51 protein-coding genes (2 of these 51 only partly in view) are annotated in these 57,671 nt (G+C 52.4%); 10 read left to right on the top strand and 41 right to left on the bottom strand.

The features are described 5' to 3' along the window. Nucleotides 1–576 carry the 5' portion of a dolichyl-phosphate-mannose--protein mannosyltransferase gene (locus tag QOS46_RS03100; protein ID WP_283607227.1) on the bottom strand. The gene continues 972 nt to the left of window position 1, outside the view, so the window shows 576 of its 1,548 coding nt (coding positions 1–576); the start codon lies at nt 574–576; its stop codon lies off the left edge, out of view. A 1,143-nt stretch (nt 577–1,719) separates the two neighbouring features. Here QOS46_RS03100 and QOS46_RS03095 point away from each other — a divergent pair. After that, a complete protein-coding gene (locus QOS46_RS03095) occupies nt 1,720–3,099 on the top strand; it encodes an MATE family efflux transporter (RefSeq protein ID WP_283607225.1) in 1,380 nt (459 codons plus the stop codon). Between the two features lie 34 nt (nt 3,100–3,133). On the opposite strand, the gene QOS46_RS03090 is transcribed toward QOS46_RS03095, so the two are convergent. From QOS46_RS03090 to QOS46_RS03065, 6 genes are all read right to left on the bottom strand, one after another. Then, nucleotides 3,134–4,879: an Rqc2 family fibronectin-binding protein gene (locus QOS46_RS03090; RefSeq protein WP_283607222.1), complete on the bottom strand. Its 1,746-nt coding sequence runs from the start codon at nt 4,877–4,879 to the stop codon at nt 3,134–3,136. Between the two features lie 12 nt (nt 4,880–4,891). Beyond that, entirely contained in the window at nt 4,892–5,668 is a 777-nt protein-coding gene (locus tag QOS46_RS03085; protein ID WP_283607219.1) for a Nif3-like dinuclear metal center hexameric protein, read from the bottom strand. Further along, the gene (locus QOS46_RS03080; RefSeq protein WP_283607217.1) at nt 5,665–6,360 is read right to left on the bottom strand and encodes a class I SAM-dependent methyltransferase; all 696 of its coding nucleotides are present in this window, start codon (nt 6,358–6,360) and stop codon (nt 5,665–5,667) included. Before QOS46_RS03080 ends, QOS46_RS03085 begins: the two co-directional genes overlap by 4 nt. Before the next feature lie 122 nt (nt 6,361–6,482). Further along, complete coding sequence (locus QOS46_RS03075; RefSeq protein ID WP_283607215.1) at nt 6,483–6,692, bottom strand: DUF1858 domain-containing protein; 210 nt, start codon at nt 6,690–6,692, stop codon at nt 6,483–6,485. Nucleotides 6,693–6,827: 135 nt separating this feature from the next. Then, a complete protein-coding gene (locus QOS46_RS03070) occupies nt 6,828–7,106 on the bottom strand; it encodes a zinc-ribbon domain containing protein (protein WP_283607213.1) in 279 nt (92 codons plus the stop codon). A gap of 103 nt (nt 7,107–7,209) precedes the next feature. Next, nucleotides 7,210–7,755, bottom strand: coding sequence for a sigma-70 family RNA polymerase sigma factor (locus tag QOS46_RS03065; protein ID WP_283607211.1), 546 nt, complete (start codon nt 7,753–7,755; stop codon nt 7,210–7,212). A gap of 283 nt (nt 7,756–8,038) precedes the next feature. Between QOS46_RS03065 and QOS46_RS03060 the strand changes: the two genes are divergently transcribed. Both QOS46_RS03060 and QOS46_RS03055 read left to right on the top strand, forming a co-directional pair. Further along, nucleotides 8,039–9,571: a YifB family Mg chelatase-like AAA ATPase gene (locus tag QOS46_RS03060; protein ID WP_283607210.1), complete on the top strand. Its 1,533-nt coding sequence runs from the start codon at nt 8,039–8,041 to the stop codon at nt 9,569–9,571. A gap of 175 nt (nt 9,572–9,746) precedes the next feature. Then, nucleotides 9,747–10,310, top strand: coding sequence for an epoxyqueuosine reductase QueH (locus QOS46_RS03055; RefSeq protein ID WP_283607208.1), 564 nt, complete (start codon nt 9,747–9,749; stop codon nt 10,308–10,310). 83 nt (nt 10,311–10,393) lie between these two features. Here the strand turns inward: QOS46_RS03055 and QOS46_RS03050 are convergent, their stop codons facing one another. From QOS46_RS03050 to QOS46_RS03035, 4 genes are all read right to left on the bottom strand, one after another. Then, the gene (locus QOS46_RS03050; protein ID WP_283607206.1) at nt 10,394–13,294 is read right to left on the bottom strand and encodes an SH3 domain-containing protein; all 2,901 of its coding nucleotides are present in this window, start codon (nt 13,292–13,294) and stop codon (nt 10,394–10,396) included. A 272-nt stretch (nt 13,295–13,566) separates the two neighbouring features. Next, a complete protein-coding gene (locus tag QOS46_RS03045) occupies nt 13,567–14,352 on the bottom strand; it encodes a hypothetical protein (RefSeq protein WP_283607204.1) in 786 nt (261 codons plus the stop codon). Beyond that, a complete protein-coding gene (locus QOS46_RS03040; protein ID WP_283607203.1) occupies nt 14,346–15,044 on the bottom strand; it encodes an ABC transporter ATP-binding protein in 699 nt (232 codons plus the stop codon). Before QOS46_RS03040 ends, QOS46_RS03045 begins: the two co-directional genes overlap by 7 nt. Beyond that, a complete protein-coding gene (locus QOS46_RS03035) occupies nt 15,044–15,412 on the bottom strand; it encodes a GntR family transcriptional regulator (RefSeq protein ID WP_283607201.1) in 369 nt (122 codons plus the stop codon). Before QOS46_RS03035 ends, QOS46_RS03040 begins: the two co-directional genes overlap by 1 nt. 212 nt (nt 15,413–15,624) lie before the next feature. On the opposite strand from QOS46_RS03035, the gene QOS46_RS03030 reads away from it, so the two are divergent. Beyond that, nucleotides 15,625–16,497 (top strand): DegV family protein, encoded by an 873-nt coding sequence (locus QOS46_RS03030; RefSeq protein ID WP_283607199.1) that lies wholly within the window; start codon nt 15,625–15,627, stop codon nt 16,495–16,497. A 133-nt stretch (nt 16,498–16,630) separates the two neighbouring features. On the opposite strand, the gene brnQ is transcribed toward QOS46_RS03030, so the two are convergent. The 24 genes from brnQ to QOS46_RS02910 all read right to left on the bottom strand — a co-directional run bounded on the left by brnQ (nt 16,631) and on the right by QOS46_RS02910 (nt 47,612). Next, nucleotides 16,631–17,995: a branched-chain amino acid transport system II carrier protein gene (gene brnQ, locus QOS46_RS03025; protein WP_283607197.1), complete on the bottom strand. Its 1,365-nt coding sequence runs from the start codon at nt 17,993–17,995 to the stop codon at nt 16,631–16,633. Nucleotides 17,996–18,084: 89 nt separating this feature from the next. Then, nucleotides 18,085–18,552, bottom strand: a complete 468-nt coding sequence (locus tag QOS46_RS03020; RefSeq protein WP_283607194.1) for a hypothetical protein — start codon at nt 18,550–18,552, stop codon at nt 18,085–18,087. After that, a complete protein-coding gene (locus tag QOS46_RS03015) occupies nt 18,549–19,355 on the bottom strand; it encodes an ADP-ribosylglycohydrolase family protein (RefSeq protein WP_283607193.1) in 807 nt (268 codons plus the stop codon). The genes QOS46_RS03020 and QOS46_RS03015 overlap by 4 nt, the downstream gene beginning before the upstream one ends. Nucleotides 19,356–19,428: 73 nt before the next feature. Next, nucleotides 19,429–20,739 carry an APC family permease gene (locus QOS46_RS03010; RefSeq protein ID WP_283607191.1) on the bottom strand — a complete coding sequence of 437 codons (1,311 nt, stop codon included), beginning with the start codon at nt 20,737–20,739 and terminating at the stop codon, nt 19,429–19,431. 262 nt (nt 20,740–21,001) lie between these two features. Continuing rightward, entirely contained in the window at nt 21,002–23,410 is a 2,409-nt protein-coding gene (gene leuS, locus QOS46_RS03005; protein WP_283607190.1) for a leucine--tRNA ligase, read from the bottom strand. Between the two features lie 16 nt (nt 23,411–23,426). Next, nucleotides 23,427–23,783: a ribosome silencing factor gene (rsfS, locus tag QOS46_RS03000; RefSeq protein WP_283607188.1), complete on the bottom strand. Its 357-nt coding sequence runs from the start codon at nt 23,781–23,783 to the stop codon at nt 23,427–23,429. A 36-nt stretch (nt 23,784–23,819) separates the two neighbouring features. After that, a complete protein-coding gene (gene yqeK, locus QOS46_RS02995) occupies nt 23,820–24,392 on the bottom strand; it encodes a bis(5'-nucleosyl)-tetraphosphatase (symmetrical) YqeK (RefSeq protein WP_283607186.1) in 573 nt (190 codons plus the stop codon). After that, complete coding sequence (gene nadD / locus QOS46_RS02990; protein WP_283607183.1) at nt 24,385–24,996, bottom strand: nicotinate-nucleotide adenylyltransferase; 612 nt, start codon at nt 24,994–24,996, stop codon at nt 24,385–24,387. The genes yqeK and nadD overlap by 8 nt, the downstream gene beginning before the upstream one ends. Before the next feature lie 127 nt (nt 24,997–25,123). Continuing rightward, the gene (gene yhbY, locus QOS46_RS02985; RefSeq protein ID WP_283607182.1) at nt 25,124–25,429 is read right to left on the bottom strand and encodes a ribosome assembly RNA-binding protein YhbY; all 306 of its coding nucleotides are present in this window, start codon (nt 25,427–25,429) and stop codon (nt 25,124–25,126) included. A gap of 18 nt (nt 25,430–25,447) precedes the next feature. Then, complete coding sequence (locus tag QOS46_RS02980) at nt 25,448–26,032, bottom strand: XTP/dITP diphosphatase (protein WP_283607180.1); 585 nt, start codon at nt 26,030–26,032, stop codon at nt 25,448–25,450. Beyond that, nucleotides 26,029–26,946 carry a signal recognition particle-docking protein FtsY gene (gene ftsY / locus QOS46_RS02975; protein WP_283607179.1) on the bottom strand — a complete coding sequence of 306 codons (918 nt, stop codon included), beginning with the start codon at nt 26,944–26,946 and terminating at the stop codon, nt 26,029–26,031. Before ftsY ends, QOS46_RS02980 begins: the two co-directional genes overlap by 4 nt. Before the next feature lie 115 nt (nt 26,947–27,061). Next, a complete protein-coding gene (gene smc / locus QOS46_RS02970) occupies nt 27,062–30,637 on the bottom strand; it encodes a chromosome segregation protein SMC (protein ID WP_283607178.1) in 3,576 nt (1,191 codons plus the stop codon). Between the two features lie 93 nt (nt 30,638–30,730). Next, complete coding sequence (locus tag QOS46_RS02965) at nt 30,731–31,738, bottom strand: elongator complex protein 3 (RefSeq protein ID WP_283607176.1); 1,008 nt, start codon at nt 31,736–31,738, stop codon at nt 30,731–30,733. Beyond that, a complete protein-coding gene (gene rnc / locus QOS46_RS02960; protein ID WP_283607175.1) occupies nt 31,735–32,424 on the bottom strand; it encodes a ribonuclease III in 690 nt (229 codons plus the stop codon). The genes QOS46_RS02965 and rnc overlap by 4 nt, the downstream gene beginning before the upstream one ends. 38 nt (nt 32,425–32,462) lie before the next feature. Next, nucleotides 32,463–33,455: a phosphate acyltransferase PlsX gene (gene plsX, locus QOS46_RS02955; protein WP_283607173.1), complete on the bottom strand. Its 993-nt coding sequence runs from the start codon at nt 33,453–33,455 to the stop codon at nt 32,463–32,465. After that, on the bottom strand, nt 33,439–34,785 hold the full coding sequence (gene trmFO / locus QOS46_RS02950) for a methylenetetrahydrofolate--tRNA-(uracil(54)-C(5))-methyltransferase (FADH(2)-oxidizing) TrmFO (protein ID WP_283607172.1): 1,347 nt from the start codon (nt 34,783–34,785) through the stop codon (nt 33,439–33,441). Before trmFO ends, plsX begins: the two co-directional genes overlap by 17 nt. Then, entirely contained in the window at nt 34,785–36,863 is a 2,079-nt protein-coding gene (gene topA, locus QOS46_RS02945; RefSeq protein WP_283607171.1) for a type I DNA topoisomerase, read from the bottom strand. The genes trmFO and topA overlap by 1 nt, the downstream gene beginning before the upstream one ends. A gap of 167 nt (nt 36,864–37,030) precedes the next feature. Further along, entirely contained in the window at nt 37,031–38,329 is a 1,299-nt protein-coding gene (gene dprA, locus QOS46_RS02940; protein WP_283607170.1) for a DNA-processing protein DprA, read from the bottom strand. Then, the gene (locus QOS46_RS02935; protein WP_283607168.1) at nt 38,326–39,141 is read right to left on the bottom strand and encodes a TrmH family RNA methyltransferase; all 816 of its coding nucleotides are present in this window, start codon (nt 39,139–39,141) and stop codon (nt 38,326–38,328) included. The genes dprA and QOS46_RS02935 overlap by 4 nt, the downstream gene beginning before the upstream one ends. Before the next feature lie 194 nt (nt 39,142–39,335). Continuing rightward, nucleotides 39,336–39,689 (bottom strand): 50S ribosomal protein L20, encoded by a 354-nt coding sequence (gene rplT, locus QOS46_RS02930; RefSeq protein WP_009063772.1) that lies wholly within the window; start codon nt 39,687–39,689, stop codon nt 39,336–39,338. A gap of 57 nt (nt 39,690–39,746) precedes the next feature. Then, entirely contained in the window at nt 39,747–39,944 is a 198-nt protein-coding gene (gene rpmI / locus QOS46_RS02925) for a 50S ribosomal protein L35 (protein WP_283607167.1), read from the bottom strand. Nucleotides 39,945–39,969: 25 nt separating this feature from the next. After that, nucleotides 39,970–40,440 carry a translation initiation factor IF-3 gene (gene infC / locus QOS46_RS02920; RefSeq protein ID WP_283607166.1) on the bottom strand — a complete coding sequence of 157 codons (471 nt, stop codon included), beginning with the start codon at nt 40,438–40,440 and terminating at the stop codon, nt 39,970–39,972. Between the two features lie 262 nt (nt 40,441–40,702). Continuing rightward, on the bottom strand, nt 40,703–44,278 hold the full coding sequence (addA, locus tag QOS46_RS02915; RefSeq protein ID WP_283607165.1) for a helicase-exonuclease AddAB subunit AddA: 3,576 nt from the start codon (nt 44,276–44,278) through the stop codon (nt 40,703–40,705). Further along, entirely contained in the window at nt 44,271–47,612 is a 3,342-nt protein-coding gene (locus QOS46_RS02910) for a PD-(D/E)XK nuclease family protein (RefSeq protein ID WP_283610758.1), read from the bottom strand. The genes addA and QOS46_RS02910 overlap by 8 nt, the downstream gene beginning before the upstream one ends. Nucleotides 47,613–48,081: 469 nt before the next feature. Here QOS46_RS02910 and QOS46_RS02905 point away from each other — a divergent pair, with 469 nt between their 5' ends. Further along, nucleotides 48,082–48,759: a class I SAM-dependent methyltransferase gene (locus QOS46_RS02905; protein ID WP_283607164.1), complete on the top strand. Its 678-nt coding sequence runs from the start codon at nt 48,082–48,084 to the stop codon at nt 48,757–48,759. Nucleotides 48,760–48,798: 39 nt separating this feature from the next. Here the strand turns inward: QOS46_RS02905 and QOS46_RS02900 are convergent, their stop codons facing one another. Further along, nucleotides 48,799–49,401: a flavin reductase family protein gene (locus QOS46_RS02900; protein ID WP_283607163.1), complete on the bottom strand. Its 603-nt coding sequence runs from the start codon at nt 49,399–49,401 to the stop codon at nt 48,799–48,801. A gap of 132 nt (nt 49,402–49,533) precedes the next feature. On the opposite strand from QOS46_RS02900, the gene QOS46_RS02895 reads away from it, so the two are divergent. Next, complete coding sequence (locus QOS46_RS02895; protein ID WP_283607161.1) at nt 49,534–49,887, top strand: winged helix-turn-helix transcriptional regulator; 354 nt, start codon at nt 49,534–49,536, stop codon at nt 49,885–49,887. A 103-nt stretch (nt 49,888–49,990) separates the two neighbouring features. Here QOS46_RS02895 and spoIIR read toward each other — a convergent pair whose 3' ends face one another. From spoIIR to QOS46_RS02870, 5 genes are all read right to left on the bottom strand, one after another. Further along, nucleotides 49,991–50,632: a stage II sporulation protein R gene (gene spoIIR / locus QOS46_RS02890; protein ID WP_283607159.1), complete on the bottom strand. Its 642-nt coding sequence runs from the start codon at nt 50,630–50,632 to the stop codon at nt 49,991–49,993. Between the two features lie 138 nt (nt 50,633–50,770). Continuing rightward, entirely contained in the window at nt 50,771–51,640 is an 870-nt protein-coding gene (gene ispE / locus QOS46_RS02885; RefSeq protein ID WP_283607158.1) for a 4-(cytidine 5'-diphospho)-2-C-methyl-D-erythritol kinase, read from the bottom strand. Nucleotides 51,641–51,748: 108 nt separating this feature from the next. Then, a complete protein-coding gene (locus QOS46_RS02880; RefSeq protein ID WP_283607157.1) occupies nt 51,749–52,924 on the bottom strand; it encodes a pyridoxal phosphate-dependent aminotransferase in 1,176 nt (391 codons plus the stop codon). After that, a complete protein-coding gene (locus QOS46_RS02875) occupies nt 52,918–53,400 on the bottom strand; it encodes an Lrp/AsnC family transcriptional regulator (protein WP_283607156.1) in 483 nt (160 codons plus the stop codon). Before QOS46_RS02875 ends, QOS46_RS02880 begins: the two co-directional genes overlap by 7 nt. Nucleotides 53,401–53,453: 53 nt before the next feature. Continuing rightward, the gene (locus QOS46_RS02870) at nt 53,454–54,269 is read right to left on the bottom strand and encodes a histidinol-phosphatase HisJ family protein (protein WP_283607155.1); all 816 of its coding nucleotides are present in this window, start codon (nt 54,267–54,269) and stop codon (nt 53,454–53,456) included. A gap of 357 nt (nt 54,270–54,626) precedes the next feature. On the opposite strand from QOS46_RS02870, the gene QOS46_RS02865 reads away from it, so the two are divergent. The 4 genes from QOS46_RS02865 to QOS46_RS02850 form a co-directional block, all read left to right on the top strand. Beyond that, the gene (locus QOS46_RS02865; RefSeq protein WP_283607154.1) at nt 54,627–54,896 is read left to right on the top strand and encodes an ACT domain-containing protein; all 270 of its coding nucleotides are present in this window, start codon (nt 54,627–54,629) and stop codon (nt 54,894–54,896) included. Between the two features lie 73 nt (nt 54,897–54,969). Then, nucleotides 54,970–56,328, top strand: coding sequence for a PFL family protein (locus QOS46_RS02860; protein ID WP_283607153.1), 1,359 nt, complete (start codon nt 54,970–54,972; stop codon nt 56,326–56,328). A gap of 173 nt (nt 56,329–56,501) precedes the next feature. After that, nucleotides 56,502–56,813 carry a hypothetical protein gene (locus tag QOS46_RS02855; RefSeq protein WP_283607152.1) on the top strand — a complete coding sequence of 104 codons (312 nt, stop codon included), beginning with the start codon at nt 56,502–56,504 and terminating at the stop codon, nt 56,811–56,813. Nucleotides 56,814–56,817: 4 nt separating this feature from the next. Beyond that, on the top strand, nt 56,818–57,671 hold the 5' portion of the coding sequence (locus QOS46_RS02850; RefSeq protein ID WP_283607150.1) for a V0D/AC39 family V-type ATPase subunit. It continues 193 nt past the right edge of the window; 854 of the gene's 1,047 nt are visible here — the first part of the coding sequence; its start codon is at nt 56,818–56,820; its stop codon lies off the right edge, out of view.

Genomic DNA, 57,671 nt, shown 5'->3' with positions numbered 1-57,671 from the left:
TTCATAGCGAGTGAGGAACATCCCCACACAGCCAACGCCCAAAGCAAGAAGATGGCTGGCCCGCCCCGTCCGCATCCAAAGGGAAAGTGCGCAAACGGCCTGTATGGCAAAGGCGGAAGCGATAATCTCTGTCATGCCATTTGCCCCATAAAAAAAGATATAAGGGTTGAAACAGAACAGCAAAGTGATCACGAGGGAAGGCATACGTTCTACCTTTAGCAGTTCAAATGTACGCAGGAGCGTTTTTCCCTGCCATGCGGCAAAGAATGCCGTTACCGCAGCCGCACCGATTCCCTTGGTGACAATAGGCCTCCAAAAATGCGCAAGCGCTACAAAGGGAAGTTGTAATACACTGGGCAACGGATTCCACACAAGCCCTATGGATGTGAAGCGATACGGCTTGCAAAACAGCACATAAAACGCATTGGCAGTGCGGCTTACAGCGTCTCCGAGAAGAACACCCTTAAAATAGCCTAAATATACGCCATAGGTAAATTCGGTAAGCAATATCAAAACAAAAATGATTCGGTCAATATGAATCGGGCGGGGAGCAGCGTGTTTCGGTTTGTAATACAATATGTTCTCTCCCCCCTCTCTTAAACAATAACCTTCTGGTATAATATTGTAACACGACTGAGAAAAAATTGCGACAAAAATGAGAAGACTTCTCTTTGATAATCAATACGATGAAAATTTCCAAAAACGGATTCGTATGCCATTCAGCAGCAGGTATATCTTACGGTACATTATGTAAACACTCTGGAATGCATCAAGCACAGCTTCGCTTTAAAAAAGCCATTCTATCCGGCTTGGAGCCGCAATCAATGAGATTGTCAACAATTTATATGAGAGCAGACCGAATTGCAAAACGGTATTCACGTAGAAAGTTTTTGCTTAGTAGTTTTTAAGAAGTTTGAAACTATCGACAAGCTGATAAGAGAGGTTTTAGTTGAACTTGTAAACTATATCAAAGTATATGAGAATGGCAACATCAATGTCAAGTTTAAGTTTGCTGACGAGCTACTCCGGGTAATGGAATTCATTAAAATCAACACTCAATCCGAGGCGGTTTAAATGAACCGTATTTTAAAGGCAGTTCGTTTTTCTAATATTACCGACCCACCGGACCAACTGGACCTGCCGCAGTAGCCGTTCTTGACGGCTTACAGGTTCAGCTTCAGGGAAGTAGCGGTGCAAGAGTTGCAAACAATATTAACGTATGATTTGATACTTCGATTAATGCACCGTCTACAAACATCACCTACAATGCCGGAGTCGGACTTTTCTTTATTCAGCAGCCAGGCTATTATCTTAATTTCGTTGACGAATAGGTTAAGATTGACTGTTTTAGCAATTAATGCTAAAATAATATTATATTACAAACAAGAGCAATTCTTTGGACAGATGAAAAAAACATTGAAACAGGATATACCTTGCATATTCTCAAACATTCTTCAAATAAAAACTTTACAATTTTATTCTGTTATAATAATTATGAACTCAAATTGTATATTAATTTGAGAGTGTCATCGGAGGGCTTTTTATCAAAACAAGGCCAGATAAGATGTCGGGATTATACCCGGTATATTATCTGGCCTTTTTAGTTTAAAAATGCTAGGTCTACGAGCGAAGGTCAAAGCTATTGACACCTTTTAAGACTGGTCAAAATAAGTTTACTTGCTTTTTCTAATTAGTTTGATTCTGGAGGGTAAAGATCATATGGATGCTCAAAACGCAAGTCTTAAAGTAATTAACAAACAGTTTATCAAGTATGTGATTCCTTCCGTTATCGGCATGGTCGTTCAGGCTCTTTACATTGTTTTAGATGGCATCATTGTGGGACAGGGGATCGGAGAAATTGCACTTGCTGCGATCAATATTGTTTTTCCATTTGGCATGATCGTTATTGCCCTGGCTATGCTGATAGCGGTAGGAGGCGCTAATGTTTACTCTTTTTACAAAGGACAGGGAGAGTTGGTGAAAGCGAACAATATTTTTTGCCAGTGCCTGGCAATCGCCTTTGTAATCGGCTTTGTTATGACCCTTCCGGGGTTCTTTTTTCGGGAGCAGCTGGTCTTGCTCGCAGGGGCTAACGAGGCGTTGCTGCTTTCTGCCATGGCCTATTTAAAATGGATGGCGCCGTTTTTTCTGTTTCAAATGATTGTGTGTCTACTTTCCGTCTTTGTGCGCAATGACAATGCCCCCAGACTCGTAATGGTAGCAACTGTCACTGGAGCAATCGTTAATACCATCCTTGATGTTATCCTTATCCTTATTCTTCATTACGGTATTGAAGCAGCCGCCATAACAAACGGTGTTGGGATGCTGCTGGAGCTTACATTTTATGCAACCTATTTTTGGAGTAAAAAGGGGATGCTCCGGATCAGAAAGCCCGTCTTCCATTTCGTGGACATAAAAAGGATTGTGAGTAATGGCTTTGCTACCTTCCTCATGGAACTCAGCTTGCCTGCCGTTACATTTTCTTTTAATCTCGCAATCATTTACCATGTGGGCACACTCGGAGTGACAGCGTATTCCATTGTCGGTTATGTTTGTGCCATCATCAACATGGTTTTAATTGGTGTTACGCAAGGTGCGCAGCCACTAATGAGCCTCTATCATGGCCAGGGGAATAAAAAGGCTTTTACACATATCTATCACTTGGGGGTACGTACAAATATCGTTATTCCTGTACTGTTGGTATCCGTTTGCTTTATTTTCAGTGACGGAATCGTTTCTTTGTTCCACGCAGGAAACCCTGAGTTAACTGCACTAACCAGTCACATGCTTCGACTTTATCCATTGGCGCACATCGCCATCGGAGTTACTCTGATGAATATTTTGTTCTTCCAGGCAACGGAACAAAACACCTTTTCCACAGCAATCTCTTTTCTGCGATGCATCGGTTTCATCCAGATCTTTCTGATTCTCTCTATCGAACTGTTTTCCGGAAAAGGGCTTTATTTTGCTTTCTTCTTCGGAGAGCTGTGCCATATGATTATTTCACAAATATTGGTGCAACGTGCGAAACGATTGGAAATTACAGCGGCACAAACAGAAACCGGAATAAACCAGGAGATCATTGAAAGCGAGACCTAACTTTAAACAAAACTATAGTCATGGCCCCTAGGGGTCATGACTTTTCTTCTTCCGGCGTTACATACATTGTACGATAATTTTCATAAATCACCATACCGGGCTTGGCTCCCGCTGGCTTGTGTACATGCCGCACCTGAGTATAATCCACCGGCACCTGAGAAGAGGACTTCCCTTTGCTGTGAACGGCAGCCAGGCGCGCAGCATCCAACAAGGCACTTTCGGTTGGTGTCTTTCCGTCTGTCACCAGAATGGTGTGGGAACCTGGAATGTTTTTGGTATGGAACCAAATATCATTATTATTGGCAAGCTTCAGCGTCAGGCGGTCGTTCTGCCTGTTATTCCGGCCCACAAGAACCCGGAATTCGTCAGAAACAGTAAATTCCATCGGCGCGGCGGCAGCCACCGGCTTTTGCTTGCTCCCCTTAGGGGCCTTTAGATACCCCTGCTCCTGCAGTTCCTGCCGAACCTCGAGCAGATCGCGCTCCGTTTCCGCACGGCTCAGCTCTTCCAGAACCGTATCGAGGTATAGAAGCTCCTGTTGAGCCTGCGCGATCTGCTCCGTCAGCTTTTCCTCCGCCGTGCGCGCCTTGCGGTAATCCTTATAATATTTCTGCGCGTTCTGGGAAGGTGTAAGCCGCGGATCAAGCCGGATACGCAGCTTTGGCAAAGATTCGTCATAAAAATTCTCCAGCTCCACGCTGGACAGGCCCGGCTCGATCTGATACAGATTGGCGTTAAGCAAATCCCCGCAGACGCGCAAATGCTCCCGTTCCGCGCACTGAACCAGCTCGCCGCGCTGCGCGTTGATTTTTCTGCTGAGCCGGTCAGAAATCGTCGTCAGGTGTCGGAACAAATCCTGCTCCCGAACCCGCATACGGTCAATGTGATCGCGCTCTTCGTAAAATGCATCCAAAAGCTCCGAAAAGCTGGCGTGCTCACGCACAACTGCGGAGGTTCCGTATTGCTCCGGGCGGAGAAAGGAAAAGTCAATCGGCTTTTTGTCGGGCCCCAGAACGAGATGCGGAACTCCAGAGCACCCCTCCACCTCCTGCTTTAAACGGCCCAAAAAGAACAGCAGGCGCTCCCTTTGCGTATCTGTCATCCCGTGAACCAACACCTGTTCTCCCCGGCCGACGCGGTGCTGTATCTCGCGGCAGACAACGGGGGACACGCCCTGCAAAACAGACAGCAGCCCTTTCGAAAGCTCCATTTCCTTCGGTTGGGCGAACAGCCCCTCCAGCACCTTCTGGGGCTGAACTTCGAGCAGGCACAGCTTTCCCTGCGCCGGCGGAAGCTCATACCGCAGGCCCGGGAGAACTAGGCGTTCGGAACTCATTTCAGCATCCACACGCTTGAGCGCATCGATGACCCGACCTTCTTCATCTATTAAAATAATATTGCTGTACCGCCCCATGATTTCGGAAACCACTGTCAGACGAACAAGGTCACCCAGTTCATTGACAGCTTCAAAATCCAGAAAGAGCAGACGTTCCAGCTGCGGCTGACGAATCTGCAGCAGCTTAGCGCCGGAAAGGCGCTTACGCATCAGCATACACAGCATGGGCGGCTGCTTCGGATTTTCCGGCACAGAGCGTGTAAAATGAATCCGTGCGCTGTTCGCGCGGGCGGAAATCAAAAGCTTGAACTGTTCTGCTCGGGTACGCAGCAGAAAGACCATCTCTTCCCGATTGGGCTGGTAGATCTTCTCTACCCTGGCCCCCTGCGCCGCCTGCTCCAACTCCTGTGATAAATGTCTTAAAAAAGCCCCATCTAAGGCCATGGGGGCACCTCCTTACAGGTACTGTGCAGGATCACACAGCGCCTCTGATTTTTGAAAATGTACCGTTGGGAACTGCTCCTGCAGAGTGTTTTTCAGCGGCAGAATCACAACATCCTCGGTGTTGAAATGGCCGGCATCCACTAAGGTGATGCCGAGCTGCTTTGCCAGAAGCAGCTGATGGTGCTTGGTGTCTGCCGTGACAAAAGCATCCGCCCCGGCCTGCACCGCATCCTCCAGAAGATCAGCTCCGGCTCCGCCGCACAAAGCCACTGTTTGGATGGGCTTCCCTCCGTCCACATATTTCAGTCCGCCGCAGAACAACGCCTGTTTCACAAATTCCGCAAATTTCGCCGGAGAATAGCTTTGCGACAGATTCCCAACGAGGCCTTCCCATAGTCCGTCCTTTGCGTAAGGCTTGATCCCACGAATATCTTCAAGCGTCAAAGCCTCCGCCAGGCAGGTGTTTACGCCACCCGGCGCGAGATCGAGATTCGTATGGGCGCAGATGGCCGCAATCCCGCGCTGTACCAAAAGATACGGTACATCCTGCGGTTTTATATGGCGCAGCGGCTGAAAAATAACCGGATGATGACTGATGATCAGTTCAGCGCCTAGCCGGGCTGCTTCCTCCACTACACCGGGCGTAATGTCGAGTGCCAGCAAAACGGCGGAAACTGGAACCTGCCGATCTCCGACCAGAAAACCGGCATTATCAAAACTCATCGCCGTCTCAAACGGAGCGCAGACATTGAAAAAATCGTAAATATCGCCGGCGGTTACCATATTCATTTCAAATCCTCCTTTGGAATGAGCTGTTCCAACTGATCTGCCACCCGCAAAAGTCGCTGCGCCTCATTGGGGTCTTTTGCGCTCAGGCCGTGTCCACGCACTCGAAGCGCAGTGCCCTGTTTTTCAATATAAGTACGGGCCGCAGGGGTATTGGGGCGAAGGATGCCGATATAAGGATACAACTCCCCAACCTCAGTCTGTGCGGGCTGCCAGCACATAAGCATTACGCTGTATACATGCCCGCGCGACTCCACTGCTTCTTCCCGCAGAACGGAAAAGCCGTTTTGCAGCAAATAGTCCCGAAGTTCGCGTGCACAGGTCATCGGCTGCAGTATCAAGCGTTTTCCCTCCCGCCTGACCCACGGCGCCTCGGACAAAATTCTGGCGATCAGCTCGCCGCCCATGCCCGCAATCACAATATCGTCCGCTTCTTCCGGCAGTATCTTCGCGAGCCCGTCCGAGAGGCGCACGGAGATCTTCTCCGTTTGGTAGCGTTTCAGGTTTTCTTCCGCCTTCCTCAGCGGACCGGTACGGACATCCACAGCCACCGCCGACCGAATGCGCCCTTGCTTCTCCAGCCAGACAGGCAGATAGGCATGGTCTGTGCCGATGTCTGCCATTTTAGCCCCCGTCCGGACAAAATCCGCACAGAGCTGAAGCCTTGGGTCTAACTGAAATAATGGTCTGCTCACACAATTCCTCCCCCGGTATTCCGGCTGGCCAAATCCCCAGAAAGGGAGTGCCGTTTTGCCGGATAAAAGAACCGCCCGGGCAATAAACTGCCGGGCGGTATTCATAGCAGATGCCTGTATGCTTATTTCGCACCGAGATGGGCGTTCAGCTTCTCTACAAGCACATCCGGGTCTACTCCGTGTACCATACAGGCCTCCTGAATCGATTCACCGCGGGAAGCTGGGCACCCCAAGCAGTGCATACCCATCTCCAAAAAGAAAGGTGCAGTGGATTCATCTAAATCAAGAATATTGCCAATGACAGTATCCTTTGTGATTTTTATATCTGACATAGGATCGTTCCTCCGTTTCTAAACTCTTTTTTATTATAATACCCGGAAGAAAAAAAATCAATCCCTGCCATACGGGCCATATACAATAATAACGCCCCTGCGCAAAGCGCAAGGGGCGTTAATCGCTCGCTTCTATCAGCCTTCTTCTCTCATCTTTGCAAAGCATTCGCTGCAGTAAACCGGGCGATCCTCACGGGGCTTAAACGGAACCTTTGCTTCTTTTCCGCAGGAAGCGCAGGTGGCCACAAACATTTCACGTTCCGGTTTGGCTGCATTCTTGCGGGTATCACGGCAGCTCTTGCAGCGCTGGGGCTCGTTTACAAAGCCTTTGGCCGCATAAAACTCCTGCTCGCCGGCAGTAAATACAAATTCCGCGCCGCATTCCTTACATGTGAGAGTCTTGTCCTCGTACATTTGATTTTACCTCGCTTTGAATAAAGATATTTGCCCTTAGACGGATTCGCACCGACTCCTTTGATTACCAACGCTCTACGTAAGCTACCCGGGCATAGTCATCCTAAAATGGGTTTTTCAGTTTTTTTCGTACCCTTTGAATCGCATTATCCACCGCCTTTACAGAAACAGCTTGCTTTTGCGCGATCTCTTGGTACGTACAGCCATTTAAATATAAAAATAGCACTTCCTGCTCCATTTTAGACAAGCTCTGATTGATACGGGCTCTAAGCCCTTCCAGGTTTTCTCTGTCAATCAACAATGTTTCCGGATTGGCAATCTGATCGGATCGGAATGAAGTTGTCCAACTATCATCCTGCTCCGCCTCATAGAAAGAAACAAAATTATGTAAAGGAAGATTTTTTCGGCTGAGTGCCGACCGGCACGCCGTTACCATCTGATGGTAAATACAAACCCCTGCGTATGTTTTAAAACTGGCGGAACCACTGGTTCGGTAGCTGTGTGCGGCATGAAGTAGCCCCAACAGGCCCTCCTGATATAGATCCTCAGCTTCAATGGGAACCCCCCGGAAAGCGGAAGCCTTTCCGCGGATCAACCCCATATAACGGGCAGTCAGCTCAACAAAGGCATCTGTGTTTCCTTCGTTCACAAGTTCCGCCACTTGCTGGTCAGAATGTTCCGGCAATAGATCAAACAAAATAAGCACCTCAGGTATTAGTGATTCTCTACAATATTTATTTTACTCGATCCTCTCATTAAAGTCAATAAAAATTACAAAATTATTTGCAATTAAGCCATTAAAATAGTATTAGACGCACAAAATATCTCTTTTTACGACAATCAATTTGATTTTTGACGTGCATTTATTTCCCATTTTATGGAAAAGTTAAAAAAATTTCGATATAATTTATTTAAATTTAGGGGGGATTTTATTGGTATCCTTTCTGCACAGCCTTGGGCTGCATGGAATGAACGCATTTATGGTAAAAGTGGAAGCCGATCTTTCAAATGGTCTTCCCTCATTCGAGGTAGTGGGCCTGCCTGACGCCGCGGTGAAAGAATCGCGAGACCGGGTTCGGGCCGCACTGAAAAACTGCGGGTTTACGTACCCGGTATCAAAAATTACGGTGAATCTGGCGCCTGCCGACAAGCGAAAGGAAGGACCGATTTATGATCTTCCGGTACTGGCCGCTCTGCTGTATGCCTCCGGCCAGTTGGAGGGGAACGCAGAGCATTGCGCTATGGTAGGGGAATTGTCTCTCTCCGGTGAGGTGCGGCCCGTAAAGGGGATTCTGCCTATGGCACTGGCCGCAAAACAGGCAGGGATTACTGATTTCTTCGTTCCCGCGGAAAACGCGCCGGAGGGCGCTGTGGTAGAGGGGCTTCGGGTTTACCCCGTGATGGACATCCGTTCGCTGGTAATGCACCTGACAGGGCAGCAACTGATACTCCCATGCGTTTCCGATCCGTTTTCGGGCAGGAATACGGCTTTTCCCCTGCCCGATTTTTCGGAAGTGCGCGGACAGGAAGCAGCCAAACGCGCTTTGGAGATTGCGGCCAGTGGAAGCCACAATGTGCTTCTAATCGGACCGCCGGGCTCCGGAAAAAGCATGCTCGCGAAGCGGATGCCCTCCATTTTGCCGGATATGACCTTAGAGGAAGCCATCACCACTACCCAGATTTATTCCGTGGCCGGCACGCTTCCCAAGGGAAGTACGCTGATGTGGGAGCGGCCCTTCCGGGCGCCGCACCACACGGTATCGCCGGCCGGGCTTTCCGGCGGCGGCACGATCGTTCGCCCCGGAGAAATCTCGCTCGCGCACAACGGCGTTCTTTTTCTAGACGAGCTGCCGGAATTCCACCGCGATACCATGGAGGTTCTTCGCCAGCCGCTGGAGGACGGAACCGTTACCATTTCGCGGGTCAGCGGCAGTGTCACCTACCCCAGCTCGGTGATGCTGGTTGCCGCGATGAACCCCTGCCCCTGCGGTTATTTCGGGCACCCCACAAGAGCATGCGTTTGCTCGTCAAATACGGTAGACCGTTACCTGGGAAAAATATCCGGGCCGCTTTTGGATCGCCTGGATCTGCACGTTGAGGTTCCACCCGTAGAGTTCGACGTGCTTTCCTCGAATGAAAAAGCGGAAAGTTCCGCAAAAATCCGAGAGAGAGTGAATACGGCAAGGGAACGGCAAAACAGGCGCTTTCGCGGTACGGGCATTACCTGCAACGCCCGCATCACTCCGAACCTGCTGCATGAGGTGTGCCGCCTGAGCCCGAGTGCGCAGACATTGCTCAAAACAGCCTTTGAGCGCATGGGGCTTTCAGCCAGAGCGTTTGACCGGGTGCTGAAAATCTCCCGTACCATCGCGGATCTGGACAACTGCGACACCATCGAGACGCGCCATGCGGCCGAAGCGGTACAGTACCGTGCTCTAGACCGAAAATATTGGAGAGCACCCTGAAAGACTGCACTGAAATACACAAGACCATTCCTCTGGGGCAGCAAATGCTAGGACAAAAGATTCTGCATAAGAAACAAGATTGATTCAGCCGCCGTACCGGTGTATAATAAGAATAAATAGGGCATCTGGCAATCAGTATGCTCTCCCATATTCTTAGAAAAACAAGGTGACAATCATGAAAACACTTTTGCATATCTGCTGCGCTCCCTGTTCTATTATGTGTATTGAATCTCTGCGCAGTGAAAATATTGAGCCTGTCGGCTTTTGGTTCAATCCGAACATTCACCCCTATACGGAGTACAGAAGCCGCAAGGAAGCGCTGATTCAGCACGCAAAGGACGTAGAAATGGAGCTGATTCTGGAGGGCGACTACGGCCTGCGGGAGTTCATACGAAATGTTTCCCCCGATTTTGACAGCCGCTGCGGATACTGCTATTCCGTTCGGGCCGAGGCCGCCGCGTCATATGCCGCGGAGCACGGGTTTGACAGCTTTACCTCTACCCTGCTGATCAGCCCTTATCAGAATCACGAGCTGCTGCGCGAAACTATGGAAAAAAGTGCCGAGAAATACGGCGTGGAGTTTCTATATCGCGATTTCCGCCCCTATTTTCGCGAAGGACAGGAAAAGGCCAGGGAAAAGGGATTATATATGCAAAAATACTGCGGCTGCGTTTTTAGCGAAGAGGATCGTTACCGCAAAAAGCCAAAGAAAAAGAAAGAGGCTGCACAGGCGCTCTGAACTGAACCAGTAAAAATGGACATTGCAAAAAAAGACATCCCTGCGGATTTCCTCCGGCAGGGATGTCTTTATCCTATATGAGATTACTGCACATATGGCTGTGCGGAAACAGGATACGTGTAGCCATAAGTGTTTTTCTTATAATTTCCGTTTGAGCTGTCAGCTTCCGTATAGTTGCCGAAAGAGAACACCTTTGTTTCTCCCAAACGGCGGTATACAAGACCGGCATAGACCTTGCCGCCAGCCTGATTCCAGCGCAACCACTCAGTGGCAATCGCATAAGCGTCGGTGTAGCTCAAATCTCGCTGCAAGCTCGCGGCATTGTCGAAACGGATGTACCCAGACCGCGCCCAGCCTACGGTTCCATCCGGCACCTGTACCTGATACCAGACCGACTTTGTGGAAGAATCCACCGTCGTTTGCAGCACCTGCAGGGACGTGGAGGCGGCCACCTCTGTCAGCCGGCCGCTGGCCGTGCTGGCAGAAGGATACAGATCAAAGTTCAGAGTTGCCGTTGCTGAAAGAGTGCCGGAAGAAAGCGTTGGGGGAACCACGGAGTTCAGCATAATCTCACGGATATCAAATGCGCTGGTACCACCCCAATAGCCTGCTCCAACATTATAGGAGAAGCTGACCATCGCGTCAAAGTTCTGCTGGCTGGCCTTAATATTGTTGTTCGCAAGGAAGGTGTTCACCGCCTGCGTATACGAGCCGTTAACAGAATTCAGCAGCTGGGCCCACGCCTCTGTTTTCGTTTGATTGTTGTAGAACAGCGTACCGGCACCGAACGTTTGGCCATAGCCAATTGTCGGAATATTGTAGGCCAGAGTATCCGGGTAAACGGCCGCACTGTATCCCTCCCACTTACCAATCAATGTCAGCATCTCGTCGCTGACACGCCGGTTTTCACGTGTGGAAGAGGTTTTCTCCTGCGTGGTGACTACGTAGCTGCTGGTGGTTACCCCAGTGCTGCTGTAACTGGAGCCGCCCGTGGAGGAATATACAGCAACCTGATAAGTCCCGGGGGAAGAGAACGTGACCGCCGTTTTCCAAACGCGGGTATTGTTGGGAGCCAAATTGCCATTGGTAGAGCTTTCAGCGGTATAGCTGCCGACATCAAGCGTCTTCTTCGTACCGTCGTTCACAGAAACCACAAAACGCACAGCGGAACGGGTGTTATCCGTTATCGCCACCAGCTGGACCTGCTGACCGATCCCGGCCACGTTCGGGGACGTATAGGCCGCCTTAACCGCCTCCGCCGCTGTGACGGTAACATTGCAGGTTGCCGTGCTTGAGCCTGCTTTTGCAGTGATAACCGCGCTGCCGGGCTGATTGCCGTAAATAAAACCATTGCTGACAGTTGCAACATTGGTATTGCTTGAGGTCCATGTCACGGCGGAACCGGCAGGATTCACCGTGGCCGTAACATAATAGCTTTTTCCCTTCGGGATCGTCCCTGAGGTGTTGGAAAGCTTCAGGCCGGAGACCTGAGTATTGTCGTCTCCATACAAAAATTCAATATAATCATTATATAAGTAGCCGACAACACCACTGCTTGTTCTAACTTGTGTCCAGCCCGGGTAGGAGGTCGTATTCAAAACATCTACCACCACGCCGGAACCTAGCACAGCCAGCTTATCGCAGTCCGTATTCGGCTCGCTGCGCAAATTGACGCCGGTCGTCGTTCTGGCACCTGTAATTCCAGAACCGGTTCCTCCAGAGCTGCCGGAGCTAGAAACATTTGCTGTCAGAAAGGCGGAAAAACTGCCGCTGGTAACGGTGATAACGGCAGAGCCTGCCGAACCCGCTTTGATCTCATATAAGTATCCACGAGAATCGTTGGCGTTCTTTAAGGAGACGCTGACGACAGACGAATTGGAAGAGGTTACTGTGGGACTGCTGCCCTGAGAGACTCCCTTTGCCAGAAACTGATAGGCCTGGCCGGAGGAAGAAAAGGTATAGCTTGATGTATCCAGCGTAATTGCTCCGGTCTGGCCACCAGAGCTGCCGGAGCCCAGCACGCTGGCAGTCAGCTGTGCGGAAGCACTCCCGCTGCTGACGGTGATGGTAGCGGAGCCTGCCGAAACCGACTTAATTTCATACAAATAACCCCGCGAATCGTTGGCATTCTTTAAAGAAACACTGACCACCGACGAATCGGAGGAAGTGACCGTCGGACTGCTGCCACTTGCAATTCCCTTGGCCAGGAACTGGTATGTCTTACCCACAGAAGCAAACTGATAACTCTTTGTGTCCAGAGTGATTGCGGTGGTTTGCCCGCCGGAAGAGGAACCCCCGCCGGAAGGCAGGTCTGGATGATTCCCCAGAAGAGAAATGGAGCGGGTGGCTTCTCCCACCTGCTTTACACCTTTCTTTACGGTAATTTTAATGGAAGCATGTACGCCGGCGGCTTCCGCCACCACATAGCAAACACCCTCACTCTTACCGGTAACACGGTATTTGTCTGTACCGGCCACACGCGTGACCGTTGCAATACCAGTGCGTGAGGAATACACCTTCACATTGGCCTGCGTCAAACCCATTCCCTCTACCTTTGCCCGAAAATCATAAATATTTCCCGGGGCCATCGTATAGCTGCGGGTGTCGAGCGTTAAAGTGCCATAAGTCGAAGACGATCCGCTGGAACTGCTTGAGCTACTGGAACTGCTGGAACTGCTCGAGCTGCCGGAAGACAAAACCTGCAGATACTGTGAGCTGCAATATCCCTGCGTCCCGTCGGGTAGCTTTATCTTATACCAGCCGGAGGTTCCGGAATCCATTGTTTCCACCGCGATTCCTTTATCCACTGTTTTCACGATCTGATAGCTTGTTCCAGGCCCGGAGCGAATATTTAGTTTATCCGTTGTGGTAGCCTGCGCTGCCATTACAACCGGCATCATATTGACAAACGCCGCGGTTGTTACCGCAGCGGAAAGAACTGCCGAAAAAAAACGTTTGGTCACAGACGGCCTCATTCGTTTCATTCTTATTAATCCCTCTCTGATTCAGATTCTTCTTAGTCATCCATTCGTTCATACCGCGCTTTCTTGCGCTCTGCGATCCATCGATCTGATCATTATTGACAAATTGCGGCATATTACCGCTTTTACTTTTTGATTATACCGCATGGTTAGCCCTTTCGCAACCAAAACAGGAAAAACTTAAGAATTCTACCAGAAATGACCATCCTCATTTTTCCGGCCAAATATATAAAAAAATCCCCTCCCGTTCTGAGGGAGGGGAAGCAAATCGCCTTTTATTCGAGATTCAGTTTGTTCCTCAAAATATACTTCGTCGCAAAATAGTAAATCGCACCGAGAACGATAGTTGCAAAGATCAAAGCCGTTAGAACCCACTGAATTTGATAGATTGGCTGCATTTTCAGCAAGAAATCAAACAAGCCGTTCTTGGAACTAATTTCAATAAATACTGTCGCAATAATCTGTTCCACTAATCCGATCAGAAAAAACGCTCCTAAGGAACCGGCAACCCGATGCTTTTGCACCATGTGCCCAATTGCCATCGCAACATAAAGATTTAGGATTCCAACAACCAAAGAGAGGAGAAACAGCATAATTCCCTGGAAAATGACCATATATACGGCAGAATCCATACCGGCCATATAACTCCAAAACTGGCCCCAAGTTTCCGCAATTCTTTCCATCATGTCGCGATCAACGGCCAACACCAGAACGGAGAAAAATGAAATGACCATACTTGTGAGATTCCAGAGAACCGCCACGAGCATTTTGCTGAGAATATTGGCATCCACACTAACCGGTAAGGTAAACATCAGGTAGCCCTCATCCGTCAGCAAATTCTTATAAAACCGCTGGATCGTCACCACCAGCGTAATCACAACAATGGCCACAACAATCGACACATAAGCCGTCATGGAAATTGCGATGGGGATACCGAGGTTTTCAGAATTGATTGAAATAAAAATCTTATTGATGACCGCCATTAAGAACAACAGGAGATACAGCGGCAGGTAAATGCGCGCGGTTGACTTGATTTCATATTTCAGCAAACGGTTTAGCATCGGAACACCTCCCGGAACAATTCATCCACAGATTTATTGTTTTTCTCTCGGATCTCTTCCACCGAAGAAACCAATGCAATAGACCCCTGATTGATGAAAATGATGTCGTCCAGAATTCTCTCCACGTCGCTAATCAGGTGGGTGGAAATCACTACGGTCGCGTTCTCGCTGTAATTAGAAATAATTGTATTCAAAATGTAATCGCGAGCCGCCGGGTCCACGCCGCCGATCGGTTCATCCAGCAGGTACAGCGATGCTTCACGGCTCATTACCAAAATCAGTTGCACTTTTTCTTTTGTGCCCTTCGACATGGTCTTCAGCTTGGCATCGCTTTTAATATCCAGCCGCTGAAACATATCATATGCCTTCGCCTTATTGAAATCCGTGTAAAAATCATCAAAGAAATCCACCAGATTCCGCACGGTCATCCAGTCGTTCAGGTAGGTGCGCTCCGGCAAATACGAAACAATCCGCTTTGTTTCAACGCCCGGGGCGTTCCCGTTAATTAAAAGTTCTCCGTTTGTGGGTGTTAAAAGTCCGTTGCACAGCTTGATGAGTGTGCTTTTACCGCTGCCGTTCGGGCCAAGCAGGCCAACAATTCTGCCGCGGCCGATGTCTAAATCCACCCCAGACAGCGCAACCTTGCCGGGGAAAACCTTGGTCAGGTTTTTGCACTGTAAAATCGGTTCCATTATTTCTTCTCCTCCTCCATCTGCTCAAGCAGCTTAATGGTCTGCCGGGAATCATACCCCAGGGAATTCATCTTCTCCATAAATTCCTTGATAATGTTTTGCGCCAAAGAATATCTCATGGTTTTGATAACCTCCTCATCTTCCGTAACAAACCGGCCGCTTGTTCTCTGTGAATATAAAAGCCCCTGATTTTCTAACTCCGCAAGTGCTCTCTGCATCGTATTTGGGTTTACTGCCGCTTCCGTGGCCAAGTCGCGCACCGACGGCAGCCGGGTACCCAGCGGATAAACACCGGAAATAATTCTTCGCTCAATTTCTTCTATTAGCTGAAAATAAATGGGTCTGTCGGACTTCAGATCCCAATTCATCCATCTTCACCTCCGTCTGTATGATTGTACTAGTGGATTAATACAATAATACAATGTTGTTCTCCGTTTGTCAAGCATTCCTTCCGATTTTTTTATTGTTATAAAACAGACAATTTGCATAAATTGGTAGGGTGTGATATAATAATCCCAAAATTAGCCATTCTATTTTTATGGAAAGAAAAGCAAAGAATTTGAAATGAGGGATTTTTTCCATGAATGATTTTGTAATTCTCACAGATTCCTGCTGTGATCTTCCTGGTGACCTTGCACGGGAATGGGGGCTTGAGGTTCTTCCCCTTTCGGTTCATCTGGGCGATCAGGAATATTTAAACGACCTGGATGGAAACAGCATCAGCTTTCCTGATTTCTACAACCAGCTCCGTCAGGAGACGGTATGCACCACCTCTGCGGTGAATATGGAAACCTTTCAGCAAAAAATGGAGGCTCTGCTGAAGGAGGGAAAAGATGTGCTTTGCATTCTGTTTTCTTCCGGCCTGAGCAATACATTTAACGCGGGGCACCTTGCGGCACAGGAGCTTACCGCAAAATATCCGGAGCGAAAGCTGTATACCGTAGACAGCCTATGCGCCTCTTTGGGTCAGGGCTTACTTATTTCCCATGCGGTGGAGCTGAGAAAAAGCGGTAAAAGCATTGATCAGGTACGCGTTTGGCTGGAAGAAAACAAATTGAAGCTGTGCCACTGGTTTACCGTAGACGACCTGAACCATTTAAAGCGGGGTGGCAGAGTTTCGTCTGCCACGGCTTTAATCGGCACTGTGCTTGGCATTAAGCCCGTTCTGCACGTAGACGATGAGGGCCACCTAATCAACGTGGGAAAGGCCCGCGGGCGCAAGGCTTCACTGAGCGCTCTGGTTGACCAGATGGAAGAGACCGTCATCGACCCCGAGCAGCAGATGATTTACATCAGCCACGGCGATTGCCTGGAGGATGCCGAATGGGTACGCGATGAGATACTCCGGCGTTTCTCGGTAAAGGGTGTCCTCATCAATTATGTTGGCCCGGTGATCGGCACCCATTCCGGTCCCGGAACTGTCGCTCTGTTCTTTTTGGGCGTACACCGCTGAACCGCCCGCTGTTTTGAAAAGCTTGAATGAATTTAGATCTCTATGCGCCCTATTAGGGGATTTTTAATTTAAACGTGTAGGAACAAAAAACCTCCGATCCGGAATTCCGGATCGGAGGTTTTTTGCGTGGCAATCAGGCTCTCTGGCCGGATTGCTTCTGTTTTGTAAGCAGATAAACCGCAAAGCCAATTACAACGCCCGCCGCAAGCGGGATCACCCATCCCATTCCCAGCGAGAAGAAGGGCAGAGAATCGCGGTAAACGTTCAGGATTCCCTTCACAGAAGGCTGCTCTGTTATCTGCCGCGGCAGAGCGTTCAAAAAATCACCCACACCGGCAAACAGCGTGAAAACCGTGGGAATCAGGTACACACAACGCCGGTTGTGGAACAGCGGGCTTAGAATTCCCAACAGAATCAGTGAAATGGCCAGCGGGTACAGGAACATCAGCACCGGGATTGACAAAGAAATAATCTGAGTCAGGCCGATATTGGCAATGAAAAGGGAAACAAGCGTAAAGAGTACGGTATAAATGCGGTAGTTTAAATGTTTCGGGAACAGCTCACAGAAGGTCTGCGAACAGGCTGTGATCAGGCCGATCGCCGTTTTCAGGCACGCCACCGTCACAATCACCGCCAGCAGGACACTTCCCCCCGTTCCCAGATAATACCGGGCGATCTGAGCCAGCGCGATGCCTCCATTTTCAGAAACGGCAAACTGCCCGGCGCTCGAAGCGCCCATATACGCCAAGAAAGCATAGATAAGACCCATCAGCAGCACACTGATGGCACCTGACCGGATGGTATCCAGCGCAATACCACGGGGACTGCTCACTCCCAGCTCCTTCAGGCTATTCACTACAATGATTCCAAAAGCCAGAGACGCGAGCGCGTCCATCGTGTTATAGCCTTCGAGAAAGCCTTTAAAAAAAGGAGAAGCGGCATAAGGCTCCGCTACCGGAATCTGGGACACAGCGCCCATCGGTGAGACAACGCTCAACACAATCAAAATAGCCAGCACTGCCAGAAACAGGGGATTTAGAACCTTTCCCACCCAAACCAAGAGTTTGTTCGGGCGCAGAGAAAACGCCAGTGCCGCGGCGAAAAACGCAACCGTAAACACTGCCAGCCCAACTCCATGCGCCTGCTGCGGAAGGAATGGCACAAGGCCGATCTCAAAGGAAACCGTTGCAGTACGGGGCAGCGCGAAGAACGGACCGATGGTCATATACAGCAGAATTGTCATCACATACCCATAAATGGGATGCACGCGCCCGGCCAGATCAAACAGCCCCGAGCTGCCGGAAATTCCCACGGCAATCACGCCAAGAAACGGAAGACCAATTGCCGTAGCCAGAAACCCGATGGTGGCCAGAGGCGTCGCCGCGCCGGCCAGCTGACCCATATGAACCGGAAAAATCAAATTTCCGGCTCCAAAGAACAATCCGAAGAGCATGGAGCCAACCAGCAGATAGGATGAAAAAGACAGCTTTTTATCCATGTTTCTTTCCTCTTCTCCATAATGATTCATTTCGTGCGAAACCGGCGGTACTCCATGGCCCGCATGGTTGCACAATCTATTTCGGCCTGTTACAGCTTTACTTTATATTCCGTCAACCACTCCGGCCGAATTTCTTCCAAAATAGCCTGTGGAACCCGATATGCCCAGGGGCTGCGCTGCAGCCTAAGCGATTCGATGGTTTTGTGCAGCTTTTCCCGAGTGATGTCGTCAACCTCTCCCGCGATTAGGTCGTGGTAATCCTTGGGTGAGGTGAACTGAACCATATACATAAAATCTGCCCATTCGGAATACTCCGTCAGCCAGACATTCTCCTTCGGCACCTTTAGAATCAGCTTCACACTGTTCGAGATACTCCCACCCGTATTCTTTCGGTGGAATCTCAGATTCCCGAAAATTGGGCATTCACAGCGCAGCCCCAGCATATCCACCAGGCAGTCGTACGCCCGCCCGTATTTGCGGCTGGAATGCGCACGGTAAATTTCTCCGGATTTGATCATTCGCAGCACTTTCACAGACTGGTAGGTGTAGATTATCACTCACGAACCTCCTTCTTATTTTTTGCAGTTGCCCAGTGATACAACAGCTGTTCCTCTTCAGAAACGGCTGGGTCAAATAAATACTCCTTTAGCAGACCGGCGTTGTCAAAGCCGGTATCTTTATAAAAAGCCTCTGCAAGGGCACCGGTGATGCAGGCCACGGTGTCGGTATCGCAGGTAACACTCAGCACATTGCGGATACTGCTTTCCCAAGAGCTGCTTTCCAGAAAGCAACGGATAGCAAGCGGAACCGAGCCATCACAACTCATGTCGAATTTGGAAAATGGCCGGTACAGCAGCAGGCTGCGGTTCAGGGGATAGCCGTAGCGGGCCGTAATCTGCTTTTTAATCTCACGCTTAGAGAAGCCATTTCTCGCTAAAAAAACGCTGACGGCCACTGCCTGCGCCCCGGCAATTCCCTTTGGGTGGTTGTGGCTGCACTCGGCGCTTTTTTTCGCCTCGCGCTCCACCTCCTCCAGCGTTTCAAAATATTCTCCCACAAAGCTCACCCGCATGGCGGAGCCGTTGCCGTAACTTTGGTACGGGGAATGCAGATGATCGTAAATCCAGTCCTTGAACATCGGCCCATACCCCGCGTAGGGATATCTTTTGCCGAACATCACGTAAGCATCGCGATAGGAAATCCCGCTCAGTATGGCATATTTCGTTGCAACCGTCATTACCGTGTCATCCGTATAAAAACAGCTCTTTTCAAACAATGGGATTGTCTTATGGTGAAACCCCTTCGGCTTGCTGAATTCATAACGGGAACCGGCAATATCGCCCAGAAGAGCTCCGTCCACGATGCTCTCCCTCCCTTTTTTTACCTTTTTTGCACGCGGCGCGCATCCGACAGAGATGCGCGCCGCCCCAGGCTTATTTCTGTTTCTTCTTTTTCATCCATTGGTACACCGGCAGTCCCAGCAGAGTAATTGCAATCCCTACGACAGAGCGAACCGGGGCGTCGATCAGTGTACTGATCAAAATATAGACTCCGCCCACCGCGCCGATGATGGGGGTGATAGGATACAGCGGAACCCTATATTGGCCTTCCTTCGGGCTTTGTCTTTTCCGGAGAATAAACACACCCAGAACGCCCATGATAAAGAAAATCCACAGAACAAACACCAGAAGGTCGGTGAGAGTGTTGAATGTGCCGGAGAAAATATACACAAGCGCCAGCACGCTCTGAAAAATCAGCGCGTTGGCCGGGGTGCGCAGCTTCGGATGAACCGCACCCAAAATTCTTGAGAACGGCAGCTGGCCTCTTGCTCCCATTGCCTGGGGGACACGCGCGGCTGTCATCAAATAGCCGTTCAGGGCACCAAATACCGAAATCATAATGCCGGCAGTAATAAACGTGCCGCCGCCTTCGCCGAACAGGACATTTGCCGCATCCGCGCCGGGCGTGGGCGACGCCACGATTTGATCTAGCGGAAGCGCACGGAAAATGGCCAGATTGAACAGAGCATAGACCACGATAACAAACAGTACGCCGATGGAAATGACCCGCGGCAACGTTTTGGAAGGATTCTTCAGCTCGCCGGCCATGTTGGTCACGCCGATCCAGCCGTCATAGGCCCAAAGAGTGCCCAGGATTGCGGCGCCGAAGCCCGCACCCTGGAGAGCCTCCTGAGACGCACCCGCAAATCCGGGAATACTCGGGGAAAGCAGGCCGACGCCGATGATCGCCACAATCGGAATCAGCTTGCCAACCGTAGCCAGGGTTTGAATGATGCCGCCGCATTTGGTAGACAAAATATTCATGATCAGAATAAAGATCAAAACACCGGTAGCTAACAGCTTTTGCTGTATGCCGCTAACCGGAATAAAATAAGCGGCATAAATTGAAAATGCGATGGCTTGCGCCGCAACGGAGGCCGGATAGGAAATCACCGTCTGCACCCAGCCCAGCAAAAAGCCGGCTCTCTCATCATACAGCTCTTCCAAATACGTATAAAGTCCGCCGGACTTCGGAATAGCCGACGCGATTTCTGCCACAGACAACGCAGATGCCAAAGTGATAATACCGCCTGCCACCCAGGCGGCAATACTCATGGCTGGGCTGCCTGCGTTATTGAGAACAATGCCGGGTTTCAGAAAAATACCGGAACCGATGATCATTCCCACAACGATCGCCATTGCCTCAACAACAGTGACTGATTTTTTCAATGTGCTTTTTTCCATATTGTTCCACAATCCTCACTATACTCCAAATTTGGCTTATGTGGTGCCACAAAACACGCGATCCTGCCTTCTGCCGCCGCATTCTCCGGTTCTGCGATTCCGTACTATTATACACTTTACAGGATAAATAGAAAAGCACTTTTTCAAAAAGGGTCCCGCTTTTTCGGCGAAAAGCATTGAAAAAAACAACAGCCCCCGGCCGCAGAAGCGACCCTGGCGCTGTTGTAAAAAAGACGTATGAAAAGGAGCATAAAATGCTTTTTTATTTCACAACAAGATTGACCAGCTTTCCCGGCACGTAAATCTCTTTTACGATTTGCTTACCGGAAAGCTCCACCGCAATCTTCGGTTGATTCTTTGCCGCCTGAATCGCCTGCTCTTTGGTATACTCCACGGGGATTTCAATGCGGTCACGCACTTTTCCGCTGACCTGCAGCGCAATTTCTACCATGCTCTCTTTGCATTTTTCCTCGTCGTACTCGGGCCAGCTCTGCCCGGCCACAAGACCGGTGCCGAGCTTCGCCTGCTCCCACACCTCTTCCGTCACATGGGGGGCAAAGGGATTCAGCAGCAATGTAAACACGCGCAGCTCCTCGCGATTGATGGAGCCGGCATCGGAAATGTCGTTAATCAGCGCCATCAGCGAAGCGATCGCCGTATTAAATTTCAGGTTTTCAATATCCTCGCCGACCTTTTTGATTGTCTTGTGGAATGCCGGCTCCAGAGCGGGCGTGATTTTGTCGCCCGGCGCCAGTCGCTCCGTCAGCGCGTAGTAACGCTCCAGAAAGCGGCGGCTGCCTTTGATGCTCGCGGTGTTCCACGGGGCTGCCTTCTCAAAGTCGCCGATGAACATTTCATACAGACGCATGGTGTCCGCGCCGTATTCGTTGACAATTTCGTCCGGATTGACGACGTTGCCACGGGATTTGCTCATCTTTTCGCCGTTCTCACCCAGAATCATGCCGTGGCTGGTACGCTTGGCATAGGGTTCGGCAGTGGGAACAACCCCAATATCATACAGGAACTTGTGCCAGAAACGGCTGTACAGCAGGTGAAGCGTAGTATGCTCCATGCCGCCGTTGTACCAGTCTACCGGCGACCAGTATTCCAAAGCCTCTTTGCCGGCCAGAGCCTTGTCGTTGTGGGGGTCCATGTAGCGCAGGAAATACCAGGAGGAACCTGCCCACTGGGGCATGGTATCCGTTTCGCGCTTGGCGGGGCCGCCGCAGTGCGGGCAGGTGGTATTCACCCATTCTGTCATGTGGGCCAGCGGAGATTCGCCGTTGTCGGTCGGCTCATAGGTTTTTACCTCCGGCAGAGTCAACGGCAGCTCACTTTCGGGCAGGGCTACATAGCCACATTTGTCGCAGTGAACGATCGGGATCGGCTCGCCCCAGTAGCGCTGGCGAGAAAATACCCAGTCGCGCAGCTTGAAGTTAACCTTCTGCTCGCCGATGCCCTTTTCAGCCAGGTACTCGATGATCTTCTTCTTCGCTTCCTCAACGGTCAGGCCGTCCAGAATGCCGGAGTTGACCATGATGCCGGTTTGGCAGTCGGTAAACGCTTCTTTTTCCACGTCGCCGCCCTTCACGACTTCAATGATCGGCAGACTAAACTTTTTCGCGAATTCCCAGTCGCGGGTATCGTGACCGGGCACGGCCATAATCGCACCGGTACCGTAGGACACAAGTACATAGTCGGAAATAAAGATCGGGATTTCTTTGCCGGTCAGCGGATTTTTCGCCGTGACACCGTCGAGGCGTACGCCGGTTTTATTCTTGGCCACCTCGGTGCGCTCAAAGTCGGATTTTTTCGCGGCCTCCTGCTGGTAAGCGCGGATTTCATTCAGATTGTGCAGGCTGTCAGCCCAGGTTTCGAGGTACGGATGCTCCGGCGACAGAACCATATAGGTCGCACCGTAGAGCGTATCGGGCCGGGTGGTGTAAACGGTCAGCTCTTCCCCATGGCTGGTTCCAAAGCGAACCTCGGCTCCGGTGGAACGGCCGATCCAGTTTCTCTGCTGAGACTTTACGCGGTCGGGGTAATCCACCAGATCCAAATCATCCACCAAACGCTGGGCGTACTCGGTGATCTTCAGCATCCACTGGGATTTCACCTTGTGCACAACCTCGCTGCCGCAGCGCTCGCAGACGCCGTTGACAACCTCTTCATTCGCCAGAACGCATTTGCACGAGGTACACCAGTTGACCGACATTTCTTTTTTATAAGCAAGCCCATGTTTGAACATCTGCAAAAAGATCCACTGCGTCCATTTATAATAAGACGGGTCTGTGGTATTGATCTCGCGGGTCCAATCAAAAGATAAGCCCAGCGCCTGCAGCTGCTGCTTGAAACGGGCGATGTTTTTCTCGGTTACGATGGCCGGATGCACGTGATTTTTGATTGCAAAGTTTTCAGTCGGCAGACCGAACGCATCCCACCCAATGGGATACAACACATTATAGCCCATCATTCTGCGGCGGCGGGCAATAATATCCAGCGCCGTGTAAGAGCGGGGGTGCCCTACATGCAGACCCTGCCCGGACGGATAAGGGAATTCAATCAGGGCATAAAATTTCGGCTTGTCCGCAGACTGCGACGCGTGAAAAGCCCCTGTCTCTTCCCATTTTTTCTGCCATCGAGCTTCAATCGGTTTATGTTCGTATTTCACTGGTGCTCCCCCTCATTCAGCTTTCGCTCAAAAAATCGAGCTCTATATTTTCCGCGTCCTGCCACAGGCGATCCAGATCATAAAATTGGCGTGCTTCTGCGGTAAAAACGTGAATGACGACATGTCCGTAATCCAGAAGAATCCAGGAATTGGAACGGTATCCTTCCACATGGTCGGGTGCAAGGCCCTCGTCTTTGAGCTGTACCTCCAGCGTATCGGCCAGAGCCTTAACATGTGTGTTACTGGTACCTGTTGCCAGAACAAAATAATCTGCAAGCGAAGACAGCTCGCGGATACCCAGCACATTCAGCCCATCGGCTTTTTTATTGTCTAAAATGACTGCGGCCCTTTTGGCCAACTCTAATGACGTCATCTGGTAACCACCATTCCTAATTTATATTTTGAACGCTTATTTCTTGCCGCGAGATACAATTTCCTCATTATACGCGGCTACACTGTCTGGGTGAATCGGTTTTTGGTTCTGCGATAAATCCTGAATCGTAAAAATCAGGCCTGCTAATACCGCTTCCTGTAGGCCGCGGCGGGCCGCCTCGCGCAGTTCCTGAACGCCCTCGTAATCCCGCTCATCTGAAATGAAGTCTGCCACAAACACGATCTTTTCCAAAACAGACATATTAGCGCGCCCTGTGGTATGGTACCGAACGGCGTCGAGAATCTCCTGATCCTGAAAGCCAAGGACATCCCGCAGGTAAGCAGCGCCCGCCATGGCATGCCACAGCTTTGGCGCAGAGCGCTCAACATCTGTGAGTATTATACCAGAAGCGGCCATGATTTTCAACTGTTCTTCGGGCGGAGCCTCCTTCATGATGTCATGAAGAATCCCGGCCAGCCTGGCTTTTTGTGGGTTCTCCCCATTCAAAACCGCCAGCTCCTGCGCCGCCTTCGCAACATTCCTGCTGTGCTGAAAGCGCTTGTCGGACAAACGGCTGCGAACAATTTCTTCATACTGTTTTTCATCCATTGGAAATCCCCCCGTATAAATGATGCCGAATGATATACTCCTCCACTGCCTCGGGAACCAGCCCAGCAATGGAAAGACCCTGCACGATACGCTCCCGCACCAGAGTGGAGGAAACCGGCAGGAGCGGAAGATCTTCCACATGTGTTCTGGCGCCCATGCTGTTCAGATGCTTCGCATAGGCCAAAAGCTCGCTCTTGCTGCTTTCCTCGCGCGGTACCGCGCACATCCGTGCCAGGCGTAACAGCTCCTCGCTTTTGAACCAATGCTCCAGCGTTAAAAACATATCCGCACCCATCAGCAGATACAGCTCGGCATCCGGGTTCGCCTTGTGCAGCTGCCGCAGTGTGTCTACGGTATAGCTCGGGCCATCGCGCCGCAGCTCTAAATCCGACACAGCAAGGCCGCACGGCTCTGCCGCCAAGCGGCACATCTCGAGTCGGTCCTTCGCATCCGCCAAATCGTCCGCGGCCTTATGGGGCGGCACACGCGACGGTATAAGAAGCACACGGTCGAGCCCCAGCCGCTCGCGAAAGCCCTGTACCATATGCAGATGCCCGTTATGGATCGGGTTAAAGGTTCCCCCGAACATCGCCAGTTTTTTCATGGACCCTCCTGATACCAAACTCAAACAACAGCAATGATTTTTTCTTTCTCCCCCACTTTCGGTGGGGGAGAAAGAAATCTTTTTAAAATTTTGCATGGTGAATGAGTATGGAATTCGCCATGCACCATTATTTTCTCGCAGGCCTTGGCAGAATGATTTTCGGTTCCTTCTGATTTCTGCGGTACAGAACAAATTTTCCACCGATAACCTGTACAACCTCAGCTGAAAGGGGTGCCGCCAGTTCATCCGCCGCCTGCCGCGCAGTGATGCCCGCTGTTTCCAGCACCTTGGCCTTGATCAATTCGCGGGCGGTCAGTGCGTCATCCGCCTGCTTTAAAATATCGTCGCTCATGCCGTCCTTGCCAATCATTAAAATCGTGTCAAGCGGATTGGCCAAAGAGCGCAGAAACGCCCGCTGCTTACTTGTAATCATTCAATATACTCCTTTATTTTAACCATTTTTCTTCCAGTTTTCCAGTTCCCGCGCTAATTTTGCAAGTGCCCTGCCTCGGTGGCTGATCTGATCTTTTTCTTCGGCTGCCATTTCCGCGTAGGAACGTTCCCCCACGAGGAAAATAGGGTCGTAGCCAAAACCGCCCTCGCCCTTCGGCTCAAACGCGATGATGCCCTCACAGGTTCCCTCCTCCGTGAGGATCTTCCCATCCGGAAACACACAACAGACCACGCTGACAAACCGGGCGGTACGCTGTTCTGCGGGAACGTCGTGAAGTTCTTTCAGCAGTTTTTCATACCGCTGCTTGTCCGTTGCACCCTCGCCCGCGTAGCGCGCGGAATAAACTCCCGGTGCGCCGCCGAGTGCATCCACCACCAGGCCGGAGTCGTCCGCAATGGCGGGCATACCCGTCACCTTGCAGGCCGATTCTGCCTTGAGCAAAGCATTTTCGGCAAAGGTTGTGCCGGTTTCCTCTACCTCGGGCAGCTCTTCTCTGATCACGGCGTCAAAGCCCAAGGGCTCCAGAATTCTTTTGAGTTCTTTCAACTTTTTTTGATTGTGCGTAGCAATTACAAATGTCATTCCGATTCCCTCTCAAACAAAGCCGCGGCGAACTCATCCGCATCAAACGGCTGCAAATCGTCTATTTTTTCACCAAGGCCGATCAGCTTAACGGGAAGGCCCAGCTCCTGACGAATAGGCAGCACCACGCCACCGCGCGCTGTTCCGTCGAGCTTTGTGAGCACGATGCCGGTCAGACCCGCCGCGTTCTGGAACTCCCGGGCCTGGTTCACAGCGTTCTGCCCGGTGGTTGCGTCGAGTACGAGCAGAACCTCTTTATCACAGTCCGGCAGCTCGCGGTCGATGATGCGGCTGATCTTTGCCAGCTCATCCATCAGGTGCTTTTTGTTGTGCAGGCGTCCGGCGGTGTCGCAGATTGCAACGTCCATGCCGCGCGCCTTAGCCGCCGCGATGGTATCGAACACCACAGCCGCAGGATCGGAGCCCTCCGCATGCTTGACCATCGGGACATCGGCCCGGTCGGCCCACACTTGCAGTTGATCAATCGCCGCCGCACGGAACGTATCCGCCGCACCGAGAATCACCTTTTTGCCCTCGCGCGAAAGCTTGGCGGCAAGCTTTCCGATCGTGGTTGTTTTTCCCACGCCGTTCACGCCGATGATCAGGATGACCGACGGCTTAGTGGTAAGCTGCAGCTCTTCGCCGCCGCTGAGCATTTCAGAAATCACCTCACGCAGCAGCCCACGCACATCGGCCGGGTTCGTTACGCCGTTTTTCTTCACGCGGGCACGCAGCTCCTCACAGATTTTAGCAGAGGTGGCAGCGCCAACATCCGCCATGATGAGCAGCTCCTCCAGCTCTTCAAACAGCTCTTCGTCTATCTTTGTAAAGCTGTTCAGCATGGTATCGATCTGCCCGGTGATGCTGTCGCGAGTTTTTTTCAGTCCATCTTTGATTTTATCAAAAAATCCCATCGCAAACTCCTTTATAATAATACTGTTTTTTTAAAATCATTCTTTTATTTCTTCCCCGCCTACATAGAGGGAAGAAATGACTGTTTTTATATAAAATTGCTATCAATGAAATCATCTATCCCTGTCGTATTCCCAGCTTCTGCTCAATTTCGGAGGCACGCAGCTCCAAAAGCTTTGAAACGCCCTCATCCTGCATGGTCACGCCGTACAGTACATCCGCTTCCTCCATGGTGCCGCGGCGGTGGGTAATGACGATAAACTGGGTGTTTTGATTCATGCCGCGCAGGTAACCCGCAAAACGGTCTACGTTTACGTCGTCAAGCGCGGCCTCGATTTCATCCAGCACGCAGAACGGCGGCGGATTGACCTTCATAATTGCGAAATACAGCGCAATGGCCACCAGCGCTTTTTCACCGCCCGAAAGCGATTCCAGATGCGTGACGATTTTCCCGGGCGGCTGAACGGAAATGTCGATTCCTGAACCCAGAACATCCTCCGGCTGGCTTAATGTCAATCCAGCAGTACCGCCGCCGAAAAGAGAACGGAAGGTTTCTGAAAAATTTTGCCGAATTTTCTCAAAACGCTGCAAAAACAACTCCTGCATTTTCTGGGTCAGCTCGCCGATCAGCTTTCGCAGCTCGTCGCGGGATTTCTCCACGTCGCCGATCTGCTCCTTTAAAAATTCGTACCGCTGCGAAACCTCTTTGTATTCCTCCACTGCGGCCACGTTTACCGTGCCGAGCGCCTTGATTTTGCCCTTGAGCTCGTTCAGGCGTTTTTTCGCAGCGGAAACATCCTCCAAACGCGGGCTGATCTCTTCGGCCTCGCGCCGGGTTAGTTCGTATTCTTCCCACAAGCGGGAAATAATTTCATCGTATTCCTTTTGCACATTGGCGCGCCGCTCTTCCAAACGGGCCAGTTCCTGCCCGATGGTATCCCGCGCGGAGGATTGTTCGCGCTCCTGCGCCCGCAGACGCGCGGCCTGTGCTTCCAGTTCCGCCCGCTGACGCGCAATGTCCTCTACGCTTTCGCGAGAAGCGGCGGCGGAATCTCGCAATTGTTGTGCCTGCGCCCTTAACTGCTGCGCCTGCTGTTCGATTGCACGGTCGTTTTCACGGAGCTGCTCCAATTCCTGATTCAGGCGCTCCGCCAGCCCTGCGAAATTCAGGCGTCGGTTCTCCAGCTCCTCGGCAGCGGTAGAAAGCGCTTCCTTTTCCTTTTGTGCGGAGAGCGCCGTCATCCGCGCTTCCTGCAAGGCATCCGTCAAAGCCTGATAGCGTTTGTCCAGCTCCTCACGGTCGCCGGTCATCTGGCTTACGCTTTGACGGAGTGCTTCAATCTGTTCTTCCAACGTTCCGGCATCACGTTGAGCCTGTTCCCTCTGCTCCCGCAGCTCGCCGAGCCGTTGTTCGGACTTTGATTGCTCCGCGGCCAGCTCCTGCGCGCCGCCCTCAAGAGACTGCCGTTCCGAGCGCACGCGCCCATACTCGGCCTGCAAATTCACGCGATCCTCTTTTGCTGTGCTGAGCTCTGCCTGTGAAGCAGACAGCGAAGCCTGCGCGGCGGAAAACTCGGCCTGCGCCGCCTTGAGCGCGACCTCGGCTTCCTCTGCCTTTTGTGACAGCGCGGCGGCGCTGCGTCTGGCCTGCTCCATCTGCGCCGTACGGCCCAGCAGCCCGGCGTTTTTTGCCAGAGAGCCGCCGGTGAGGGAACCGCCTGTGTTAACCACCTGACCGTCCAGCGTCACGACGCGGAAGCGGTAAGAAAAACGCTTCGCAATGGCAACGGCGCTGTCCAAATCCTCGGCAATCGCGATGCGGCCCAAAAGCGAACGCAGAATGCCCGCGTATTTCGGGTCGCACCCGCAAACGGAAAACGCCACGCCGACAAATCCGGAGCATTCGGAAAGCCCCTGCTCCTGCAGCAGATTCCCGCGAATGGTGGAGATTGGCAGGAAGGTGGCACGTCCCGAATCCTTTTGCTTTAACAGGTTGATCGCCCGTTTCGCGTCCTGCTCCGTTTCCACCACAATATTCTGCATGGCGGCCCCAAGGGCCGTTTCCACCGCTGTGGCGTACTCGGCGGGAACCTGCAGCAACCGCGAAACCGGGCCATAAATACCGGCCAGGCTGCCGCGCTCCACTTCCTTCATTACAGTTTTGACGCTGTGCGCAAACCCCTCGAGATTGCGCTCCATTTCTTCGAGGAGCTTCACGCGCCGCGCCTGCTCCCCGGCGTCCAGTCGGAGCTGCTCGCTCTTCCGGCGGGCTTCTTCCAAGCGCTTCTGCCGGGATTCGAGCCGCATTTCAAAGCCGCGGGCCGTATTGGTCAGTGCGGAAATGGTATCCTCCGCCTTTTGCAGAAGAGCGGCGCATTCCTGCTCCTCCGACTCCAGCTCCCGGCGCTTCTGATCGCGCGATTGCAGTGCCTGCTGCACGGTAGCACGGCGCAGTTCGATTTCAGAAATGGCGGTGACCGCTGTCATCTCGCGGATTTTAGCCTGCGACACCTCCGCCGTCAGCTGCGTCAGACGGTGGGTCTGCTCCTCCATCTGGCCAGAATACTGCTCCATTGAGCCGCGCAGCTCCTCCAGACGTTTGGAAACACCGGTTACCTCTTCCTGCCGGCTCAGTACAAAACGATCCTTCTCCTCGATCTGGCGCTGCTTTTCTTCAATCTCCTTGCGCAGATCCTCGTCGGAAAGGGAGGAGTTTTCCAGCTCGTGCAGAATTCGCTCCTGATTTTGCCGGTTATGTTCTCGGTCGTTCTCCAGAACGGCCGCCTCGCCGTCCTTTCGGGCGGCTTCTTCTTCTTTGGAGGAAGCGAGCGTTCTCGCCTCATCCATTCGTACGGTACAGGCGTTGACCGCCTGATAATTTTCTTCAATTTGTTTTTCCAACTCTGCGGCGCGTTTGTCGATATCCTCTTGCTGGCCGCGAGCCAGAAGCAGCTTATCTTCATAGTCACGCAGAATCTGACCGGAGTGCCCCAATGTATTCAGCCATAGGCCGATTTCAAGCGTTCGCTTTTCCCCAGAGTATTCCAAATATTGCTTTGCTTTTTCCGCCTGCTCGCGCAGAGGGCCGACGCGGGCTTCCAGCTCTGAGAAAATGTCGTGCAGGCGCACCAAATTTTCCTGCGCCTGCTGAAGCCGCCGCTCCGATTCGCCCTTGCGGTATCGGAAGCGTGAAATTCCCGCAGCCTCTTCGAAAATCTCACGCCTGTCTTCACTGCGGGCGGCGACAATGCTGTCGATCTTGCCCTGCCCGATCATCGAATAGCCGTCGCGCCCCATACCGGTATCCATAAACAGCTCGTGAACATCGCGCAGGCGCACCGTGTTTTTATTGAGCAGGTATTCGCTTTCCCCCGAACGGTAATACCGGCGGGTAACGGAAACCTGGTCATTGTCAAACTCCAGCTGGCGGTCGGTGTTGTCAAAGGTGAGGGTAACCTCCGCGTAGCCCTGCGCCTTGCGCGCCGGAGTTCCGCCGAAAATCACATCCTCCATCTTCGAGCAGCGAAGCACGCGGGCCGATTGCTCCCCCAGCACCCAGCGGATGGCGTCGCTGACGTTGCTTTTCCCGCTGCCATTCGGGCCAACCACCGCGGTAATGCCGCGGTCGAAATGTAACACCGTTTTATCGGGAAAGGTTTTGAAGCCTTGAAGCTCCAAAGACTTTAACAGCACTCGTGTTCACCTGCTTTCGGATTGATATTGACTCGTTCTCTCTTCCACCGAGGGCACAGGAGAGAGAACTGTGTTTTCACTTTTGCCTGAGATTCAGATAAGAGCATGCACCTGAAATTCAGCCGGGTTTACCGACGGATTAGGCACCACATGGGCAGCATAGCCCCGCCGGGACAGCTCGAAAAGATTGCACCGGCTCTGCCCCACCGCCTTTGAAACCCACTGTGGGGAAACGTGGATTTCGACACACCCCGGCAAAATTTGCTTGCGCTCCAGAAAGGCGAGCAGCCGACGCAGAAAGAGCCTGCTTTCACAAAGCTCGCGAAACGCCGGGTGCCATGGCCCCGCAATACGATCCCGCTGCATTTCGGGAGAGCTGTGCAGCCCCAAACGGATCACCGGGATTAAGCGGCTGCCGAACAGTTCCAGCAGGTTGCAGCATAGCTCCACGGTTTCATCCAGTTCCATCGGAACATATTCCCCCGACTGATACCACTGAGCAAGCTCTGTGCCCTTCATAACGATGGTCGGGTAAATTCTTACGCAGTCCGGTTTCAGCGCGGCAAAGGCTTTGGCAGTTCTCATCGCACCGGCGGCGTTATCGCCCAAAAGACCTGTCATCATCTGCAGCCCAAGAGAAAATCCCATCTCCTGTATCAGCCGCGACGCCTGCCGCACCTGCTCCGCCGTATGGCCGCGCCGGTTTCGCTGCAGCACAGTGTCATCCATGCTTTGTGCGCCCAGCTCAATCGTTGTTACACCGTATTGGCGCAGCAGCTCCAGAACCTGCTTGTCTATCGCGTCGGGCCGGGTAGAAATGCGAATCCCCGAGAAAATCCCGTCCCTGACAGAAGGAGCGGCGGCTTCCAGCAGAGCGAGCATATCGCCGCGATCAATTGCTGTAAAGCTGCCGCCGAAAAAAGCGATTTCCGCGAAACGGCTTTTTTCTTTCAGATTTTCTTCAGCTGTTTTTAGGGTGCTTCGAACCTCATCCACCGTTGGCAACCGCGCCTGACCCGTGATGCTGTTCTGGCTGCAAAAGGAGCATCGCTGCGGGCAGCCAGCGTGAGGGACGAAAATCGCCACATTTGCGTGCTTCAATAGCCCATCAGCTCCAACGCTTCACGTGCTGCCTGCTGCTCCGCCTCTTTTTTACTGCGTCCGCCGCCCTTGCCAATCACATTGCTGTTCAGGCACACCTCAACGGTAAAATGCTTGTCGTGGTCGGGGCCGCTTTCGCCGATCAGTATATATTCAAGCTGTTCCTCGGGATTCTGCTGAATGATCTCCTGCAGGGCGGTCTTATAGTCCTTAAACGCCTTTGGCTTTGCAGTCTGCAGCACGGGCAGAACAAAGCGCAAAATAAATTCCCGCGCACGCTCCATGCCGGCATCGAGATAAATCGCGGCGATCAGGGCCTCGAACGCATCCGCCAGAATCGACGGCCGCTCGCGCCCGCCGGAATTCTGCTCGCCGCGGCTGAGCATGAGGTATTCCCCCAGCCCCAGCTGGCGCGAAAATCCGCACAACGCTTTTTCACAAACCAGCGCCGCCCGATTCTTCGTCAGATCACCTTCCGGCAGATTTGGACAGTGCTTGAACAGGTAATCCGCCACAACAATGCTGAGCACGGAATCACCCAAAAATTCTAAACGCTCGTTGCTGTGCCCGGCCGACTTCACCTCATTTGCGTAAGAGGAATGGGTCATGGCGGTAATTAGATATTGCGGGTTTTGAAAATGATATTGCAATTTTTCTTCCAGATCTTTGAGATTTGACTTTTGCATACGCGCTCCTTCCCCCATCATCCCCGGAGAAAGCCGGCCTACTCCTGTTCGGAGATGGCGCGGCTGATTTCTTCTGTTACATTCTTTTCTACATAGGCCTTAGTCAGGCGCAGGGCGCTTTCTACTGTACGCGCCTTAGCGCTGCCGTGTACCTTGAACACCGGCTTTGCCGCGCCGATAACCGGCGCACCGCCGTACTCGTTGTAGTCCATGGATTTTTTCAGCGCGGTCATATCCTTAAGCAGCATCGCCGTTGCCATTTTATTTTTAGTGTTCTTGGTAAACACTTCCTTAAACTTGCCCATAACCATTGTGACAACACCCTCAAACATTTTCAGGATAATGTTGCCGGTAAAACCATCCGCCACAACAACATCCGCGCCATCGTTCGAAATGTCGCGCGCTTCGATATTGCCGATAAAGTTCAACTTGGAATCCTTGAGCATGGCAAACGCCGCGTGCTGCAGATCGCCGCCCTTGTGATCCTCCGTACCGACGTTTGCCAGCGCAACGCGAGGATTTTTCACGCCGATCACTTTATCAAGGTAGATGGAGCCCATAATTCCAAACTGCAGCAGCATTTCGGGGCGGCAGTCCACATTGGCGCCACTGTCGATGAGCATAAAGAAGCCTTTGCTGTTCGGAACCATGGGGGCAAACGCAACGCGCTTGATCCCCTTAATGCGCTTGACGATCATGGTAGCGCCAACCACCAGCGAACCGCTGTTCCCGGCAGACAGAAATGCGTCACCCTTACCTTCGGCAACAAGGCGCAGGCCCTCCGCCATGGAGGAATCACTTTTTTCCTTCATGATCGCACCCGCATGGTCATCCATGGTGAGCACTTCGGGCGCGTCTACAATTTCCATGCGCTCCAAAGAGATTTCATTCTCTTCAGCAACCTTTTGGATTTCTTCCTCCCGGCCCGTGAGAATAATATCGATATCCAAACTCTTGACAGCGGCCTCGCAGCCCTTCAGAATTTCCAGCGGCGCATTGTCGCCTCCGAACGCATCAACAATGATTTTCATCGGAAAAACCTCCCATTACAGCAACGTCTTTCTCGGTATATGGTAGAAGCATGTCCAAAGATCGCTTTGCCAATGCCTCATACCGTTCTCTTTTATCACGAATTTGTTTTTCAAATGGCGGCAAAATGCCAAAATTCGCCCCCATAGGCTGAAAATGTGCGGGATCGCATTCCACCAGATACCGGCTCAGCGCGCCGATCATCGTCTCCGGTGGCAAAACGACGGTCTCCTGCTCCCGCAGGCGCTGTACGGCATTCCACCCGGCCATCAAGCCGGATGCCGCAGATTCCATATAACCTTCCACCCCGGTAAGCTGACCCGCAAAAAATAGATCAGGGTCTGCCTGCATGCTGAAATCGGAGCGCAGTATTTTGGGGGAATTGACAAACGTATTGCGGTGCATCACACCGTAGCGGACAAATTCGGCATTTTTCAGTGCCGGAATTAGCCCAAACACCCGCTTTTGCTCGGGGAACTTCAGGTTGGTTTGGAAGCCGACCAGATTATACAGTGTTGCGGCGGCATTCTCGCGGCGAAGCTGAACCACCGCCCAGGGACGATGCCCCGTTTTGGGGTCTCGCAGCCCGACCGGCTTGAGCGGGCCAAACCGAAGTGTATCGTGCCCGCGCCCGGCCATAACCTCTACCGGCATGCAGCCCTCGTATACTTTGGGGTCGGCCACATCAAAACCATGAACCGGCGCGCGTTCGGCAGACACCAGCGCATCGTAAAAGCGCTCGTATTCCTCTTTGTTCATCGGGCAGTTCAAGTATGCGTCGTCGCCGCCCTTATCATACCGAGAAGCGGAAAAACACGCTTCCATATCAAGGCTTTCCGCCGTGATAATGGGCGCGGCCGCGTCGTAAAAGCTCAGGCTGCCCGCACAGAAGATTGCTATGTCGTCCGCAAGGCCCTGCGCTGTCAGCGGACCGGTGGCAACCACGCGAATGCCACCGTCCGGGATGCTCTGTACCTGTTCCGTATGAACGTGGATTAACGGATGGCTGCGGATTTGCTCGGTGACAAGCGAGGAAAAAATGTCGCGGTCCACCGCCAGCGCTCCACCAGCCGGCACACGAGCCTTGTCCGCACACTGCATCAGCAAAGAACCCAGCCGGCGCATTTCTTCTTTCAACAGCCCGGCCGCACTGGCAACCCGCTCTGCCTTGAGCGAATTGGAGCAAACCAGCTCTGCAAAGCCAGAGTTTTTGTGGGCGGGAGTATAGTGAACCGGCTTCATTTCGTACAAGTCCACCTTGATCCCCCGGGAGGCAATCTGCCAGGCCGCCTCACAGCCGGCCAGACCGGCCCCTATGACAGATATTTTCATTATTCCTCCATTTTCTCATAGCCACAGTCGGGCGTTACACAATACAGCTTCGGTGTTTTGCCCTTTTTACGCAGCAGGGTTTTGCCACACCGGGGGCATTTCTCCATGGTAGGCTCATCCCACGAAACAAAGTCGCATTTTGGGTACTCATTGCAGCCATAGAACACACGGCCCTTTTTAGTTTTCTTTACGACCACTCTTCCGCCGCATTTAGGGCATTCCGCGCCGTTTTCTACAACAAGCTTCTTTACATTCTTGCATTCGGGGTACCCGGGGCAGGCCAGGAATTTGCCATACCGCCCTACCTTAACTACCATATTCCGTCCGCATTTTTCACAGATGACATCGGTTTCATCCTCTTTGAGCTGGATTTTGACCCCTTCCATCTCTTCTTTGGCTTTTTTCAGGGTCTTTTCAAAGTCACCGTAAAAGGTATGCAGCGTCTGTATCCAATCGGTTTCTCCGCTCTGAACGGTATCCAGATCCTTTTCGACCTGCGCGGTAAATTTCACATTGACGATCTTAGGGAAGCGTTCGCGCATCAATTGCGTGGTGACCTCACCCAGCTCGGTGGGGTGCAGCGCTTTTCCATCGCGCACAACATATTCGCGGCTCGTGATGGTGGAAATCGTTGCAGCGTAGGTAGACGGGCGTCCGATTCCGTTTTCTTCCAGCGCTTTGATCAGCGACGCTTCCGTGAAGCGCGGCGGCGGCTGGGTAAAGTGCTGATTGCCAGCCAGCTCCTTCTTTTTGAGCGGCATATCCTGTGTAAGCACAGGCAGCGCACCGCTCTGCTCGGTTTCTTCATCCTTGCCCTCTTCGTACAGCACGGTAAAGCCGTCGAACGTGACCGTATAGCCCGAAGCCTTAAAGAGATGCTCACCGGCGGTAATGTCGGCCTGCGTTGTGCTTTGCAGGCAGTTAGCCATTTGGCAGGCGATAAAGCGCTCCCAAACCAGCTTATACAGCCTATACTGGTCGTTGCTCAGGCTGCTTTTCACCTGTTCGGGCGTGATGCTGGGGGTGGAGGGACGAATCGCTTCATGGCCGTCCTGCGCGTTGGCCTTCGTCTTGAAGTGACGGGGAGCATCCGGTAGATATTTCTTGCCCCAGCGCTCCTCAATATAGGCCGTCGCGTCGTGGATCGCATCCTCCGAAATACGCAGCGAGTCCGTTCTCATATACGTAATCAGACCGATGGCACCCATGCCCTCGATCTCAACGCCCTCATACAGCTCCTGGGCCGCCTTCATGGTACGGCGGGCCTGAAAGCCCAGCTTGCGCGAGGCCTCCTGCTGCAAGGTAGAAGTGATAAACGGCGGCGCGGGAGATTTTTTACGGGAGCCCTTTTTCACCTTGGATACACGGAACTCCGCGTTTTCCAGGCTCTTCAGGATGTCATCCGCCTGCTGCTGGTTGGTAATCTTAATTTTCCCGTTGGCATCTCCGTAAAAAGAAGCGTCGAACGCCTTGCGTGCCCCCTGGGGAACCAGCTTGGCGTCGATGCTCCAGTATTCCTCCGGCACAAAGGCGCGGATTTCCTCTTCTCTGTCTACGACAAGGCGAACAGAAACAGACTGCACACGTCCGGCAGAAAGCCCGCGCCGGATTTTCTGCGAAAGAAACGGGCTGAGCTTATAGCCCACCAGGCGATCCAAAATTCTGCGGGCCTGCTGAGCATTGACCAGATCCAGATCTATGGTGCGGGGATGCTCCATTCCGTTCGTGATGCCGGTCTTGGTAATTTCATTAAAGGTCACGCGGTTTTGCAGAGAGGTATCGAGATCCAAAATATAGGCAAGGTGCCAGGAAATCGCCTCTCCCTCACGATCAGGGTCAGTTGCCAGCAGTACAGATTCACTTTTTTCCGCTGCGTTTTTCAGCTCCTGTACCAGCTTTTCCTTTCCCTTAATAATTTCGTACTTCGGCTTAAAATCGTGCTTTATATCCACGCTCAAACGGTTTTCCTGCAGGTCGCGAACATGTCCCATGGATGCGACGACCTCGTAACCGGAGCCTAAATACTTCTTGATTGTTTTCGCCTTAGCAGGTGACTCAACAATCACCAGTTTCGACATATAGAAACCACCTCTTTCTTTTAAGATTGTAGCCACTCAAGTGGAATTACGCAAGGGGTAAGCAAAAAATAAATGGAAAAACCTGCCACTTGCGAGTGATTAAGCACTGTGAAAACCGGCTGAAATCAGGCGGTTTTCACAAAGCTTACCACAAATGAATCGATTTGTCACGAACAGCGGTATCGCCCGCCGCCAAGAGGCTGCACTCGGCCTAGAAGCTCCAGCTCCGTCAGGGCTGCCAGCATCCGCTGCGGAGAAAGGCCGCTTTTCTCCCCCAAAACCGCCAGATGAACCGCTTCCTCCGTCAGCAGAGAATCGAGCAGAATGGCGTCTTCCGACGCTTCTGCCGCTTTCAGCGGCGATTTTTTCCGCGGCTCGGCGGTCTCGCCAAAAGAGTCGTCGTTCAGCGTGCTGGAAAGCAGACCGGGCAGCTCTTCTGAAATCAGCTCAGAAAACACCTCCGCTTTCCGCTTTGGCGGAACCTTCTTTTTCACCGGGGCAGGCCCCACGGCCGACGCACAATGGCGCTCGGAAATCATGGCGAACGGTACATCGGGATTTTCGCGGCGGGGCATCCGAATTTTCTCCGGAAAACGGTCGAGGTACTGCTCCAGAAGCTCGGCCGCGCTGCCGATCGGCACCGCACCATTTTTAATCAGCGTGTTAACACCGCGTGAAACGGGATTATCGATTCCGCAGGGCACCGCGAAAACGTCGCGCCCCTGCTCCAAAGCCAGGTCTGCCGTAATCAAAGAACCGCTTTTCGCAGCGGCCTCCACCACCAGAACGCCGCACGAAAGGCCTGAAATAATGCGGTTACGAATCGGGAACGCACCCTTGGATGCGGGGGAATCGGGTGGGTACTCCGAAACCAGCGCGCCGCTTTCGGCGACCCATTGCCGCAGGCCGGCGTTTTCCATCAGATACGGGTAATCCAGGCCACAGCCCAGCACGCAGACCGTTTTTCCCTGCGCCTGCAGCGCGCCCTTGTGGGCCGCTGTGTCAATTCCCCGCGCGCCGCCGCTGATGACAACCGCACCCGCGCGAGCCAGCTGATAGGAAAGAGAAAACGCGATCTTCTTACCGGAGATCGTCGCGTCGCGCGTGCCTACCATCGCGATGGAAGGCATCTCATCCACGGGGGGAAGCTGCCCTTTGATATACAGAACACAGGGAGGATTTGTGATTTCCCACAGGGAACGGGGATATCCCTCACTCTGAGGCGTCAGCAGGCGGATGCCCGTCTGTTCGCACTGGTCGACGATTTGCTGGGCATCCTGCGGGGTAAATGTTCGCAAAGCGCCGAACTCCCGCGCGGTGAAAAAACCCTGGAGCTTCCAGAACTGGGGGCCAGCCTCCCAGAATTCACGCAGACTGGTACAGGAAGAAAGCACGCGGCTGACCTTGCCGCTGCCGGCGCCAAGGCCATTCTGAAGCCATACCCAGAAAGCGGTTTCGCCAATCATTTTAATCTCCCCCGCGTTCTCATAATCTCCCACATCAGGATGGCGGCACTCGAAGCCGCGTTCAGGGATTCCGCTCTTCCGAGCATCGGGATGGTAATGCGGGCATCGCAGGCAGCGATGGTTGCCTCAGACAACCCCGCGCCCTCGTTCCCCACAGCAAGCAGAACTGCGGACGGAAAAGAAATCTGCGTAATCGGCACAGCGTCCTCCGCCGGAACGGCGGCAGCGGTAAAAAAGCCCTGTTCGCGCAAACGGCAGGCACAGGACGCAAGCTCCTCCTCAAAATAAAGAGGCAGGCGGAACACCGCGCCCATACCGGCTCGCAGCGCCTTTGCCCCGTAAGGATCGCAGCAGGAGCCGGCCAGCACCACACCCGAAACACCGAGCGCCTCCGCCGTGCGAAGCACTGCCCCGAGATTTGACGGGTCCTGAATTTCTTCCAGAGCTAGGTAGCAGCCGTTCTGCCCGATTCCGGCCTCTGTACTTGTCCGCTTTGGCAGCTCTGCCGTACAGAACACGCCCTGCGGCTGGCGGGTATCACTCAGCAGCTCCCCCACCGATTCGGCAATCTGGTAAACCTGCTCCGCTTTCGGGAAGATTCTCTCCAGATAAGAAGCGTACTTTTCCCCCGCTTTTTCCGTGTAGAACACGCCGCGAATCAAAAGCCCGCTGTCGGCCGCATCGGCACACAGGCGCGCGCCTTCCGCGAGAAAGGTATTCTGCTCGCGGCGGAACGAAGAGGAATCCCGCAGCTTTGCGGCAGCTTTTACTATTTCGTTTTTCCGGCTGGTAATCACCTGGCATGGCATCATTTGCATTCTCCAGACTAATGATTGATGATAGCAATGTAAATTGATAAAACACAAAATTGAATTTCCGGTTTTCCTTCTCGCCTGTGGCAGGAAAAAGGAAACATCTATTGAAAGTGTTTGATTATCTTTCCGGTATTACCCGGCTAAATCAAAAATATGCGCCCGGGTCATGACCCGGGCGCAATCACAGCTTATTATAAGGCCGCTTTCGCCTTCTCCACCAGAGCCTGGAAGGCCGCTTCGTCAGAAACAGCGATTTCGGACAGCATCTTGCGGTTGAGGGTAATGTTCGCCTTTTTGAGGCCGTTCATAAAAGAGGAGTAATTCACGCCGTTCATTTTGCAGGCGGCGGAAATACGGGTGATCCACAGACGGCGGAAATCTCTTTTTCTGTGTTTACGGCCGATGTAAGCATAATTGCCGGACTTCATTACGGCCTGTTTGGCCATTTTAAAATGCTTGCTCTTTGCACCCCAGTAGCCTTTTGCAAGCTTTAATACTTTTTTTCTTCTTTTGCGTGTTGCCAACGCACCTTTAACACGAGCCATGAGCTGTTACCTCCAAATATATGGTCAAAATAAGATCAATTTTTTGTGATTGCTCCCTTATTTATAGGGGATCATTTTCTTTACCTTCGCCACATTGGTAACGTCGGTCACAGTGGTCTGGCGCAGAACTCTTTTACGTTTTGTGGACTTTTTGTTCAAAATATGAGATTTGAACGCGTGCCCGCGAATAACCTTGCCGGACTTGGAAATTTTGAAGCGCTTTTTCGCGCCGGAATGCGTCTTGATTTTAGGCATAACAATTGCCCCTCCTTAAAAATAATTACTTCGTGGGTTTTGGAGCAAGGAACATCAGCATATTGCGCCCCTCAAGCTTAGACGATTTCTCTACGTTCGCAATTTCGGAGCACGCCTGCGCGAATTTCTGCATGATCTGATGCCCCTGTTCCGGGTGGCCCATTTCGCGGCCGCGGAAGCGGATTGACACCTTCACCTTGTCCCCATCCTGCAAGAAGCGGGACGCATGGCCCACCTTCGTATTAAAGTCATGGGTATCGATATTCAGAGACAGTCTAATCTCTTTAATATCTACGACATGCTGATTTTTTCTTGCTTCTTTCTCACGCTTGGCCTGCTCAAAGCGATATTTGCCGTAATCGATGATTTTGCAAACCGGCGGTTTGGCCTGCGGAGCAATCTTTACTAAATCGAGATTACTTTCCGCCGCCCGCGCCATGGCCTGCGCAATCGGCAAAACACCCAGCTGAGAGCCGTCCTTGTCTATGAGACGCACTTCTTTGTCTCGAATTTCTTCGTTGATCTGCAGTTCCTTGTTGCTAATTGGTAAGCACCTCCAAAATACGTTTCAGGCTAACAAAAAGCGCGGACAGAATTCTCCGCCCGCGCATCAATACCAAATCACACACTTTTCAAATAAGAAAAGTACCGATGTATTGACCCATGACGGACGAAACCCCATAGGTGAGAACAAAATTTTGTCCTGCTTTGTTTACGGATAATATTATAGCAACCACGGTTTCTTTTGTCAAGAAAAATTATGATCGTCGTTTGAAATCGGCTTCTTCCGCCGTTCCAAGTTCTCCCGTTACCGCTCGGCCGAGGGAAAAGGAGTACAGCATGCATTCCTTTACCGGTACCTCCAGCATGCGCTCCAGTGCCAGGCGGTACAGTGCCAGCTGAACGCGGTAGCGGTTCCACAGTTCCTCCGGCGATGCCGCACGGTCTGTTTTATAGTCGATGATTACGGCGCCGTCCGGCTCAACGAACGCGCAGTCTACCGCTCCCTGCAAAATCACCTGCTGTTCTGCGGGAACGCCCTCTTTTAGCAAAGAGGCGGGAATCTCAACCGTAAAGCGAAGCTCACGATAGCTTTGCTTAGACGCGAGCATCCGCTTGGCGACCGGACTCTGAAAGAAGGCCGCCACATGGCGCAGATTCACCGCGCCCGCTTCTTCCTCTGACAAAAACCCTCCGTTTTTCAGGCGCTCAAGCTCCTGCTCCGGGCTTTCGGCTGCCGCGCTGTAATCCGCAAACTGCATGTAGTGGTGCAGCGCCGTGCCGCGTTCCGCCGGGGTAAGACCCGATTTGCCCAAAAACGCGGGGCGTGAAAGAACCTCGTAATCCTCCCCCGCGCCTTCCGCCGCAAGCTCGGAGGCGGACACCTTAGCCGGTACCCCGAACAATGCCGCGTCGGGGTACGCAAAGTCGATTTCCCGGGTGATACGGGCGAGCAGTTCCTCATCCGGAGGCGTGGCCGCAGCAGCAACACCCTCCTGCTCCCCGTTTTCCTCCAGCACCGGCGCGGGCAAAATCTGAATGTCCCACGGCTGTCCGGGGCAATCCGCAATCAGCTCGCCGCTGCACAAGGCGCGGTCACGCAAGGCTCCGCCGCTCGGGTGGCGCAGGGCGCAGGAGAGAATCCAGTCCGAAATACTCGACGCCGAGCGCACCACATAGGGCGAAATCCGCTCCTGCGCCGTGAGCTGCGGCGCAAGGGTCGCCAATGTTCCATTGAGGTCGCGCACCGTGGTTAGCAGGATCAGCTTCTCCCGGGCGCGGGTCATGGCGACATACAGCACGCGCAGCTCTTCCGACATCGACTGCCGCTCCTGCTCGAGCGCGATTGCCTCCCGCGGCAAGGTGGTTACGCGTGCCAGCCCACCCTGCTCCTTACGCTTGATGCCAAGACCCAGCTCCGGGTGCAGCAGAGCGTCGCCGCGCTCTTTATTAAAGCGGCGGGAGCAGCCGGCCAGAATGCACACGGGGAATTCTAGCCCCTTCGATTTATGAATGCTCATGATGCGCACCACGTTTGAGGCTTCTGAAATGGTGGAGGCCCCGGGCAGGTCGCCGTTCTGCTCCTGCAAACGGTCGATAAAACGGATAAAACCTGAAAGGCCGTTATAGCCAGACGCTTCGTATTTTTTTGCGTACTCCATCAACAATTGCAAATTGGAAAGGCGCTGCTCGCCGTTTGTCATGGCCTGCACCAGAGTAAGATACCCTGTTTTCTGGTAAATAGCGTTCAGCAAACGGTCGGAGGGAAGGGTTGCCGCGAGAGAACGAAAGGCATCAAGCTCTTCGACTACCCCGGCAGCACGGGCTTCGCCCGACTTTGCGCATTCATTCAGTGCCAGGTACAGAGGGGCCTTTGGCAAACGCAGGCGCACCTCGCTCAGTTCGTCCGGCGTGAAGCCGTAAATCGGGCTCATCAACGCCGAAAGCAGGGGGATGTCCTGCACCGGGTTATCTACCACACGCAGAAGAGACAGTATTGCGGAAACCTCCGGGGCTTCGAAAAAGCCGCTGGAGGAATCCGCCCAAGCCGGCACACCGCACAATTGCAGCTCCCGCGCGTAACGGGCGGCATACCGATTAGCGCTGCGCAGCAAAATACAGAAATCGCGGAACACGGCTTTCCGCTGTACCCCGTTTTCCGTTACCTGAAAGCCCTGAGCCATCATTTGTAAGATGGTTTCGGCAATATGTCTGCTTTCCAGCAGCTCCATCGCGTCGTCGGAGCCTTCGCCCATCGACAGGTCAAGAATGTCGAGCCGGGCTTCGCAGCCATCCTGCGGCGGGTACGACGCGCCGGCCACCAGAAGCTCGTTGCCGCCGTATTCCACGTCCCCGGCCTGCGAGGACATCAGCTGACCGAATACAAAATTCACCGCGTCGGTAACAGTAGCGCGGGAACGGAAGTTCTGATCCAAAACGATACAGGCCGGGTAGCGGTTCTGCTCCCGATCGTACCCGGCAAAGCTGGCGCGGTGCTGTAAAAAAATGCGCGGCATCGCCTGGCGGAAGCTGTAAATGCTCTGCTTCACGTCGCCGACCAGAAACAGATTTTCTTCCTTTTGTGAAATCGCGCGAAATAGCAAATCCTGCGCTTCGTTCGTATCCTGATATTCATCCACCATGATTTCATCAAAACGGCGGGAAAGCTCGATTGCCTCCTCGGTGCGCTCGTAGCCGTTTTCCGTTTCACGCACCAAAAGGCGCAGCGCCCAATGCTCCAGATCGCCAAAATCCGCAAGGCGGCGCTCCGCTTTCATCTGGTCGAGCGCGTGCGAAAACGTCGTCACAACGGAAAACAGCTGTTCCACCACAGGGGACAGCGCCCGCAAATCATCGGTGCAGTCTTGCAGGGTAGCGGAGAACAGCGCCGCGAGCTTTTTCACGGTGGATTTCACTTCATCGCGACAGGCGGAAAGGCGCAGCTTCAAAGGGTCCTCCGCATAGCCCCGCACTGGTTTTAATCGGGCAAACACAAAATTCGCGGCAAGCTCGCCCACACTGTCCCATTCCCGCTGCTGTGCCACGCGGTACAGGGCGGAAAGGCCGGAAAGATCGGACTGATACGCTTCGGTATACGCCGCGCAGAGCTTTTCGTCAGCCTGCATCGATTCCAGGGAATCCCGCACAAGTGACAGACAATAGTCGCAAGCTTCCTCCGCAAAAGAGAGCAAGCAAAGCCCCCAGGGAGAATCCTGCACGGGAACATCGCCCGAGTACATCGCCGCACGCTCCCGCAGCCAGCGCTCCGGGAACGGATGTGACCGAATGAAATCAAACAGCTGATTCACCGCGCCGATCAGTCGGCTGTCGTCCCGGTCAGAGCTGAAGGCCTCAACCAGCTCATAAAAATCGGGATTCGCGGCAGCGTAGCAGTCCTCCAACACCTGTGTGATCGCCTCACCCCGCAGGATGGACATTTCTCCTTCGTCGGCAATGCGAAAATCGTGCGAGATATTCAGCTTATAAAAATTCTCACGCACCAGCTCACTGCAAAAGCTGTGTACCGTACTGATATGCGCGCCGGGGAGCAAAATCTGCTGCCGCTGCAGCGCCGTGTTGGAGGGGTCCTCCGCGAGCATGCGGGAAAGCTGCTGGGCAATCCGCTCGCGCATTTCCGCGGCAGCCGCCTTGGTAAAGGTGACGACCAAAAGGCGGTTCGCGTCGCTGGGGTGCTGCTCATCAGTCATGCGTTCAATCACCCGCTGCACCAGCACGGCTGTTTTCCCCGAACCGGCCGCAGCTGACACCAAAAGCGTGCCGCCCCTGGCGTGAATCGCGTCTGCCTGCGCAGGCGTCCAGCTTCTTTCAGCCATCGTTTTTCCCCTCCCTTTCTGTTTCTTCCCGCAGAATCTGCCGAAGTGTTTCCGTCTTATCCAGCCGCAGGCAGTCCCGCCCGCCGTCGGCATCCTCGTGACCACACACAGCAAAATACGGGCAGTACTGACAGGCATTGTGTTCCCCCGTCAATGGAAGAGCGGCAACGTCGCCCCCGTGCAGAGACTGCACCATTTGCCCTGTTAAATCTTTGATATATTCCATCACCCCGTCGAGCTGAGGGGCGCTTACGACCGATTCGGTCTTCGCGGGCTTGCCGTCTTTCAGCGCAACAGGAATGTATTTTCCCTCGGCCTGCTCCTCCATCCCCTGAATCACGCGGGAATCATCGAGCAGAAGACCGTTCATGCGCAGCTTCTTCTCGGCTGCCACTTCAAGCGCTTCGATCGACTGCCCCTTAGCCGCGGAAATCACCGGGCGCACGGCGGGCATGTACAGAATCCCCGCAGGGCAGAAGCGCCCGTTCTGAATCAGCGCCGCCAGATAAATCAGCATTTGCAAATTCACCCCGTACAGTACGTCCGACAAGCGGAACTCCTTTTTCCCGGTTTTATAATCGATGATGCGCACGTATTTGACACCGTCCAGCTCCATGACATCTACGCGGTCGATTTTCCCCTCGACGGTTGCGGTTTCACCATTCGGCAGAGTAATTTTGAGCGGCGGGAACTCCCCGCCCTCCTTCAGCTCCAGCTCAAACGCCGCGGGCTGGAATTTGCTCTGCGCCAGCTCCTTCGCGATGTGCGACACTACCACCTGCGCAGAATCCACAATGCGGGCGACAAGGAAACGGAAGCGCGGACTTTTGTCCTCTGCGCCGCCGAGCTGTTCTTCCACATAGCGCTCAATACAGGACAGGATGAGCTGTTTCAGCTCTTCCGCGCCAAGCACCGAAAGGGCTTGGGCTCCCTGCTCTTTAAGCAGATGCTCGAGCAGATAATGGATCAAACTGCCGTATTCCAGCGCGTTTAATTCCGCCGGGCGGCGCTCCTTCGCGCCGAGGCCGTAGCGGCAGAAATACTGGAACCGGCACAGATGGTACGATTCAATCTGGGTAGCGGAAATGTGGCGCATCTGCTCAAACAGCATCCGCGCCCGCATGGGGTTCTCAAAGGAAGTCGGAGCGCGCTCGTGTACCCGGCGCAAAGCGGCCATTTTCTCCGGATAACCCTCCCGGCGGGAGAACAGCTCCTTTAATGTAGAGGACAGCACAGACGACTGCCCCCAGAGTCGCGCCGTCATTTCAAAGGCGGGTTGCTCGCTGTTGGCGAACGCCTCCTCCGGCAGCAGATAGCGGCTTTGCACCGGTACATCCGGCAATATGGAGCGGATTTCACCAACGATGGACGACGGAGCCTTCGCCGCGCCGTCCATATCCGCCGCCGGATAGGTAACGAGCAGCCGCTCGGAGGGAGCGGCCATAACGGTATAAGCCATCAGGCGCTCCTCCATGGAGGAATCCTCCATTGTGCCGTTCAACGGCAGACCCATCTGAATCAGAGCGCGGCGCTCTTCGTCGCTAAACACACCGTCCGGCGACGGGTTGCGCGGAAATTCTCCCTGCACCGCGCCCAACAAAAACACCACCTTGGGGTCAGCCGGGCGGGAACGGTCTGCCGCTCCCACCGTGACCTCGTCAAGCCCCTGCGGAATGCTCCCGATCGTGCCCGAGGCGATCACCAGACGAAGAAGCTCACTGAAGCGCTGCGCGGTCAAAACCTTTTCACGCAGCACCAGCGCCATCTGGTCGAGAATCTGCATCAAAAGCTCCCACAGCCGGAACTGCCGGTCGGCAAGCTCCGCCTCCCCCATCGCTTTCATTCTGCGGCACATCTGTTTGACATACTCCGGCACATCGAGCGCCAGCAGAAAGCGGTACACCGCGCGGGCTGACGTTTCTCCGTCCGCCATACGCACGGAATCGGCAAACTCACGCAGCGGGACAATCACGCGCTCCCGCAGCTCATTGATCTGCAAAAGCTGCTGTGCGTCCTGCTCTGTCAGCGCACCGGCAAAGCCGCGGGGGTGCCGAGACCATGGCTCGAGCCACTCTCTGCCGGAAAGCTTCCACAAGAAAGTATAATTTTCGATTAGTGAAATTTCTTCCGCCGTATACCCGCAAAGCCCCGTCTTCAGGCACGCAAACACATCGTCGGAGCGGTACCCCGAACGCACCGCCTGGAAGGCGCACAGCACAAGGCGCATCAGCGGCTCGGTATCAATTGCGCTGGGGTCGTCCATAAAATAAGGGATGCCCCACCGCTCGAGCGCGGCATCCAAATTGCTGCGGTAGGCTTCGGGCGAGCGAGCCAGAATGGTGAAATCGCGGTAACGGTAGCCCTCCTCCATCACCATGCGGCGGATTGTCATGGCGACATAGGCCGCTTCATCATAGGTACTGCGGGCGGCATACAGAACGACATCCCCCGTATTTCCCCTCAGAGGGATACGGGAGCCTCGGTACGCGCCTTCCTCCACCGCGCGAAGCCCCGCGCCGCGAAAGCGGGCTCCCGGCTCCAATGTTACGGGAGCCGCCACCGGGACAGAATTCTGCCGTGCTAGGCGCATCAGGCTGCGCGCCGTTTGGTATACCGGGGTAAACAGGCTCATTTCCGCATCCGCCTGCCGGGGCCCGTCGGCACACAGCGCCACCGTTACCTCTGTGGCCTGACAGAGCGCAAGCTCCAAAATGCCCAGCTCCTGCGCAGTAAAGCTCTTAAAGGAATCCACGAATACGGTGTAGCCCTCAAAAAAGCGGTGGGCAAGCAGTACCTCTTTCAATCGGGTCAGATCATCCTGCGGATCCAGATAGCTCTGTGCCACCAGCGCCTCATACGCAGACAGAATCAGCGAAAGCTCCTGCATTTTTTCCCGCAGGGTGCCGTCCTCCATCTTCTCCGCCGCGCGGGACAGCTCCTGAGGAGCAACGGCACACATTTTCAGCTCTGCTGAGGCGGTCAGCATCATGCTGACCAGCTCGGGGGTTTGGGTATGCTTCTGGTACAGCGGCAGGTGATCCGCCGTTTGTTCGAGTGCAAGACTCATTAAAATACTGCGGCCTCCATCATCAAGCCGTTTGCCGCAGCATCCGCCAAAACGCCGGAACGCCGCGTCCGCCAGACGAGTGAAGCTGACTACCTCTACCTCCGCGGCACCGCGCGGCCCCAACAGGCGAAGCATAGCGCGCTCGCTTTCAAAAGAAAACTGCTCCGGTATCAGAAGCATCAGCTTCTGCTTTCCCTGCCCAGCAAGCCGGCGCAGCTCCTGCCGCACAAAATGTGTTTTTCCGCTCCCCGAACGCCCGAACAACATATGAAGCAATCCAATCCCCCTCATTCCGTAAAGTGCAAGCCCATCACAAAACACACTCCACCGATTAAAATGACGGATGCCGCCAAAAACCGCATCCGTTTTAGTTGAGAGTATTATAACATAAGAAAACTACGAAAAAAAGCGCCCGCTTCTGCCAAACAGCTTTGTGAACTGATTCAGCACCTCTTCACTTTGAAAGGCGGAGAAAGGTTTTTTAGCAAAATATCCCATTTTATTATTGACAAAACCTTTGGAACGCAGTAAGGTACAAATGTTATTATTAGTATCTTCCGGGCAGCAGATGCTGGAAGAGAGATTTTATCAGTAGTGTGTTCTTCACAAAGAAGTTAGTTTTTACTAACTCGTATTAAAATTGGATTTGCTCATCTGCCTGGAATAGGAAATCAACAATCGAATCCTCCACATGACCCGATTCATTCGGCTTTCGAGTTTTGAAAGGAGAGGCAATATGAGACATAAAGAAATAAAAACCGCATATCAATCTTTAGGTAAAGAGGCAACCTTATATGACGGAATGATTACCTGCTCTACCCTGCCCGGCAAGCTGATCTGCGGGCTGATATGGAAAATGAACAAAGCGCAAAATGAACACTATCTGGACTTGGCTCTTTCCGGCATACCGGAGGATTTCTCCGGCAAAATGCTGGAGGTTCCGGTGGGAACCGGCGTTCTGACCATGCCGGTATACCGCACTCTACCCCATGCGGATATTACCTGCATGGATTATTCCACCGCCATGATGGAAACTGCACAGCGCCGAGCCGCCGCGGCAGGACTTTCAAACGTTCATTTTATGCAGGGAGATGTCGGAACCCTTCCATTCGGTGACAGCACCTTTGATCTTGTGCTTTCCCTGAACGGCTTCCATGCATTCCCCTCAAAGGAAGCGGCCTACCGCGAAACCTTCCGGGTGTTAAAGCCCGGCGGAATCTTCTGCGGATGCTTTTATATTCAGGGTGAGCAAAGCCGAACCGACTGGTTTATTGAGAAGCTGTATGTACCGAAGGGCTTCTTCACGCCGCCGTTTGAAACTGCCGCCAGCCTCGAAAACCGGCTGAGGCAAAGGTATTCACAGGTAACGGTGGATACCGTCGGCTCCATGGGCTGCTTCTGCTGCATTAAGTGACGGAAAAAGCAGAGATTTAAATAAGCGTTATTCTCATCATCATTGCTGTTTTTTTCCAACATCCCAAGCTTTACTGATCTTGGAACCGATACTATAATAATAAAAATCATTCATTGAGAGAAGAATGGGATCAATTTTCGCCATATCTGGCAAATGATTTGTCAAGTATCTTTCTTGTGTATAAGATTCTATTACCTTTCCTATGAATATTACATTGCTTTCCATTTTCAATTCATGTACGACCTCACATTCGATATTAACGGGGCATTCCTCAATCATAGGAACATCACCCAGTACTCCGAAAAAAGAGTGAAATAATGTGGATTTATCGACTGTTCTCCCTGACACTAAACCACAATAGTCAGTTTTTACGAGCATTTCTGAAGAAGGGATATTCACGCTAAATCTTTTTGTTTCTATTATGCCTTCTGTACTATAATGCAAGTGGTTTAAAGAAACAAACAACATGGCTGGGTTACGATTTGCAATTCCGGCATAAGAAACATTTAAATAATTTGGCTTTCCGTCTATCAATACCCCAACAATTATCGTAGGGGTGGGATAAAAGTTATTTTTACTTCCAATTTTAATTTTTTCCATTTTAGTCTGGCTGTTCAGTAAATTGAATGCTCCAATTTTCAAACAACCCTTGGCCTCCTTTTCTGTCTGCTATATTAATGATATAATAATGAAAAGATAAGCACAAGTACCTACTTTTTAGTCTGCTACTGAGTTTTTGGTAAGTACTCAACAGATAAATAAGGAGTTTATTTCGTGGAAAAAGAAAATTATTATACTTGCCCTATTGATTTTACGATAAGTTTAATCGGAGATAAATGGAGTATGTGGATTCTATGGAGTTTATTAGACGGGCCATTACGTTTTAATGAATTGAAACGGGTGATACCAGGAATCACTGAAAAGATGTTAATCCAACAACTCAAAAAGTTCGAAAAAAATAACATCGTTTCTAGAAAAGCATATGCAGAAGTTCCTCCCAAAGTTGAATATCAATTGACAAATCATGGAGAAAGCTTGAAAACAATTATGCTGTTGATTCAGCAATGGGGAGAAGAACATTTGTCTATACAAAGGTGTGAAGGAAGCATATCAATTAATACTATGTAATTACTTTCTTAAAAATTGTATGATAACAACCAGGGGATTTATATATCCCCGTCCGCTGTTGAAATAAAAACCCACCGGTGCCGGTGGGTTTTTATTTCAACTCTTATTTTCCGGCTGCCCAGCTTTTCAGCTGTTCATACAGTTCGAGTGATTTAAAACGAATTTCATATTGCCCGGTAACAATCTCCATCTGCTGGGGGTTCAGCACATCGTCAAGCTCTTCTTTTTCCTCAGCGGCCGGCAGGCACATGGGAGGGAACATCACGCACCACCAGTTTTTGCCCTTCGCCTGGCCGATCGTCACACGCAGCGCGTCGTAGGTGCCGGCAGGCAGGGTTACCTGCTGATAATGCCGTGTGGTAAAATAGATGTTTTCCAGCTTGACATTCACCGGGTACTGATAGCCGCGCTGTGCGATTTCTTCAGCAGCCGCAGCCTTCAGGCGGGGCACATTCTGCCGCACCACCTGCTCCGCTTTCTCACGGTCAGTGACTCCGTCGAGCATTCCGGCAGATTCGGTTAAAATGCGGTTGCGCACATACAGCTTCAGCTCTTGATCTTCAGAGGTATCGGAGTTAGCCAGCACATGCAGGCGCAAAACATGGTTGGGGATATCTTCACACTGTTTTGCAAATGAAAAGAAAGAAGTAAAGGAACAGGCAACAGTAAGTACAAACGCAATTAACAGCGCTTTTTCTATGTTCTTTAATTTCAGAGAATTCTGAGTGGTATTCAAAAGGGTCATCTCCTTCGTTATGTTAACCAGAGGATTGCCCCTTTTTTTCGGCTTTATACTCTTAAGAGAGGAAAAAACAAAAAATTTCTATTCCTCCTCCCATAGGCTAGAGGGATAGAAATTTCAATTCACTGTTTTCATTCAAACTCAATATGATTCGGCACCGACCGGTTCACAAACGAAAACCGAACGATATTCTTCCCTTAATGCCTCCCGACACCGCTCCGCCGGCACACGTTCCGAAAAAATTCCGAATACCGCCGAGCCGCTCCCCGTCATACAGGCGCCAAGAGCGCCCCTTCGCAGCATGGTCTGCCGCAGCTCTTCAATTTGCGGCAAAGGGAGCGCCAGCGTAAATGAATTGCCAAGGCCGCCCGCGACCCGCGGCAGTTCGCCGGCTGCAAGCGCCTCTGTCATCGCTGGGGTAAAACGCGGATAGGAAGCGCCGTCGCGGTCCGCTTGCGCGAACGCTGCGGCAGTGCTGACGCCGACGGAAGGCTTGCACACAACAAAAAAGCACTGTGGCATTGGAGTAAGGTGAGTTAAAATCTCGCCGATGCCCTCTGCCCGCATGGTGCCGCCCCGAAGGCAGAATGGAACGTCCGCCCCAACTTTCAGTCCTAGCTTGCAAAGCTCATCCATTGTAAATCCGGCATGGTACATCCGATTCATTGTGCGCAGCACGGCGGCGGCGTCGGCGCTGCCCCCACCCATCCCCGCCTGATCGGGAATCCGTTTTAAAATCTGAATTCGAAGTCCGCCACCCCGAATACCTGCCTGCTGAAAAAACAGACGCGCCGCTTTCCGCACGGTGTTTTCTTCCCCGCAGGGAATCCCCGCCCGGTCGCAGAGCAGATCAACCCCCGGGTGCTGAGTTGGCGTAAGCAGAAGGGTATCGTAAATAGAAACAGTCTGCATCACCATATCCAGCAGATGATAGCCGTCCGGGCGACGGCCCAGTATATCGAGCGTCAGATTCAGCTTGGCCGCCGCGTAAACGCGCATTGGCTGCTCCATGGGCATAAACATCTCCCCCATTCTTCCCAGCAAAAAGAAGGTTTTGCCCGCCGCACCCGCAAACAGGGAGCAGCGTGCAAAACCATGGAATGATCCCACAAAAGCAGATTATTTGAGCGTACCCAAAAAGCGCTCAATCCGTTTGAGAGCCTCTGTAATATTCGGAATCGAGTTGGAATAAGCGACCCGGGCAAAGCCCTCTCCGCAGTCGCCAAACGCGTTACCGGGCACAATCGCAACCTTCTCCGCGTAAATCAGGCGCTCGCAAAATTCCTGTGAATTCAAACCGCTGCTCTGGATGCAGGGGAACACATAGAATGCACCCTCAGGCTCAAAGCAGGTCAGCCCCAGCGAATTCAGGCCATCTACGATCAGCCGGCGGCGCATATCGTACTGGGAGCGCATCTCCTCAATATCGCCGTCCCCATTTTTGAGCGCTTCGATCGCAGCGTACTGCGACATGGTAGGCGCGCTCATAATGCCATACTGATGCAGCTTTGTCATCTGGGCAATGATTTCCTTCGGCCCCATGGCAAAGCCAAGACGCCAGCCGGTCATTGCATACGCTTTTGAAAAGCCGTTGATCAAAATAGTGCGCTCCTTCATCCCGTCAATCGACGCAAAGCTGACATGCGGCGTGCTGCCGTAAGTCAACTCGCTGTAAATTTCGTCGGACAGCACCATCAAATTATGTTCTTTCACAATCTCCGCAATTTCTTCCAGATGCTCGCGGCGCATGACAGCACCGGTGGGATTGTTCGGAAACGGAAAAACCAAAATCTTTGTTTTCGGGGTGATCTTGGCACGCAGCTCATCGGGAGTTAAACGGAAATCATTTTCCGCTTTTGTTTCGAGGATCACCGGCACCCCGCCGGCCATCTGCGTGAGCGGCACATAACAGACAAAGCTCGGCTCGGGGATGAGCACCTCATCGCCGGGACTCACAAGTGAACGCAAACTGGCATCAATCGCTTCGGAACCGCCAACAGTAACGACTACATCCGTGGCAGGATCATATTCCACCTGATATTTGCGGGCGACCCATTTACAGATTTCCTGACGCAACTCCATAAAGCCGCGGTTCGGGCTGTACCATGTCTTTCCCTTTTCCAGCGTCTGAATTCCGGCCTGACGCACATGCCAGGGGGTGGAGAAATCAGGCTCGCCGATGGAAAGAGAAATCACATCGTCCATTTCGCTCGCAATATCAAAAAATTTTCGGATTCCCGAAGGCTTGAGTGACTGCAACCGTGGATTCATAACAGATTGATAATCAATCACCATACACACCCCGTTCTTTGGTCTTTCTCTTCTCCGGAGTGAAGAACAACCCCTCCGTCCTTATACCGGGTGAGAATAAAATGGGTAGCTGTGGAAACAACAGAATCCAGAGCAGCCAGGCGATTCATAACAAACAACGCAACCTCCTGCATCGATTTTCCGTGAGCAATCACCGCAAGATCATATCCGCCAGACATCAGATAGACACTCTCTACTTCATCAAAGCGCATGACACGATCCGCCACCTCATCAAAACCGCGGTCCGGCTTCGGCACGACCTTCAGCTCAATCAAAGCCGTGACTTTATTCTGGTCGACCTTCTCCCAGTCGATAAGAGCGCGGTAGCCTTTGATCACACCCTGCTTTTCATACTGTTCGATTGCTTCATTGACCTTTTCCTGCGTTGTGTCAAGCATGGCTGCGAGCTGCGCAGGGGTCAGTCTGGCATTTTCACTTAAAAGAGCTAACAATTTTTCCATAATAGTTCCTCCTTAAATTCAATGAACAGTTCGCGGGATGGACCCTGCACTGTTTATTCGATTGGCAGCAACACGGGCTCGCGCCCAACATAGATAGTAAACCGATCAAACCCAGCCTGCAGCAAAAGGGACAGCCCGGCTTCCACCCCGGAGCCAATGTCGCCCCAGCGGTGCGCGTCGGAGCCGACCGTCACATACTGCCCGCCCATCTGGCGGAAGCGCCGAAGCACCTCAGGCGGCGGGAGAGTCTGCCCCAGCTTCTGCCGCAGGCCGGAGGTATTAAGCTCCAGTGCCTTGTGGTTCTGAACCAGCAGGCTGAGAATCTCGTCGATACGCTCGCCGTAATTGGGGTAAAGCGGGGCCGAAATGCCCCTGTCACCCACAATATACCGGTAAGGGTAGGTTAAATGCGCTAAAGAATCAAAACCGTTCCAGCGCACCATTTCGAGCAGCTCGTCAAAATAGCGCGTGAGCAGCTCGTTAATATCCAGATGATCATAATCCAAAAAATAAAAATCCTCCATACTGGCCAGATTATGAAGGGATGCCAGAACAAAGTCAAAACTGCAGGCAGAAAGAACATCCTGAGCCGCCTTCAAATCCTGCAGAGGCTGGCCAAGCTCAACGCCCGTATAGACACGCAGCCTGCCCTGAAAAACCGCAGCGGCCTTTTTTGCCTCAAAATAGGACTGTCTCATGGAACGATCGTATTCTTCCTTATAATAGTCATTGCACTCGCAATGATCCGTCAGAGCTACGGCATACAGGCCCTGGCGCTCCGCAGCCTCACACATCATTACGGCCGGATCCTCTGCGTCGCGGGAGCAATCGCTATGCATATGACAATCAGAAAAGTATCTGTATTTCAAAGCTTTGCCGCCTCCAGTTCCTGAATGCCTCACCTGATACGTATTCTCCAATAAAAACAGTGAATCCTATTTTGGTATCTTTCCTCCGCTATAAGCGGAAAAAAACTACCAGCACTTCTCTTTTGAATCACAGGTACAGGAGGCAATTCTTGACGATTTTTATTATCTTAGCATAAATCAGGGGAAAAAGACAGTTTTTCCTTTAAATTTTTTCATAGTCGAAATTTAGACACAATTGTTATTCCGAAAAGCGCTTACCGCCGAAAACGTCTTGACATACCGGTGTTTCTAATTCATAATTGAGATGCATTAAAACCCAAGTTTAATTGGAATTTCTTTATTTTAGGAGGCAACCGCATGCGCGCTGTAATTACTGTACTTGGCAAGGATATGGTGGGGATTCTCGCCCGCGTTTCTAACATCTGTGCCGAAAACCAAGTAAACGTGATCGAAGTGACCCAGTCTGTTCTGCAAGATATGTTCGCCATGATTATGATGGTGGATATTTCCAAAAGCTCCATTCCCTTTAGTGATCTGGCTGACCGCCTGACTGAACTGGGAACAAACATGAACCTGACGATTCACACCATGCACGAGGATATTTTCAACTCCATGCACCGAATCTGATTAGGCCGGGCCCGTTCGAATGAAACAAACATGCCTAAAAAGCGCTATTATATATATAGAAAGGACCGCTTTCATGATTAATTCCCACGATATACTAGAAACGATTAATATGATTGACAATGAAAATCTGGATGTACGCACCATCACCATGGGAATCTCGCTGCTGGACTGCGTGGATTCTGACCAAAAAGCTGCCTGCGACAAGGTGTACGATAAAATCTGCCGCTACGCCAGCAACCTGGTGAGGACCGGCGAAGATATTACCAAGGATTACGGCATCCCGATCATTAACAAACGCATATCTGTTACACCCATCTCGATGATTGCAGCGGCGTGTCCCTCAAAAAGTCCGGCACATTTTGCCCAGGCTTTGGACCGTGCTGCCAAAGAGGTGGGCGTCAATTTTATCGGCGGTTATTCTGCTCTAGTCCACAAAGGCTTTGGACCGGGAGATTACGCGCTGATTGAAAGCATCCCCGAGGTTCTCAGCACTACCGACTTTGTCTGCTCCTCCGTCAACGTGGGAACCACCAAGGCAGGAATCAACATGGATGCTGTCGGCAAAATGGGACGTGTCATCCGCGAATGCGCGGAAAAAACAGCCGACCGCGACTGTATTGGAGCGGCCAAGCTGGTGGTTTTCTGCAATGCGCCGGAGGATAATCCCTTTATGGCGGGTGCCTTTCATGGCCCCGGCGAGCCGGACTGCGTGATCAACGTAGGTGTATCTGGCCCCGGCGTGGTTCGCGCCGCGCTGGCCAAGGCAGGGGACTGCGACATTACCGGGATTGCCGACCTGATCAAAAAGACCGCGTTTAAAATTACCCGTATGGGCCAGCTGGTCGCACAGGAAGCCTCCCGCCGGCTGTTCGTCCCCTTTGGCATCGTCGATCTTTCTCTGGCTCCCACCCCCGCTGTTGGCGACTCTGTTGCTTACATTCTGGAGGAAATGGGCCTTGAGGCCTGCGGTGCACACGGCACAACCGCCGCCCTGGCCTTGCTGAACGACGCTGTGAAAAAGGGTGGCATCATGGCATCCTCTCATGTTGGCGGCCTGTCCGGCGCATTTATCCCCGTTACCGAGGATGCCGGTATGATTGAAGCCGCACGCCGCGGCTCTCTGTCGCTGAACAAGCTCGAGGCCATGACCGCGGTCTGCTCCGTCGGCCTGGACATGATCGTCATTCCCGGAGACACTCCGGCCGAAGTGATTTCGGGCATTATCGCCGACGAAGCCGCGATCGGTATGGTTAACAGCAAGACCACTGCCGTCCGTCTGATCCCTGCTATTGGTAAAGGAGTAGGCGAAGAGCTGAATTTTGGCGGCCTTCTGGGCGGCGGCCCTGTTATGGAGGTAAACCGCTATTCCCCACAGCGCTTTATTCAGCGTGGTGGACGTATTCCCGCACCGCTGCAGAGTCTGAAGAACTGATTCTGTCTAAAATGCATCAAATCTTTTTGATTTTTATTGAGTAAATGTGTCACAAGCAAAAATTTTGTCAAAATATAAGTTGTATATTTGTGACGAGCGAGCTATAATTGTGCATGTGATTTCTGAGAAATATGTGAAACATAGATTTTATTTATCAAGGAGGTGCGGTCATTATGAACGATATGCTGAAGCAGATCATCGAAATGGACGAGAAGGCCAGACAGATCACGGACGCCGCCCAGCGGCAAAAAATCGACACGGAAAAGGAAGTCTCTCAAACACGAGAAGACATCCGGACACGATACCTGGCCAGAGCGAGAGCCCGAATCGAAAAGAACAGACCGCTTGAGCAGGCCGCTGCAGAAAAAGCATGGCAGGTAAAAGAGCATCATTATCAGGCCCTGACGGAACAGTTGGATCAGCTGTATGCGCAGAGCGGCGAAAAATGGGTTGATACGATTACCCGCAATGTGATAGGAGAGTGATTTCATGCTTTCCCAGCTCTCTTCTAATGTAGTTTCGGCAAAAGCCCGCGCGATGTATGGACGCAGACTGAATGCACAGAATTATCAGGAGATGCTCAATTGCAAAAGCGTTACGGAAATCGCCCGGTACCTTGCCGCAAACACCGATTACGACAAGGTGCTGGCGGGTATTAACGACGGAGAAGTGCACCGCGGCCAGCTGGAAAACCGACTGAAGCAAAAGCTTCTTTCTGATTCGGCTTCTTTGTGCCGTTATGAAATTTCCATCCGGGACGCATTGGCTACTTATTTGCTGCAGCGCAGCGAAGTGGAGCAGATTTTAAATGCTCTGCTTCTTCTGAACGCCGATATGACAAAGGAATATTTCTTCTCCATGCCGGCCCCTCTGGCTCTGCATTCGCACGTTGATCTTGTCCGGCTTTCAGGCGCAGAAACCTTTGACGGCGTCATTGCCGCTTTGGCACACACGCCGTATCAGGCGCTGATCGAGCCTTTCCGCCCCGCCTACGACAATTCGTTTGACTTTACCGCCGCAGAAAATGCCCTGTACACCTATCTATACAGCCAACTGTACGAGATGATTGAGCATCAGCGTCTTAAGGGCATGAAAAAGGATCTGAAAGAGATTGTAGACCTTTATCTCGATCTGAATAACTTTGCCCGCGTTCTTCGCTTTAAAACGTATTTTCAGGCCGGCCCGGATTACATTCGCAGCAACCTTCTTCCGTTCGGATCCCTCAATAAAGTTGAAATTGAAAAAATGATTCAGGCTCGGGACGCCGGGGAGGTACGCTCGATTCTGGCCCAGACGAGAATCGGCAAAAAAACCGGCAAGATTCAGTACAATTTTGCAGATCA

The sequence above is a fragment of the Faecalispora anaeroviscerum genome (assembly GCF_947568225.1).
In the GTDB taxonomy this organism is placed as follows: Bacteria; Bacillota; Clostridia; order Oscillospirales; family Acutalibacteraceae; genus Faecalispora; species Faecalispora anaeroviscerum.
Note: the sequence above shows the minus strand (reverse complement) of the source record. Positions and strands in the feature narration are given on the sequence as shown.

Bases quoted from the DNA above. Each gene is read 5' to 3' on its own strand.
- QOS46_RS03095 (WP_283607225.1), top strand. From the start codon at position 1,720: ATGGATGCTCAAAACGCAAGTCTTAAAGTAATTAACAAACAGTTTATC.
- QOS46_RS03090 (WP_283607222.1), bottom strand. From the start codon at position 4,879: ATGGCCTTAGATGGGGCTTTTTTAAGACATTTATCACAGGAGTTGGAG.
- QOS46_RS03085 (WP_283607219.1), bottom strand. From the start codon at position 5,668: ATGAATATGGTAACCGCCGGCGATATTTACGATTTTTTCAATGTCTGC.
- QOS46_RS03075 (WP_283607215.1), bottom strand. From the start codon at position 6,692: ATGTCAGATATAAAAATCACAAAGGATACTGTCATTGGCAATATTCTT.
- QOS46_RS03070 (WP_283607213.1), bottom strand. From the start codon at position 7,106: ATGTACGAGGACAAGACTCTCACATGTAAGGAATGCGGCGCGGAATTT.
- QOS46_RS03055 (WP_283607208.1), top strand. From the start codon at position 9,747: ATGAAAACACTTTTGCATATCTGCTGCGCTCCCTGTTCTATTATGTGT.
- QOS46_RS03050 (WP_283607206.1), bottom strand. From the start codon at position 13,294: ATGAAACGAATGAGGCCGTCTGTGACCAAACGTTTTTTTTCGGCAGTT.
- QOS46_RS03045 (WP_283607204.1), bottom strand. From the start codon at position 14,352: ATGCTAAACCGTTTGCTGAAATATGAAATCAAGTCAACCGCGCGCATT.
- QOS46_RS03040 (WP_283607203.1), bottom strand. From the start codon at position 15,044: ATGGAACCGATTTTACAGTGCAAAAACCTGACCAAGGTTTTCCCCGGC.
- QOS46_RS03035 (WP_283607201.1), bottom strand. From the start codon at position 15,412: ATGAATTGGGATCTGAAGTCCGACAGACCCATTTATTTTCAGCTAATA.
- QOS46_RS03030 (WP_283607199.1), top strand. From the start codon at position 15,625: ATGAATGATTTTGTAATTCTCACAGATTCCTGCTGTGATCTTCCTGGT.
- brnQ (WP_283607197.1), bottom strand. From the start codon at position 17,995: ATGGATAAAAAGCTGTCTTTTTCATCCTATCTGCTGGTTGGCTCCATG.
- QOS46_RS03010 (WP_283607191.1), bottom strand. From the start codon at position 20,739: ATGGAAAAAAGCACATTGAAAAAATCAGTCACTGTTGTTGAGGCAATG.
- rsfS (WP_283607188.1), bottom strand. From the start codon at position 23,783: ATGACGTCATTAGAGTTGGCCAAAAGGGCCGCAGTCATTTTAGACAAT.
- yqeK (WP_283607186.1), bottom strand. From the start codon at position 24,392: ATGGATGAAAAACAGTATGAAGAAATTGTTCGCAGCCGTTTGTCCGAC.
- nadD (WP_283607183.1), bottom strand. From the start codon at position 24,996: ATGAAAAAACTGGCGATGTTCGGGGGAACCTTTAACCCGATCCATAAC.
- yhbY (WP_283607182.1), bottom strand. From the start codon at position 25,429: ATGATTACAAGTAAGCAGCGGGCGTTTCTGCGCTCTTTGGCCAATCCG.
- QOS46_RS02980 (WP_283607180.1), bottom strand. From the start codon at position 26,032: ATGACATTTGTAATTGCTACGCACAATCAAAAAAAGTTGAAAGAACTC.
- ftsY (WP_283607179.1), bottom strand. From the start codon at position 26,946: ATGGGATTTTTTGATAAAATCAAAGATGGACTGAAAAAAACTCGCGAC.
- rnc (WP_283607175.1), bottom strand. From the start codon at position 32,424: ATGCAAAAGTCAAATCTCAAAGATCTGGAAGAAAAATTGCAATATCAT.
- plsX (WP_283607173.1), bottom strand. From the start codon at position 33,455: ATGAAAATCATTGTTGATGCGTTCGGAGGCGACAATGCGCCGCTGGAA.
- trmFO (WP_283607172.1), bottom strand. From the start codon at position 34,785: ATGAAAATATCTGTCATAGGGGCCGGTCTGGCCGGCTGTGAGGCGGCC.
- topA (WP_283607171.1), bottom strand. From the start codon at position 36,863: ATGTCGAAACTGGTGATTGTTGAGTCACCTGCTAAGGCGAAAACAATC.
- dprA (WP_283607170.1), bottom strand. From the start codon at position 38,329: ATGATTGGCGAAACCGCTTTCTGGGTATGGCTTCAGAATGGCCTTGGC.
- QOS46_RS02935 (WP_283607168.1), bottom strand. From the start codon at position 39,141: ATGATGCCATGCCAGGTGATTACCAGCCGGAAAAACGAAATAGTAAAA.
- rplT (WP_009063772.1), bottom strand. From the start codon at position 39,689: ATGGCTCGTGTTAAAGGTGCGTTGGCAACACGCAAAAGAAGAAAAAAA.
- rpmI (WP_283607167.1), bottom strand. From the start codon at position 39,944: ATGCCTAAAATCAAGACGCATTCCGGCGCGAAAAAGCGCTTCAAAATT.
- addA (WP_283607165.1), bottom strand. From the start codon at position 44,278: ATGGCTGAAAGAAGCTGGACGCCTGCGCAGGCAGACGCGATTCACGCC.
- QOS46_RS02910 (WP_283610758.1), bottom strand. From the start codon at position 47,612: ATGTTGTTCGGGCGTTCGGGGAGCGGAAAAACACATTTTGTGCGGCAG.
- QOS46_RS02905 (WP_283607164.1), top strand. From the start codon at position 48,082: ATGAGACATAAAGAAATAAAAACCGCATATCAATCTTTAGGTAAAGAG.
- spoIIR (WP_283607159.1), bottom strand. From the start codon at position 50,632: ATGACCCTTTTGAATACCACTCAGAATTCTCTGAAATTAAAGAACATA.
- ispE (WP_283607158.1), bottom strand. From the start codon at position 51,640: ATGGAGCAGCCAATGCGCGTTTACGCGGCGGCCAAGCTGAATCTGACG.
- QOS46_RS02880 (WP_283607157.1), bottom strand. From the start codon at position 52,924: ATGGTGATTGATTATCAATCTGTTATGAATCCACGGTTGCAGTCACTC.
- QOS46_RS02875 (WP_283607156.1), bottom strand. From the start codon at position 53,400: ATGGAAAAATTGTTAGCTCTTTTAAGTGAAAATGCCAGACTGACCCCT.
- QOS46_RS02865 (WP_283607154.1), top strand. From the start codon at position 54,627: ATGCGCGCTGTAATTACTGTACTTGGCAAGGATATGGTGGGGATTCTC.
- QOS46_RS02860 (WP_283607153.1), top strand. From the start codon at position 54,970: ATGATTAATTCCCACGATATACTAGAAACGATTAATATGATTGACAAT.
- QOS46_RS02855 (WP_283607152.1), top strand. From the start codon at position 56,502: ATGAACGATATGCTGAAGCAGATCATCGAAATGGACGAGAAGGCCAGA.